The 57,132-nt window shown below is 73.5% G+C and carries 37 protein-coding genes and 42 pseudogenes (2 of these 79 cut by a window edge); 33 read left to right on the forward strand and 46 right to left on the reverse strand.

The window, feature by feature from the left end; genetic code table 11:
• The 6 pseudogenes from UK94_RS62430 to UK94_RS62455 all read left to right on the forward strand — a co-directional run.
• A pseudogene (locus UK94_RS62430) lies at positions 1 to 93 on the forward strand (DUF222 domain-containing protein) (its annotated part extends 785 nt beyond the left edge of the window); the annotation flags it as partial.
• A gap of 434 nt (positions 94 to 527) precedes the next feature.
• A pseudogene (locus tag UK94_RS62435) lies at positions 528 to 625 on the forward strand (VOC family protein); the annotation flags it as partial.
• Between the two features lies 1 nt (position 626).
• Positions 627 to 681, forward strand: a pseudogene (locus UK94_RS62440) (VOC family protein); the annotation flags it as partial.
• A gap of 1 nt (position 682) precedes the next feature.
• Positions 683 to 733 (forward strand): annotated as a pseudogene (locus UK94_RS62445) (hypothetical protein); the annotation flags it as partial.
• A 1-nt stretch (position 734) separates the two neighbouring features.
• A pseudogene (locus tag UK94_RS62450) lies at positions 735 to 789 on the forward strand (VOC family protein); the annotation flags it as partial.
• 1 nt (position 790) lies between these two features.
• Positions 791 to 923: pseudogene (locus UK94_RS62455) on the forward strand (VOC family protein); the annotation flags it as partial.
• Positions 924 to 1,023: 100 nt separating this feature from the next.
• On the opposite strand, the gene UK94_RS22675 reads toward UK94_RS62455, so the two are convergent.
• From UK94_RS22675 to UK94_RS22700, 8 genes and pseudogenes are all read right to left on the reverse strand, one after another.
• A partial coding sequence (locus tag UK94_RS22675; protein ID WP_313949573.1) for a PaaI family thioesterase occupies positions 1,024 to 1,659 on the reverse strand: 636 nt, incomplete at its 5' end.
• Position 1,660: 1 nt separating this feature from the next.
• Positions 1,661 to 3,099, reverse strand: a pseudogene (locus UK94_RS22680) (fatty acyl-AMP ligase); the annotation flags it as partial.
• Position 3,100: 1 nt separating this feature from the next.
• A pseudogene (locus UK94_RS62460) lies at positions 3,101 to 3,457 on the reverse strand (AMP-binding protein); the annotation flags it as partial.
• Positions 3,454 to 4,812: a cytochrome P450 gene (locus UK94_RS22685; protein WP_055751440.1), complete on the reverse strand. Its 1,359-nt coding sequence runs from the start codon at positions 4,810 to 4,812 to the stop codon at positions 3,454 to 3,456. The pseudogene UK94_RS62460 and the gene UK94_RS22685, both read right to left, overlap by 4 nt.
• Before the next feature lie 86 nt (positions 4,813 to 4,898).
• A complete protein-coding gene (locus UK94_RS22690; RefSeq protein WP_055751441.1) occupies positions 4,899 to 5,825 on the reverse strand; it encodes a cyclopropane-fatty-acyl-phospholipid synthase family protein in 927 nt (308 codons plus the stop codon).
• Positions 5,822 to 5,928: pseudogene (locus UK94_RS62465) on the reverse strand (acyl carrier protein); the annotation flags it as partial. The gene UK94_RS22690 and the pseudogene UK94_RS62465, both read right to left, overlap by 4 nt.
• A gap of 1 nt (position 5,929) precedes the next feature.
• Positions 5,930 to 6,106, reverse strand: a pseudogene (locus UK94_RS62470) (acyl carrier protein); the annotation flags it as partial.
• Between the two features lie 117 nt (positions 6,107 to 6,223).
• Positions 6,224 to 7,105: a fatty acid desaturase gene (locus UK94_RS22700; protein WP_235489349.1), complete on the reverse strand. Its 882-nt coding sequence runs from the start codon at positions 7,103 to 7,105 to the stop codon at positions 6,224 to 6,226.
• Between the two features lie 443 nt (positions 7,106 to 7,548).
• Here UK94_RS22700 and UK94_RS22705 point away from each other — a divergent pair, with 443 nt between their 5' ends.
• The gene (locus UK94_RS22705; protein ID WP_235489286.1) at positions 7,549 to 8,724 is read left to right on the forward strand and encodes a glycerophosphodiester phosphodiesterase; all 1,176 of its coding nucleotides are present in this window, start codon (positions 7,549 to 7,551) and stop codon (positions 8,722 to 8,724) included.
• Positions 8,725 to 8,862: 138 nt separating this feature from the next.
• Here the strand turns inward: UK94_RS22705 and UK94_RS62475 are convergent, their stop codons facing one another.
• The 4 genes and pseudogenes from UK94_RS62475 to UK94_RS62490 form a co-directional block, all read right to left on the reverse strand.
• Positions 8,863 to 9,702 carry a thioesterase domain-containing protein gene (locus UK94_RS62475; RefSeq protein WP_313949576.1) on the reverse strand — a complete coding sequence of 280 codons (840 nt, stop codon included), beginning with the start codon at positions 9,700 to 9,702 and terminating at the stop codon, positions 8,863 to 8,865.
• A gap of 27 nt (positions 9,703 to 9,729) precedes the next feature.
• Positions 9,730 to 13,969 (reverse strand): annotated as a pseudogene (locus UK94_RS62480) (type I polyketide synthase); the annotation flags it as partial.
• A 1-nt stretch (position 13,970) separates the two neighbouring features.
• Positions 13,971 to 14,501 (reverse strand): annotated as a pseudogene (locus tag UK94_RS62485) (polyketide synthase); the annotation flags it as partial.
• A 1-nt stretch (position 14,502) separates the two neighbouring features.
• Positions 14,503 to 15,408 (reverse strand): annotated as a pseudogene (locus UK94_RS62490) (type I polyketide synthase); the annotation flags it as partial.
• A gap of 702 nt (positions 15,409 to 16,110) precedes the next feature.
• On the opposite strand from UK94_RS62490, the gene UK94_RS22715 reads away from it, so the two are divergent.
• A complete protein-coding gene (locus tag UK94_RS22715; protein ID WP_011604589.1) occupies positions 16,111 to 16,497 on the forward strand; it encodes a RidA family protein in 387 nt (128 codons plus the stop codon).
• Positions 16,498 to 17,828: 1,331 nt separating this feature from the next.
• Entirely contained in the window at positions 17,829 to 18,548 is a 720-nt protein-coding gene (locus UK94_RS22725) for a TetR/AcrR family transcriptional regulator (protein WP_235489290.1), read from the forward strand.
• Positions 18,549 to 18,668: 120 nt separating this feature from the next.
• Here UK94_RS22725 and UK94_RS22730 read toward each other — a convergent pair whose 3' ends face one another.
• The gene (locus tag UK94_RS22730) at positions 18,669 to 19,667 is read right to left on the reverse strand and encodes an LLM class flavin-dependent oxidoreductase (protein WP_268761566.1); all 999 of its coding nucleotides are present in this window, start codon (positions 19,665 to 19,667) and stop codon (positions 18,669 to 18,671) included.
• Between the two features lie 439 nt (positions 19,668 to 20,106).
• Between UK94_RS22730 and UK94_RS62495 the strand changes: the two are divergent.
• The 6 genes and pseudogenes from UK94_RS62495 to UK94_RS22745 form a co-directional block, all read left to right on the forward strand.
• A pseudogene (locus tag UK94_RS62495) lies at positions 20,107 to 20,562 on the forward strand (chorismate-binding protein); the annotation flags it as partial.
• 1 nt (position 20,563) lies between these two features.
• Positions 20,564 to 21,788 (forward strand): annotated as a pseudogene (locus tag UK94_RS62500) (chorismate-binding protein); the annotation flags it as partial.
• Position 21,789: 1 nt separating this feature from the next.
• A pseudogene (locus tag UK94_RS62505) lies at positions 21,790 to 21,962 on the forward strand (hypothetical protein); the annotation flags it as partial.
• A 1-nt stretch (position 21,963) separates the two neighbouring features.
• Positions 21,964 to 22,332 (forward strand): annotated as a pseudogene (locus UK94_RS62510) (chorismate-binding protein); the annotation flags it as partial.
• A gap of 157 nt (positions 22,333 to 22,489) precedes the next feature.
• Positions 22,490 to 23,044, forward strand: a complete 555-nt coding sequence (locus tag UK94_RS22740; RefSeq protein WP_055751446.1) for a GNAT family N-acetyltransferase — start codon at positions 22,490 to 22,492, stop codon at positions 23,042 to 23,044.
• Between the two features lie 266 nt (positions 23,045 to 23,310).
• A complete protein-coding gene (locus UK94_RS22745; RefSeq protein ID WP_235489292.1) occupies positions 23,311 to 24,168 on the forward strand; it encodes an NAD(+)/NADH kinase in 858 nt (285 codons plus the stop codon).
• Positions 24,169 to 24,242: 74 nt separating this feature from the next.
• Here UK94_RS22745 and UK94_RS22750 read toward each other — a convergent pair whose 3' ends face one another.
• Entirely contained in the window at positions 24,243 to 24,491 is a 249-nt protein-coding gene (locus UK94_RS22750) for a hypothetical protein (protein WP_041939342.1), read from the reverse strand.
• 135 nt (positions 24,492 to 24,626) lie between these two features.
• Between UK94_RS22750 and UK94_RS22755 the strand changes: the two genes are divergently transcribed.
• Positions 24,627 to 25,580, forward strand: coding sequence for a nitronate monooxygenase (locus UK94_RS22755; protein ID WP_011604581.1), 954 nt, complete (start codon positions 24,627 to 24,629; stop codon positions 25,578 to 25,580).
• A gap of 105 nt (positions 25,581 to 25,685) precedes the next feature.
• On the opposite strand, the pseudogene UK94_RS22760 reads toward UK94_RS22755, so the two are convergent.
• The 3 genes and pseudogenes from UK94_RS22760 to UK94_RS62515 form a co-directional block, all read right to left on the reverse strand.
• Positions 25,686 to 26,518, reverse strand: a pseudogene (locus tag UK94_RS22760) (LLM class F420-dependent oxidoreductase); the annotation flags it as partial.
• Between the two features lie 183 nt (positions 26,519 to 26,701).
• The coding region (locus UK94_RS22765) for a zinc-binding dehydrogenase (protein ID WP_235489295.1) at positions 26,702 to 27,364 on the reverse strand (663 nt) is incomplete at its 5' end.
• 1 nt (position 27,365) lies between these two features.
• Positions 27,366 to 27,712, reverse strand: a pseudogene (locus tag UK94_RS62515) (alcohol dehydrogenase catalytic domain-containing protein); the annotation flags it as partial.
• Positions 27,713 to 28,248: 536 nt separating this feature from the next.
• Between UK94_RS62515 and UK94_RS74740 the strand changes: the two are divergent.
• The 3 genes and pseudogenes from UK94_RS74740 to UK94_RS62525 all read left to right on the forward strand — a co-directional run.
• A partial coding sequence (locus tag UK94_RS74740) for a hypothetical protein (RefSeq protein ID WP_268761567.1) occupies positions 28,249 to 28,304 on the forward strand: 56 nt, incomplete at its 3' end.
• Positions 28,305 to 28,324: 20 nt separating this feature from the next.
• Positions 28,325 to 28,567: pseudogene (locus tag UK94_RS74745) on the forward strand (TetR/AcrR family transcriptional regulator); the annotation flags it as partial.
• 95 nt (positions 28,568 to 28,662) lie between these two features.
• Positions 28,663 to 29,153, forward strand: a 491-nt coding sequence (locus UK94_RS62525) for a helix-turn-helix domain-containing protein (protein WP_235489354.1), incomplete at its 3' end; no start/stop codon positions are given.
• 452 nt (positions 29,154 to 29,605) lie between these two features.
• Here the strand turns inward: UK94_RS62525 and UK94_RS22775 are convergent.
• Positions 29,606 to 30,610 (reverse strand): CoA ester lyase, encoded by a 1,005-nt coding sequence (locus UK94_RS22775; protein ID WP_235489297.1) that lies wholly within the window; start codon positions 30,608 to 30,610, stop codon positions 29,606 to 29,608.
• A gap of 389 nt (positions 30,611 to 30,999) precedes the next feature.
• Here UK94_RS22775 and UK94_RS22780 point away from each other — a divergent pair, with 389 nt between their 5' ends.
• Entirely contained in the window at positions 31,000 to 31,587 is a 588-nt protein-coding gene (locus tag UK94_RS22780) for a flavin reductase family protein (RefSeq protein ID WP_011604575.1), read from the forward strand.
• 75 nt (positions 31,588 to 31,662) lie between these two features.
• On the forward strand, positions 31,663 to 32,046 hold the full coding sequence (locus UK94_RS22785) for a limonene-1,2-epoxide hydrolase family protein (protein WP_011604574.1): 384 nt from the start codon (positions 31,663 to 31,665) through the stop codon (positions 32,044 to 32,046).
• A gap of 283 nt (positions 32,047 to 32,329) precedes the next feature.
• On the opposite strand, the gene UK94_RS22790 is transcribed toward UK94_RS22785, so the two are convergent.
• The gene (locus tag UK94_RS22790) at positions 32,330 to 33,085 is read right to left on the reverse strand and encodes a TetR/AcrR family transcriptional regulator (protein WP_050997130.1); all 756 of its coding nucleotides are present in this window, start codon (positions 33,083 to 33,085) and stop codon (positions 32,330 to 32,332) included.
• Between the two features lie 228 nt (positions 33,086 to 33,313).
• Positions 33,314 to 34,231, reverse strand: coding sequence for an LLM class F420-dependent oxidoreductase (locus UK94_RS22795; RefSeq protein ID WP_011604572.1), 918 nt, complete (start codon positions 34,229 to 34,231; stop codon positions 33,314 to 33,316).
• Positions 34,232 to 34,835: 604 nt separating this feature from the next.
• Here UK94_RS22795 and UK94_RS22800 point away from each other — a divergent pair.
• The 6 genes and pseudogenes from UK94_RS22800 to UK94_RS62540 all read left to right on the forward strand — a co-directional run.
• Complete coding sequence (locus tag UK94_RS22800) at positions 34,836 to 35,609, forward strand: SDR family NAD(P)-dependent oxidoreductase (RefSeq protein ID WP_011604571.1); 774 nt, start codon at positions 34,836 to 34,838, stop codon at positions 35,607 to 35,609.
• A gap of 265 nt (positions 35,610 to 35,874) precedes the next feature.
• Positions 35,875 to 36,741, forward strand: an 867-nt coding sequence (locus tag UK94_RS22805; RefSeq protein ID WP_235489299.1) for an enoyl-CoA hydratase/isomerase family protein, incomplete at its 3' end; no start/stop codon positions are given.
• Position 36,742: 1 nt separating this feature from the next.
• Positions 36,743 to 36,858: pseudogene (locus UK94_RS62530) on the forward strand (enoyl-CoA hydratase); the annotation flags it as partial.
• A gap of 46 nt (positions 36,859 to 36,904) precedes the next feature.
• Positions 36,905 to 37,336, forward strand: coding sequence for a Zn-ribbon domain-containing OB-fold protein (locus tag UK94_RS22810; protein WP_055751448.1), 432 nt, complete (start codon positions 36,905 to 36,907; stop codon positions 37,334 to 37,336).
• An 88-nt stretch (positions 37,337 to 37,424) separates the two neighbouring features.
• On the forward strand, positions 37,425 to 37,926 hold a 502-nt coding region (locus UK94_RS62535; RefSeq protein WP_235489301.1), incomplete at its 3' end, for an SDR family NAD(P)-dependent oxidoreductase.
• A 1-nt stretch (position 37,927) separates the two neighbouring features.
• Positions 37,928 to 38,351, forward strand: a pseudogene (locus UK94_RS62540) (SDR family oxidoreductase); the annotation flags it as partial.
• A gap of 19 nt (positions 38,352 to 38,370) precedes the next feature.
• On the opposite strand, the gene UK94_RS22820 reads toward UK94_RS62540, so the two are convergent.
• From UK94_RS22820 to UK94_RS62585, 11 genes and pseudogenes are all read right to left on the reverse strand, one after another.
• A complete protein-coding gene (locus UK94_RS22820; protein WP_011604566.1) occupies positions 38,371 to 39,903 on the reverse strand; it encodes a class I adenylate-forming enzyme family protein in 1,533 nt (510 codons plus the stop codon).
• A 5-nt stretch (positions 39,904 to 39,908) separates the two neighbouring features.
• On the reverse strand, positions 39,909 to 40,953 hold a 1,045-nt coding region (locus UK94_RS22825; protein ID WP_235489305.1), incomplete at its 5' end, for an acetyl-CoA acetyltransferase.
• Positions 40,954 to 40,963: 10 nt separating this feature from the next.
• The coding region (locus UK94_RS62545) for a hypothetical protein (RefSeq protein ID WP_235489356.1) at positions 40,964 to 41,054 on the reverse strand (91 nt) is incomplete at its 3' end.
• Positions 41,055 to 41,163: 109 nt separating this feature from the next.
• A pseudogene (locus tag UK94_RS62550) lies at positions 41,164 to 41,486 on the reverse strand (acyl-CoA dehydrogenase family protein); the annotation flags it as partial.
• A gap of 1 nt (position 41,487) precedes the next feature.
• Positions 41,488 to 41,950: pseudogene (locus UK94_RS62555) on the reverse strand (acyl-CoA dehydrogenase); the annotation flags it as partial.
• A gap of 1 nt (position 41,951) precedes the next feature.
• Positions 41,952 to 42,162, reverse strand: a pseudogene (locus UK94_RS62560) (acyl-CoA dehydrogenase family protein); the annotation flags it as partial.
• 103 nt (positions 42,163 to 42,265) lie between these two features.
• A partial coding sequence (locus UK94_RS62565; RefSeq protein WP_268761561.1) for an acyl-CoA dehydrogenase family protein occupies positions 42,266 to 42,600 on the reverse strand: 335 nt, incomplete at its 5' end.
• 1 nt (position 42,601) lies between these two features.
• A pseudogene (locus tag UK94_RS62570) lies at positions 42,602 to 42,955 on the reverse strand (acyl-CoA dehydrogenase); the annotation flags it as partial.
• Between the two features lies 1 nt (position 42,956).
• A pseudogene (locus UK94_RS62575) lies at positions 42,957 to 43,026 on the reverse strand (hypothetical protein); the annotation flags it as partial.
• Between the two features lies 1 nt (position 43,027).
• A pseudogene (locus UK94_RS62580) lies at positions 43,028 to 43,308 on the reverse strand (acyl-CoA dehydrogenase family protein); the annotation flags it as partial.
• A 1-nt stretch (position 43,309) separates the two neighbouring features.
• Positions 43,310 to 43,438 (reverse strand): annotated as a pseudogene (locus tag UK94_RS62585) (acyl-CoA dehydrogenase); the annotation flags it as partial.
• A 146-nt stretch (positions 43,439 to 43,584) separates the two neighbouring features.
• On the opposite strand from UK94_RS62585, the gene UK94_RS22840 reads away from it, so the two are divergent.
• The gene (locus UK94_RS22840) at positions 43,585 to 44,223 is read left to right on the forward strand and encodes a MaoC family dehydratase (protein WP_011604563.1); all 639 of its coding nucleotides are present in this window, start codon (positions 43,585 to 43,587) and stop codon (positions 44,221 to 44,223) included.
• Between the two features lie 126 nt (positions 44,224 to 44,349).
• A pseudogene (locus UK94_RS22845) lies at positions 44,350 to 45,486 on the forward strand (acyl-CoA dehydrogenase family protein); the annotation flags it as partial.
• A 238-nt stretch (positions 45,487 to 45,724) separates the two neighbouring features.
• Here the strand turns inward: UK94_RS22845 and UK94_RS62590 are convergent.
• From UK94_RS62590 to UK94_RS74760, 15 genes and pseudogenes are all read right to left on the reverse strand, one after another.
• A pseudogene (locus UK94_RS62590) lies at positions 45,725 to 46,081 on the reverse strand (DUF222 domain-containing protein); the annotation flags it as partial.
• 1 nt (position 46,082) lies between these two features.
• Positions 46,083 to 46,931: pseudogene (locus UK94_RS62595) on the reverse strand (DUF222 domain-containing protein); the annotation flags it as partial.
• A gap of 1,158 nt (positions 46,932 to 48,089) precedes the next feature.
• A complete protein-coding gene (locus UK94_RS22855; RefSeq protein WP_200912887.1) occupies positions 48,090 to 49,361 on the reverse strand; it encodes a CaiB/BaiF CoA-transferase family protein in 1,272 nt (423 codons plus the stop codon).
• A gap of 12 nt (positions 49,362 to 49,373) precedes the next feature.
• On the reverse strand, positions 49,374 to 49,606 hold a 233-nt coding region (locus UK94_RS62605), incomplete at its 5' end, for an aldehyde dehydrogenase family protein (RefSeq protein ID WP_235489307.1).
• A gap of 1 nt (position 49,607) precedes the next feature.
• Positions 49,608 to 50,819, reverse strand: a pseudogene (locus UK94_RS22860) (aldehyde dehydrogenase family protein); the annotation flags it as partial.
• A gap of 14 nt (positions 50,820 to 50,833) precedes the next feature.
• Positions 50,834 to 51,682 (reverse strand): aldolase/citrate lyase family protein, encoded by an 849-nt coding sequence (locus UK94_RS22865; RefSeq protein WP_050997129.1) that lies wholly within the window; start codon positions 51,680 to 51,682, stop codon positions 50,834 to 50,836.
• Between the two features lie 45 nt (positions 51,683 to 51,727).
• Positions 51,728 to 52,445, reverse strand: a 718-nt coding sequence (gene hpaH, locus UK94_RS22870; protein WP_235489309.1) for a 2-oxo-hepta-3-ene-1,7-dioic acid hydratase, incomplete at its 5' end; no start/stop codon positions are given.
• A 1-nt stretch (position 52,446) separates the two neighbouring features.
• Positions 52,447 to 52,503, reverse strand: a pseudogene (locus UK94_RS74750) (hypothetical protein); the annotation flags it as partial.
• Between the two features lie 27 nt (positions 52,504 to 52,530).
• Positions 52,531 to 52,737 (reverse strand): alpha/beta hydrolase (locus tag UK94_RS62615; protein ID WP_235489311.1); only part of this gene is annotated, 207 nt, incomplete at its 5' end.
• Position 52,738: 1 nt separating this feature from the next.
• Positions 52,739 to 53,061, reverse strand: a pseudogene (locus UK94_RS62620) (alpha/beta hydrolase); the annotation flags it as partial.
• A 1-nt stretch (position 53,062) separates the two neighbouring features.
• Positions 53,063 to 53,215 (reverse strand): annotated as a pseudogene (locus UK94_RS62625) (alpha/beta fold hydrolase); the annotation flags it as partial.
• Between the two features lies 1 nt (position 53,216).
• A pseudogene (locus UK94_RS76375) lies at positions 53,217 to 53,544 on the reverse strand (hypothetical protein); the annotation flags it as partial.
• A 75-nt stretch (positions 53,545 to 53,619) separates the two neighbouring features.
• Positions 53,620 to 53,922, reverse strand: a pseudogene (locus UK94_RS74755) (ring-cleaving dioxygenase); the annotation flags it as partial.
• A 1-nt stretch (position 53,923) separates the two neighbouring features.
• Positions 53,924 to 54,024: pseudogene (locus UK94_RS62645) on the reverse strand (ring-cleaving dioxygenase); the annotation flags it as partial.
• Position 54,025: 1 nt separating this feature from the next.
• Positions 54,026 to 54,180: pseudogene (locus UK94_RS74760) on the reverse strand (VOC family protein); the annotation flags it as partial.
• Positions 54,181 to 54,749: 569 nt separating this feature from the next.
• Between UK94_RS74760 and UK94_RS22890 the strand changes: the two are divergent.
• The 4 genes and pseudogenes from UK94_RS22890 to UK94_RS22900 all read left to right on the forward strand — a co-directional run.
• Positions 54,750 to 55,868 carry a thiolase family protein gene (locus tag UK94_RS22890; protein ID WP_235489313.1) on the forward strand — a complete coding sequence of 373 codons (1,119 nt, stop codon included), beginning with the start codon at positions 54,750 to 54,752 and terminating at the stop codon, positions 55,866 to 55,868.
• On the forward strand, positions 55,865 to 56,476 hold the full coding sequence (locus UK94_RS22895; RefSeq protein WP_011604549.1) for an OB-fold domain-containing protein: 612 nt from the start codon (positions 55,865 to 55,867) through the stop codon (positions 56,474 to 56,476). The genes UK94_RS22890 and UK94_RS22895 overlap by 4 nt, the downstream gene beginning before the upstream one ends.
• A pseudogene (locus UK94_RS62655) lies at positions 56,473 to 56,667 on the forward strand (ring-hydroxylating oxygenase subunit alpha); the annotation flags it as partial. The gene UK94_RS22895 and the pseudogene UK94_RS62655, both read left to right, overlap by 4 nt.
• Position 56,668: 1 nt before the next feature.
• Positions 56,669 to 57,132, forward strand: a pseudogene (locus tag UK94_RS22900) (Rieske 2Fe-2S domain-containing protein) (its annotated part continues 420 nt past the right edge of the window); the annotation flags it as partial.

Here is a 57,132-nt window from a genome sequence, read left to right on the forward strand (position 1 = left end):
GATCGGCCACCGTCCTGGTGCGAAGCACACCACGCGATCCACTGGCGCGACGGCGGACCCACCGCTCTGCACAACCTGCTCCTGCTCTGCGCCNCCCACCACCGCCGGGTCCACCACGACGGCTGGGACATCATCTTCACCGACGACCACCGCCCCGCACTCATCCCACCCCACCGCATCGACCCACTACGCCGACCCCGCCGCAACCCCTACAGCCAACCCCCACCACACCTACGGAACACCGCCTGAGCGGCGCGAACCGGCCCGGCCCGACCGCCTGTCCGGCCCTCGTCACCCGACTCGGGAAGGCGCATGCGGACCGCAGGTTACCGCGCGGCCGTCCTCCTGGATCAGGTAAAGATGGCCGCCCGAGCTGCCCAGATGGACTCGTTGGCCAGCCGGAACGCTTCGGGATCGCGGCTACTTGGCCATTTTCGGTGCTCGCTGGTGCAAGGCCAGGTTGACCAGTCGAGTTACGAGTCAGGGCATTGCACGCAACGCTCGCCCCTACGGCCGATAGTGACACCATGACTTCGCTCATACGCAATATCGAGTTCGACTGCGCCGATGCCTACGCTCTCGGGTCCTTTTGGGCAGAGGTCCTGGGAGGGGTCCTGCACCAGGANGACCGGCCCGAGGTTCCGGAGGTACTCGTGAGCACCGGAGAGGGCAGCGGTCCAGNCCTTCTTTTCCTCCTCGTACCCGAGGGCAAGAAGGTCAAGAACCGGCTGCANCTGGATCTTCAGCCACAGGACCGATCTCGAGATGAAGAAGTCGAGCGGCTGTTGGNCCTGGGCGCGAAGGTTGTCGCGGACTTCCGCAAGCCGGACGGTACGGGCTGGGTCGTCATGATCGACATTGAAGGGAACGAATTCTGCGTGGAGCGCAGTCAGGCAGAGCGAATCGTGACCGGGGATATCTAGTGCCTCCGTCAGGCCGGGTTCGCCCGCTGGACGATCTGCCGCGGTTTCTGATCTTCGGTGTACTGGTTCCGCCAGGCGATCCTGCCCGCNCAAGGGCGTGTCAGCTGGGGCGGCGGCTCGGCGGACGGGGCGGATGGCGGCGGATGTTGCGGAAGGTGATCAGCGCGGTGGCGCACATCGTCTCTGCGGGTCGGCGGGGGCCGAGTGGATCGTCGGACCCGGATCGGCCCGTCCCTGAGTCGGCGTCGATGTCGAACCCTTCATCGCCCTCGGCACCGGAAAGGACGGTTGCGCCGTCAGTGGTCGGGACGCACCAGACGTCGGCGGCGGCGATGGTCGTCGTCAGGCCCGCGTGGACCACCCGGCCGTGGGCGAGGAAGGCCGCGCCGCTCGCCGGGGCGAGGATCTTCAGGGTGACGTCGACGGTCATGTTGACCCAGCCGGCCGGCAGCAGGGTTCCCGCGGCGCAACCGGCGGCGAGGTCCGCCAGCGAGGCGAGGACGCCAGCCTGCAGGTGGCCGTCATGCTGGGTGAGCTCATGGCGCCAGGGCTGGAGGAGTTCGACCTCGCCGGGTGTCACCCGCCCGACCCGGAAACCCAGCCGGGCTGCAGCGGGCATGCTGAGAACCGTCTCGGTCACGAACCGGACGTAGTCGGGGTTGGCCGGGCGCACCGCCACCGCGGGCGTCTCAGCCGGCCGGGGACGACGCCGGCGCGGCAGGGGGCGAAGCCGCCCNCGGTGCGAGGTCGCCAGCCAGGTAGCGGCGGCGGGCGGCGGCTCGCATGATCTTGCCGCTGCTGGTCTTGGGCAGTGTGCCCGGGCGGACGAGCACCAGGTCCGCCAGCGTGAGGTCGTGTTGGCGCACCACCGCGGCGCGGATCGACCCGGCGACGTCCGCGGGGTCGGCGTCCGTGCCGGGTTCGCCGCGCACCTCCTGGACGACGACGGGGCGTTCCCCGCCCGGGCCCGGGACCGCGAAGGCGGCGCACCCGCCGGGCCGCAGCGCGGGGTGCGCCGCCGCGGCGGTCTGTTCGAGGTCCTGCGGGTAGTGGTTGCGGCCGCGCAGGACCAGCATGTCCTTGTGCCGACCCACGACGTACAGCTCGCCGTCGACGATCAGGCCGAGGTCGCCGGTGCGCAGATAGGAGCGGCCGGGCGCGTCGGCGCAGCGGGCCTGAAAGGTGTCGGCGGTGGCCGCCGGGCGCTGCCAGTAGCCGGCCGCCACGTGGTCGCCGGCGACCCAGATCTCCCCGATCCGGTCGGGCGGAGCGCCGCGCCCGGTCTCCGGATCGACGATCCGCACCTCGGCTGCGACCCACGGCCCGAGCGCCATGGCGCCCTCGGCCTGCGCCGTGGCGCCCTCGAAGGCGGCGGGGGCAAGGCCGGAGCCGACGAGGGGCCGGCCGCGGCCGGGTGGGGTCGGGGTGTAACGGCCCGCGCCGAGCCCGTCGGCGTCCGCGTCGAGGGTGCGGGGGCCGCGGCCCTTGCGGCTGCCGGTGACCAGCAGCGTCGCCTCGGCCAGGCCGTAGCAGGGGTAGAGCGCGCGCGGGTCGAATCCGACCGGGGCGAAGGCGTCGGCGAAGCGGCGCAGCGTGTCGGCGCGGATCGGTTCGGCGCCGTTGAACGCGACCCGCCAGCAGCTCAGGTCCAGGTCGGGCACGCCGCCGCCGGCCGCCGCGGCCGCGCAGACGTCGAAGGCGAAGTTCGGACCGCCGCTGGTGTGGGCGCGGTAGCGGGAGATCGCCGCGAGCCACAGCAGTGGGCGGCGGATGAACGCCCCCGGGTCCAGCAGCACGCCGGTCGCGCCGAGGTACAGCGGTTGCAGCACGTTGCCGATGAGGCCCTGGTCGTGGAACAGCGGCGCCCAGCCGACGAACGTCGAGTGCCGGTCGTGGCCGAAGGCGAGCCGGATCATCTCCTGGTTCGCCGCCAGGTTGCGATGGGTGACCATCACGCCCTTCGGGTCGGCCGTGGACCCGGAGGTGTACTGAAGGAACGCGACCGTGTCCGGCTCGCCCGACCAGTCCGGCGCAGCGTCGGTCGGCTCCAGGGTCGGCTCGGGGGCGGTCTCGTCCACCGCGATCCACGCCAGCGGGCCGGTGACGGCCTCCAGCGGCACCCGGACCACGTCGATCATCGGGCCGGTGGACAGGACGGCGGTGGGCGCGCAGTCCCNCACGATCGCGCGGGTGGCGTCCTGGACCGCGCCGCGGCGCGGCGGGTTGACCGGCACGGCGATGACGCGGGCGTACAGGCAGCCGAAGTAGGCAACGATGAACTCCAGGCCCTGCGGGAAGACCAGCAGCGCCCGCTCCCCCGGCCCGCAGCGGCGGCCCAGCCGGTCGGCGATCGCCAGCGCCCGGGTGTACAGCTCCCGGTAGGTCAGCGCGGCCCGCTCGTCGCCGTGCTCGTCGAGCAGGATGAACGCCCGCCCGTCCGGGTCGCCGGCGGCGCGTCGGCGCAGCACGTCCGGCAGCAGGGCGCCCGCCACGTCGTGATCGGTTCGCGTCCCCGCCGCAGGCCCGCCCGTCACCAGGCCCCCGCCAGCGCGACGGGCAGGCTGGTCAGCCCGCGGACGATGAGGCTGTGCTCCTGGCGGGGAAGGTCCCGCCCGCCGGCGTCACCGTGCCGGTCGACCGCGGGCGCGAGGCGTTCGGCGCGGCCGGTGAGGCAGCCGAAGACGATCTCGGCCTGAGCCCTGGCGAGCATGCCGCCGAGGCAGCCGTGCATCCCGTGGCCGAAGGCGAGGTGGCCCCCCGCCGGGCGGGTGATGTCGAAGGTGTCCGGCCGGTCGAACACCGCCGGGTCCCGGTTGGCCGCGCCGAGGCAGAGCAGCACCTGCTCGCCGGCACGAATCCGGCTGCCGCCGAGCTCGACGTCGCGGGTGGCGAGGCGCTTGGTGAGCTGCAGGGGGCTGTCGTAGCGCAGCGCCTCCTCGACGGCGGCAGCGACCAGCTCCGGCCGCCGGTGCAGCAGCGCCGCGGTGTCGGGATGGTGCAGCAGCGCGAGCAGCCCGTTGCCGATGAGGGCCGTTGTCGTCTCGACGCCGGCAACGAAGCACATGATGCACAGGAAGCCGAGTTCGGTGTCGGTGAGCCGGTCCCCGCCGCCGGTGCGCGCGGCGAGCAGCCGGCTGACCAGGTCGTCGCCGGGCCGGGCGCGGCGGGCGGCGATGACGCCGGCCATGGCGTCGGCGAAGGTCGCGACGACCTCGCCGACGCGGTCGACCTCGCCGGGCGCCATCAGGCCGGGTTCGAGCAGGAACCGGACGTCGTGCGTCCACCGACCGACCTCGCCACGCACATCGTCCGGCAGCGCCATCCACTCGCTGAGGACGGCGATCGGCAGGGGCCCGGCGAGGTCGGTGACCGCGTCCAGACCGCCGCAGTCGGACAGCGCCCGGTCGAGCAGGCCGCGGGCGATCGCGGCGATCCGGGGCCGCAGCCGGGTGACCTCGGCGGTGGTGAACACCCGGTTGACCAGGGCGCGCAGCCGAGCGTGCTGCGGGTTGTCGGTGAAGACGAGCGAGGTGTGTGCCAGCTGGACCATCCGCTCGGCGTTGCCGGACCTGCCCGAGTTGCCGGCAGCGACGGAGCCGAGGGCGTCGCCGGCAGCGACGGAGCCGAGGGCGTCGCCGCCAGCGGCTCGGCTGACCAGCCGTGGGATCAGCCCGGCGCTGAAGGTGCGGTCGTGCAGCACGGCGCGGACGTCGGCGTGGCGGGTCAGCACCCACATGCCCATCGTCCGCAGGACCGGCGACGTCCGGCGCAGCTCCCGGTAGACCGGGTAGGGGTCGGCGCGGAACGCAGCGCTGAACGGGTTGAACCGCGCCGCGGCAGGTGCCGTAGGCGCCGCCGATGCCGTGGACGCGGTCGATGGCGTTGGCACGGTCGATGGCGTTCGCACGGCCGATGGCGTTGGCACGGCCNGTGCCGTGGACGCGGCCGGTGTCGTTGACGCGGCCGGGCGGTGCGTCATCGGGCCGGACCGCCGGGGCCGTCTACGTCGGTGCCGCGGTAGGGGACGAGCACCAGGCGCAGCAGGCAGATCCGGCGCATCCGGAAGCCGACCGCAGACAACCGCAGGTAACGCTCGTAGCGGGCGACGACCTCCGGCCCGACGAGCGCCACCGCCTCGTCGCGGCGGGCCCGCAGCCGGCGGGCCCATTCCTCGCAGGTGCGGGCGTAGTCGAACCGACCGTTGTGCAGCGCCCGGACCTCGAAGATCCCCTCGGCGGCGGCGGTGATCTCGGCGAGGGTGGGCAGGTCGGCGTCGGGGAAGATCTCCCGCTGGATGAACCCGTTGGCCTGCTCGCGGCGCATGCTCGCGTAGGCGATCGTCTGCAGGGACAGCACGCCGTCCGGCGTCAGCCAGCGGTGACAGCGGGTGAAGAACTCGCGGTAGATGCGGATCTTCTCGGCCGGCGGGTCCGCCGGCGTGGCGAAGTGCTCGAACGCGCCGATCGAGATGATGCCGTCGAAGCGGCCCTGCGGGGTGTAGTCCATCCAGTTCTCGAGGCGGACCTCGACGCCGGGAAGGGCCTGCGACCGGACATGGGCCGCCTGCCGCTCGCTGAGCGTGAGGCCGACCGACCGCGGCACCCCGTGCCGCACCGCCAGCCGGGCCAGCACCGACCCCCAGCCACAGCCGACGTCGAGGACCGCCCGGGCCCGGTCGGCCCCCACCGCGTCGAGGTGGAAGCGCAGCTTGCGTTCCTGGGCGACCGCCAGGGCGTCCCCGCCGCCGTCGAGGGTCTCCCCGCCGACCGGCTCCCACATCGCACAGGAGTAGGTCAGCGAGCTGTCCAGCCAAAGGCGGTAGAACTCGTCGCCGACGTCGTAATGATGGCGGACGGCCGCCGCCGCCCCCGCCGCCCGGTCAGCGTCGGCGGGCGCCGTCACCGCTGGGCCAGGTCCGGGCTGGCCACCGGCTCCCGGGCGCCCTGGTCGTACAGGTGGGCCGCGAGCGCGTTGAGCGTCGGGTTCTCGAACAGCGACTCGGGGGNTACGTCGACGCCGTAGTGGTCCTCGACCGCGATCAGCAGCGAGACCGCGACGGCCGAATCCACCCCGAGGCGGTCGAAGTCAGCGTCGAGGTCGATCTCGGACACCGGCTGCTCCAGGATGTCCGCGACATGATCCCGACACCACTGGGCGATGCCCTCCCGAGCGGCGGCGTCCACTGTCTCCTCCTCCGTACGTCAGGTCTGGCGTGTGTCAGATCCGGAGATCGGCGGTCAGCTCCGGGAATCCGCGGGCCAGGTCCGGGAATCCGCGGGCCAGGCCCCGGAGTCCGTAGGTCAGGTAGCGGGGTCGAGGCCGGCGGCCTCGCGGCGCCCCGTCCGCTGGGCCGCCCTGCGCTGCCCGGACGGCAACCGGATGTCCCGGGCGAGCCCGCCGGCCGCCAGGATCCGGATCAGCCAGTAGCCGGGGTCGAGCCGGTACCAGGTGAGCCCGAACGACGGCGAGTCGGGGAAGGCGTGATGGTTGTTGTGCCAGGATTCCCCGAAGGTCAGCAGGGCGAAGATCCCGCCGTTGCGGCTGTTCTCCCGGGACTCGTACGGCCGCGTACCGAACATGTGCAGGAACGAGTTGATCGCCCAGATCGTGTGTTCCAGCACGAACATGCGCACGAGGCCACCCCAGAGCAGGCCGCTGACGGCGCCTTCCCAGCTGCGGTGGGCCAGGCCGCCGACGAGGGCCGGCAGCAGCAGGCCCAGCACGACCCACAGGTGGTAGCGGCGGGCGACGCGCATCAGCGGCCGGTTGCGGATCAGGTCCGGGGCATAGTGCGCGACATTGGGATATTCGTGCCGGCGCATCCACAGGAAGTGCGAGTGCGCCAGTCCGCGCAGCCGCCCCCGTAGCCCGCCGCCGGCGAGGTTCGGCGAATGCGGATCGCCCTCGCGGTCGCTGCACTCGTGGTGCCGACGGTGCAGCGCGACCCAGGACACGACGCCACCCTGCCCGGCCATGGAGCCGCAGACCGCGAGAACCGCCGCCGCCGACGGCGCGGACTTGAAGGTGCGATGAGTGAACAACCGATGATATCCGACGCTGATGCCCAGTCCGGTCACCAGCCAGAAGGTGAACAGCAACGCGATTTCGGTGACGCCGAGCGGCTGCACCCACAGAAAGGCGACGGCGGCCGCGGTACCGGCGATCGGGAGCACGTCGAACATCAGGAAGTGACGGCGCTGGAGGCGGTGCAGAAAGGAATTGCTGACCGTCTTGCGGCGCGGCTCCGACGCCACGGCGCGGGCTCCGGCGGNGCGGGCTCCGGCGGCGCGGACAGCAGGATCGACACTCGCCATGCGCGGTCTCCCTCCTGGTCACGTCGCTGCTCGACGCATCCCGTCGGAGCATCGGGGCATTTGCTCCAGGACGGGCCCAACGCTAACCACGACGGCGCCGGATCCGCCGTGGCCATTGGAATATCGAATCGCCGGAGCCACTTTTCCCGTCGATGTTCCGTGGGGGTGTTCACCAACTCGACGGCTGGGCGACCCCGGCGGGCAAGGCCCGATCCTCCGCGCCGAAATCTGTGCTCGCTTCGCTGGGTGGGCGCCGCCAGGGGCGAGGGTCGCCATCCGGGCACGCTGGAGGATCCGTGGACCGCCGCCGGGTGCTTGCGGGAATCGTCGCCACACCTCTCGCCGCCGCTCCGCTCGTCGCCTCGGTGGCGGCGGCCGGGCCCGCGCTCGCCGCCGGTGCACCCCCCGCCGGTGCGCCCGCCGCCGGTGCCGAGCGCCGCCGTTCGACGCTGGTCATCGGGCACCGCGGCGCCTCCGGCTACCGCCCCGAGCACACGCTGGCCTCCTACGAGCTGGCCGCCCGCCTGGGCGCGGACTTCGTGGAGCCCGACCTGGTGCCCACGAAGGACGGCGTCCTCGTCTGCCGGCACGAACCGGAGATCGGCGGGACGACGAACGTCGCCGACCACCCCGAGTTCGCCGGCCGGAAGAAGACGGTGTCCCTCGACGGCGTCGCGACCACCGGCTGGTTCACCGAGGACTTCACCCTGGCCGAGCTCAAGACGCTGCGCGCCAAGGAGCGGCTGCCCGACGTGCGCCAGGAGAACACCCTCTACGACGGGCTGTTCGAGATCCCGACCTTCACCGAGGTCCTCGACCTGCGGGTCCGGCTGTCGAAGGAGCTCGGCCGGGAAATCGGCGTCTACCCGGAGACCAAGCACCCAACCTACTTCACCAAGGCCGGGCTGCCCCTGGAACAGCGCCTCGTCGACACGCTGAACCGCTACGGCCTGAACCGGCGGGATGCGGCGGTGTTCGTCCAGTCCTTCGAGACGGCGAACCTCGCCCAGCTGCGCACGCTGGGGCTGCGCACGCCGGTGGTGCAGCTGCTGTCGGCCGAGGGGGCGCCGTTCGACCTCGTCAACGCCGGGGACAAGCGGACCTACGCCGACCTCGTGACGCCGGCCGGCCTGCGGGGCATCGCCGCCTACGCCACCGGCATCGGCCCCGACAAGCTGCAGGTCATCCCCAAGGCCGCCGACGGAACGCTGGGGCGGCCGACCTCGCTGGTCGCCGACGCGCACGCCGCCGGGCTCGTCCTGCACCCGTACACGTTCCGGGCGGAGAACACGTTCCTGCCGGCGGACTACCGCCGCGGCACCTCGCCGAACGACTTCGGCCGGGCCATCGACGAGCAGGTCGCCTACCTCAGGGCCGGCGTCGACGGGCTGTTCACCGACCAGGCGGACATCGGCGTCCTCGCCCGGGCCGTCGCCGCCGGGCAGTCGATCGCCGCCGTCCAGCCGGCCCCGCACTCGGCGACCTGAGAGCTGCCGCGCCACGGCGCGGCGGCGGTGCGGTGCGGGGACAGGGCCGTCCCCGCACCGCACCGCACACCCGGTCAGTGGACCTGCCGACCCTGCTGACCTGCCGACCTGCCGACCTGCCGACCTGCGGGCGCGCGGCTACCTCGCCCCTTCCAGCCGCTCCAGCCAGCGGTGCAGGTCCCGGGCGGTCGACGCGGCGTGCTCGTTCATCATCGACTGGTGGTCGCCGGCCACGTCGAAGGAGTCGTGATCCATCGACCAGTCGGTCGTCCACGCCTGGCCGTGCCCGGTGATGTCCTCGGCGACGGTGCCCCGGGGCATCCGCTCGGCCGCGCGCAGGAGCATGACCGGGGCGGCGACGGCGCGCGGCCGCCAGTGCTCGAACAGGTCGAGGTAGGCACCCTGCGCGGTGATCTGCGCCTCGGTCATCAGGGCGAACGCCTGGTCGTTGACGGCGATGCCGCGCAGCTCCTCGTGGATGTCCTCCTCCGGGATGCGGTCGGTGGGCAGCCACGTGTCAAGCAGCGCCACCGCCGCGGGGTGCACCCCCCGGTCCTCCAGCGCGGAGGCGATGGCGTGCGCCAGCCAGCCGCCGGAGGAGTACCCGGCGAGGACGACGGGTGTGACGGGGAAGGCGCGCGCGACGGTGTCGGCGTGCATCTCGACGACGAGCTCCGCGTTCGCCGGCAGCAGCTCGCCGTCGCCGAATCCCGGGTGCGGCAGGGCGAAGACGTCGCGCAGACCGTGCAGGTGCAGGGCGATCCGGGCGAAGTTGTGGGGCCCGGACGGGGCCACCATCGACGGCAGGCACACCAGCGCGACGGGTGCCGGGCCGGTGGCCAGGCGCACCGGTCTGGCGGGCGGGCCGAACTCGGCGGCCGAGTCGAACACCGGGCGCAGCCGGGCGGCGGCGCGCAGCACGCCGACGCCGGCGGCGAACTTGCCCTGCGCGCAGGCCTGGCGGTACAGCCCACGCACCCCGACCTCGACCGCACCACCCGTCGNGCCCGTGCCCGCCGACGCGGCGACGCCGGAGGCGCCGGCCAGGCGCGCGGCGGCGGACATCGGACCAGCGGCGGACACCCGGGCGGCGGACACCCGGGCGGCGGACACCTGGGCGGCGGACACCTGGGCGGCGGACACCTGGGCGGCGGACACCTGGGCGGCGGACACCTGGGCGGCGGACACCTGGGCGGCGAGGGTGTCCAGGTGGGCGGCGAGTTCGGTGACCGTCGGATGCTCGAACACCACCTGGGTGGCGAGCGTCAGGCCGGTCGCCGTGGCCAGGCGGCGGCTGAGCTCGACGGAGGCGAGGGAGTCGAAGCCGAGTTCGAGGAAGCGGCGGGTCGGGTCGAGCTCGTCGGGGGTGTCGTGGCCGAGGATGGCCGCGGCCTCGGCATGGACCAGCTCCACCAGCACCTGGGCGCGCCGCGGCGGGCGCAGGTCGAGCACGGTCGGGGCGGCCTGCCCCGCCTGGGCCTGCCCCGCCTGGGCCGGTGTCGCCGACTGCCCGAGCCGTCCCGCGGGCAGCGCGGCGACGGGCAGCGCGGCGACGGGCAGGGCGGCGACGGGCAGGGCGGCGACGGGCAGCTCCTCGAAGAAGCGGCTGGGCCGGGCCGCGGTGATGGACGGCAGGAACGTCTCCCAGGCGACGTCGACGACGGTCAGCGCCGTTTCGCCCGCGGCGACGGCCTGGGTGAGCGCGGTGACGGCCGGTTCGGGGGCCAGCGGGCGCAGGCCGCGGCGGGTCAGGTAGTCGCGCAGCGCCGGCTCGGCGCCGAGACCGGCATCGGCCCAGGGGCCGAAGGCCACCGCGGTGGCCGGTCGGCCCTCGGCGCGACGGCGGGCGGCGAGGGCGTCGAGGTAGGCGTTGCCGGCACTGTAGGCGGCCTGGTTACCGCTGCCCCAGACCCCCGAGATCGACGAGAACAGCACGAACGCCGCCACCTTCGCCCCGTCCGGGCCGTCGAGCAGGCGGTCGAGCGTGCCGGCGCCGGCGACCTTGCCGGCGACCACGCCCGCGAACTCGGCCAGAGTGAGCTGGGCCAGCGGCGTGGTCGGGCCGGCGGTGCCCGCGGCGTGCACGACGGCGGTGACCGGTTCGCCGGCGTCGGCCAGCTCGCGCAGCAGCCCGGCGAGCCGGCCGGGGTCGGCCACGTCGCAGGCGTCGATCGTGGCGTGCGTGCCCAGCGCCGCCAGCTCGCCGAGCAGTTCCCGGGCGCCGGGGCTGTCGGGACCGCGCCGGCTGGCGAGGACGACACGGCGGGCCCCGTCGCGGGCCAGGCGGCGGGCGGTGTGCGCGCCGAGCGCGCCGGTGCCGCCGGTGATCAGTACGGTCCCGTCCGGCCGCCAGGTCGCCTCCCCCGGCGTCAGGGCCGCCGTCGAGGCGGGGTCCGATGCGGGGATGCGCAGCAGGCGGGGTACCCGCAGGCCCTGCGGGCGGGGGGCGAACTGGTCCTCGCCGCCGGGGGCGGTCAACGCGGTGCCGAACCACAGCAGGGTCTGGTCGTCGAGGCTGGTCGGCAGGTCGATGAGGCCGCCCCAGACCTGCGGCATCTCCAGCGCGAGGGTACGGCCCAGACCCCAGACCATCGCCTGCTCCGGCTGGGTGACGGGATCCTCGGCGCCCGTCGTGACCGCACCGCGGGTGACGGCCCACAGCGGCGCGCCGACCCCCAGGTCGCCCAGCGCCTGGACGCCGGTGACGGTGAGGGCGAGGCCGGTGGTGAGATGCGGGTGGTCCGGGTGGGGGGTGCCGTCGAGGGCGAGCAGGGACACGACGCCGCCGACTCGATCGATGCCGACTCGATCGATGCCGACTCGATCGATGCCGACTCGATCGATGCCGACACGGTCGACGCCGACACGGTCGGCCCTGGGCACGGCCCCTGCGGGCGCCGCCTCGCCGAATCCGGTGTCGCCGAACCCCGTGTCGCGGCGGATCGCCTCGGCCAGGCGCGCGGCAACCGCGGACCGGTCGGCCCGGGCGAGCGGGATCGGCAGCGGCGTGCCACCGAGACGCTCGATCATCCAGGTGACGCGGGCGAGCAGCGCGTCGTCCACCCCGTCCGGCGGGATGAGCACGGGCCACCGGCCGCTCAACGGTCCGGTGGTGGCGGCCTGCGCGGCGATGGCCGCGGTGAGGTCGGCGTCGGCCATCGGCTGCCAGACGGTGCGGTACCGCCAGGTGCCGGGATCACCGGCGGCCCCGGTTGCGGGCTGCGCCGGCTCGCCGAGTCCGGCGGCCCTGGGCCGGCCCGTCCACGCCAGGCGCAGCGTGTCGGCGGCCTGCGCGTCGGCGGCTTGCCGGGCGGCGGCGCCTTGCGGGGCAGCGGCGCCTTGCGGGGCGGGGGTCGGGGTGCCGTCGGCCTGACGGGGGGCGGGGATGGCGGCGCCGGTGCCCGCCAACCAGTAGCGCCGGCGTTGGAAGGGGTAGGTGGGCAGGTCGATCACGGTGCCGGCCCGGCCGATCACGGCCCGCCAGTCGACGTCGACGCCGTGCGTGTCAAGGCCGGCGAGGGCGGTGAGCAGCGTGTCGGCCTCCGGCCGCCCGGCGCGGGTCGTCGCGACCGCGATCGGCGCCGCGGCGTCCGCCGGCAGGCAGCCGGGCAGCAGCGCGGTGAGGACCGCGTCGGGGCCGAGCTCGACGAAGGCGCCGGCGCCCTCGGCGTGCAGGCGGCGGGCGGCGTCGAGGAAGCGCACCGCGCCACGCGCGTGACCGGCCCAGTAGTCGGGGGTGCACAGCTCGTCGCCGGCGGGCTCGCCGGTGCGGGTGGACACGATCGGAATCGCCGGTGCGTGGTGGGTGACCTGCCCGGCGATGACCCGGAACTCGTCGAGCATGCCCGCCATGTGCGGGGAGTGGAAGGCGTGGCTGACCGCGAGGCGCCTCGTCGCGTGGCCGCGGGCCGCCCAGGCCGCGGCGATCCGCTCGGCGGCGTCGGCGTCCCCGGCGATGACCGTCGCCTCGGGACCGTTGACGGCGGCGATCTCCACCCGCCCCTCCTGGCCGGCCAGCGACGCGGCGACCTCGCCGGCACCCGCCCGGATCGCGATCATCGCGCCGCCGGGACGGCAGGACTGCATGAGCCGGCCGCGGGCGGCGACCAGCGTCACCGCGTCGTCCAGGGACCACACGCCCGCGACGTGGGCGGCGGTCAGCTCGCCGATCGAGTGCCCGGCGAGCAGTGCCGGGGTCACCCCCCAGGAGGTGACCAGTCGGTACAGCGCCGTACCGAAGGCGAACAGCGCCGGCTGGGTGTACTCGGTGCGGTGGAGCAGGGCGGCGTCGGGCGTGCCGGGGGCGGCGAACATCACCTCCCGCAGCGGCCGGGCGAGGTGGTCGGCGAACCGGTCGCAGATCTCGTCGAGGTCGTCGGCGAACGCGGGGAAGGCGTCGTAGAGGTCGCGGCCCATGCCGTTGCGCTGGCTGCCCTGCCCGGTGAACAGCATGGCGGTGCGGCCCGGCGGGGTGGCGGGGCGCGTGCCGAGAACGAGCCCGGCCGCCGGTCGGCCCGCCGCGAGCGCGGACAGCGCACCGGCGAGACGTCGGCCGCCGTCGCCGCCTCGACGCGGGCCGGCCAGCGCCACCGCCCGGTGCTCGAAGCGGGACCGGCCGGCGAGGGTGTGGGCGACGTCGACGGGGTCGAGGCCCGGACGGCGGTCCAGGTACGCGGCAAGCCGCTCGGCCTGGGCGCGCAGCGCCGCCGGCGTCCGACCGGACAGCACGATCGGCACCGCCGCGCCGCTGACGGCGACCGGCGCCCCGGACGCCACCGGCACCGCGGCGGCGGGAGGGGTGGCGGTCGGAGTGGCAGGTGGAGTGGTGGGTTCGGTGGTGGGTGGGATGGCAGCGGCGGGCGGCGTGACGGGTGCGGGCGGGGTGGTGGGTGCGGGTGGGGTGGTGGTGCGGGGCCGGTCGGCGCAGCCGCTGCGCGGCGCGGGCGGGCGCGGCTCGGCCGGGGGCTCCTCGAGGATGACGTGGGCGTTGGTGCCGCTCACCCCGAACGCGGACACGCCGGCCCGGCGCGGGCGGCCCTCACGGCGCCGCCAGGCGACGTTCTCGGTGAGCAGCTCGACGTCGCCGGCCGACCAGTCGACGTGCGGCGAGGGCTCGCGGACGTGCAGGGTGCGCGGCAGCACCTCGTGCCGCAGCGCCTGGACCATCTTGATGATCCCGCAGACCCCGGCCGCGGCCTGGGCGTGGCCGATGTTGGACTTCAGCGAGCCCAGGTACAGCGGCCGGNCGGCCGGCCGGTCCTGACCGTAGGTCGCGAGGACGGCCTGGGCCTCGATCGGGTCGCCGAGCGTGGTGCCGGTGCCGTGCGCCTCCACCGCGTCGACGTCGGCGGTCCGCAGGCCGGCGTTGGCCAGCGCCTGGCGGATGAGCCGCTGCTGGGACAGGCCGTTGGGGGCGGTCAGCCCGTTGCTGGCGCCGTCCTGGTTGATCGCCGTGGCGCGCAGCACCGCGTGGACCCGGTGGCCGCGGCGGCGGGCGTCGGAGAGCCGTTCCAGCAGCAGCACGCCCGCGCCGTCGGCCCAGCCGGTGCCGTCGGCGTCGGCGGAGAACGCCTTGCACCGTCCGTCGGGCGCCAGCCCCCGCTTGCGGCTGAACTCCACCAGGATCCCCGGCGTCGACATGACGGTCACCCCGCCGACAAGCGCCAGGTCACACTCCCCCGCGCGCAGCGACTGGCTGGCGAGATGCGTCGCGACCAGCGAGGCGGAGCACTGGGTGTCCACGCTCAGCGCCGGTCCCTCCAGCCCGAAGGTGTAGGNGACCCGGCCGGCGATCACCCCGGAGGCGTTGCCGGTGAGCAACTGGCCCTGCGCGTCCTGCGGCGCGGTGTGCCAGGCCGGCCCGTAGTCCTGCAGCGAGACGCCGGTGAACACGCCGGTGCGGCTGCCGCGCAGGGACCGAGGGTCGATGCCGGCCCGCTCCACCGCCTCCCAGGAGACCTCCAGCATCAACCGCTGCTGCGGGTCGAGGGCGTTGGCCTCCCGCGGGCCGATGCCGAAGAACGCCGGATCGAACTGGTCGATGCCGGTGAGGAACCCACCGTGGCGGGTGTAGGCGGTGCCGGGATGGTCGGGGTTCGGGTCGTAGAGCCCGGCCAGGTCCCAGCCCCGGTCGTCGGGCAGTCCGGCGACCGCGTCTCGCCCGGCGTGCACCAGTTCCCACAGCGCCTCCGGCGAGTCGACGCCGCCGGCCAGCCGGCAACCCATGCCGACGATGACGATCGGGTCGTCCGCCGGCCGCTGCCCGTCGCCGGCCGCGGCCCCACCCGCCAGCGGTCCCGCCGCGGGGCCCGCCGCGGTCGGCCTCACGGCGGTGATCTCGTCACCGATCCCGAGCAGTTCGCGGCGCAGATGGTCCGCCAGGGCCCGCGGCGTCGGCCGGTCGAAGAACAGGGTGGCGGACAGGCGCAGACCCGTCTGCTCGGCCAGCGCCGCCCGCAGCCGCTCGGCGATGTGGCGGTAGATCCCCAGAGCGCGCCACGGCGCCTCCGCATCGACGATGCCGGCGCCCGGGCCGGCCACCGCGGCCACCTGGGCCGCGACCAGGTCGAGCAGCAGCTCATGCTGGGCGTCCGCCGACCGGCCGGCCAGCCGGGCCCGCCACGCCTCGGCCGACTCGCCCGCCGCGCGCGGGGATCGTCCGAGGGTCTGGCGCAAATCGCGCATGCGAACTCCCACCTTGCTCAGGAACAGGGCAACGCTCAGGAACAGGGCATCGATCTGTCGGCGACGGTTGCCTGCGCCCGCACGCGGCCAGCGGACGACCGGCGCGCGGGCGCGACGGGCACGGACGGGTCCGTGCCCGCGCTGAGGCGACGCGCCAGCCGCCGGTGTGCAGCACAGAGATGGAGACTGCGTCCCGGTGGACCGGGGCCAATCCGGTGCGTCCGCGTGGCCACGCGGACGCCGACGCGGGCGGCCGGCGGGCGGCCGGACCGGGCTGGGCGGCCGCAGGTGGAGTGCGACGGCTCGTTGTCCCGGTCGGACGACTCAGGTGCCGGCGCCCGAGAGTTGATCACCTTGGACGCATGGTGGAATCGTNCCCGACGCGGTCGAATTACGACAAATGACCCTGGCGCGATCGGGCCATGCCAGTCCGAGCCGGGCCACCATCCGCGCAGGTGACGGCCGCTGGCCGGGCACGGGGTGTCTGCATGCTCACGCCTGGTCGCCCCGGCGGTGGGGGCGCCCCCGCCGCCGGGCAGAACGGGTCCGGCCCGACGTCCGCGCAGCGTCCCCCGCCGGGACGGCGACAGTTGCGAGAACCACGCCCGAAGGAACCCTCGGCGAGGGCGCCGCCATCGGCCCGATCTGGCGCCCCCTCGGTCACCCTCGAGTCAGGACATCACCCAAGGAGGAACGAGACCGATGAGCACCGTCACCCATCTCAACCCGCCGGAGCTGCACTCCTCGCCCGCCTACTCGCAGGCGACGGTGGCCGAGGCCGGCCGGACCCTCTACATCGGCGGCCAGAACGGGACCGACCGCGACGGCGTCATCACCGGCGGGATCGCCGAGCAAACCGCTCAGGCGCTGCGCAACGTCCTCACGCTGCTCGCCGCCGCCGGCGCGGGGCCCGAGCACGTCGCCCGGTTGAACGTCTATCTAGCCGCGCACGTCGATCCCGCCGAGGCGTACGCGGCGACCGGCCCGGTGTGGGGACCCCATCCCACCGCCGTCACGGTCCTGCGGGTTGCCGGCCTCGGCCGCCCGGAGGCCCTCGTCGAGATCGAGGCCACCGCCGCCCTCGGCTGACCGCGCCGGCGACTCGACACCGCGCCTGTCGCGCCGGCCGTCCGGCCGGCGCGGAGCTGGGCGCAGCTCCCGCACGCGGGTGGGCGGGCGGTCCGGGCTCGGCGGGCGGTCCACCTCGGGGACAGGTGTGCCGGCGGGGACTCTCAGCCGGTGGTCGGGTTCCTGGACGAGCTGCGCGGCGCTGGCCGGGTCGATGGGGGCCGAGCTCATGGCGGACGCTTCCTTCTGATCGGTGTTCGCATCAGTGCCCGACGGTGATGACGATCTTGCCGATCTGGTTGTTGGTCTCCATGCGACGGTGTGCCGCGGCGACGTCGCTGAGGTCGAACGTCCGGTCGATCNCCGGTGCCAGGACTCCGCGGCGCACGCCGTTGCCGATGAACGCCTCGGCGCGCCGGAGGCGCCCCGGGTCGGCGAACAGGTGGAAGACGGCGTAGCCGTACACGTTGACCGGCCACCACATCGGGAGGGGAGCAGGCCGCGGGTCGAGGGAGCCGTAGACGATCAGCATGCCGTCGGCGGCCACGGCTCGCGCGAGCGTGGGTAGGTCGGGGCCGGCGACGCTGTCGAAGACGAGGCGAGCACCGTGGCCGCCGGTGAGCGCGTNCACCTGCTCGACCACCGCGCCGTCGTCGCTGGCGATGACGTGCGCGGCGCCGATCTCCCNCAGCCGCTCGGCTTTGGCGCCNGTCCTGGTGACGGCGACGGGCGTGGCCCCGAGACAGTTCGCGAGCTGGATCGCGGCCAGCCCGACCGCGCTGGACGCGGCCGTGATCACCACCGTGTCGCCGGGCTGCATCCGTCCGACCTCGACCAGCGCACCGTAGGCCGTGAAGGCGGCCACCCACACGGCGGCGCCGGTCACGGCATCCATGTGGTCGGGGCGTCGGATGAGCCGTGCCGCCGGCACGTTGACCCGGTCGGCGTAGACGCCGTCGGTCGACATGCCGCCGTCGGTCGGCCTGGCCACCAGGCTGACCGCGTCACCGACGGCGAAGCCGTCCACTCCGGCGCCGACCGCCTCGACCACACCCGCCGCCTCGGTGCCGAGCCGTGAGCGCGGCAGGACCGCGTCGTAGTAGTACCCGCCGGCGCGCAGGAGCACATCGCCCCGGTTGACGCCGATGGCCTCGACGCGGACCCGCACCTCGGCCGGTCCGGGCTCGGGCAGCTCGACGTCGTCGAGGTAGAGCACGTCGGGAGCGCCCAGCGTGTCGAACAGGACTGCCCTGGCGCTCGACGGACCGGTCGAGACCACCGAAAGCGAGGGCCGTTCGATTTCCGTGCGGTGCTCGGTTTTCATGAGCCGCACTTTATTCGCGCGCTGTACGATGTCAAGGGTGGGTGAGCAGACGTTGGGTCGACGCGCGCGGCTGCGTGCGCAGACGACCGCGGAGATCCAGGCGGTGGCGCTGGCGCACATGGCCGAGGGCGGACCCGACGCCATCTCGCTGCGCGCCATCGCGCGCGCGATGGGCATGAGCGGCAGTGCCATCTATGGCTACTTCGCCACCCGCGACGCGCTCATCACCACGCTGATCGCCGACACGTACGTCTCGGTCATCGACGAGCTGGAGGCGGCCCGCGACGCCGTCCCGCCCGACGATCTCGGCGGCCGGATCGTGGCCTGGGGCGAGGCGTTCCGTCGATGGTCGCTGGCCAACCAGCAGGGCTTCCGGCTGATCTACGGCGACGCCGTGCCCGGCTACCAGGCGCCGGCGGACGGGCCCGTCCCCGCGGCCGCCAAGCGCGCCTGCCTGGGCATCACGGGCCTCGTCGCCGCTGCCTGGCCGCGCATCCGAACCGACCAGCTCGGCAGTGGCTACCAGTGGTCCGACTTCGCGCCGGCGATGGTGTCCGCCGTGCGCGACGCCTACCCCGACCTACCGCCGGCCGGGCTCGCCCTCACCGCCCGGGTCTGGGGCCGGATGCACGGCCCCGTCGCCCTCGAGATCTACGGCCACCTCCGCTCGGTGACCGGCGACCCCACGACGCTGTACCGCGACGAGCTGGTCGGCCTCGTGCGATCGCTGAACCTCGAGATCGCCTGACGGCCCTGTCGACGTCTGTCGGCAGCCGCCTGCCCGGCCAAGAGCCTGCTCGTCCGGCGACGACTACCCCCGGCGCGCCGCAGGAGGGTGCGCCCCAGTCGCCGGGGCCGGGCCAGCCACCTACCCAGAAAGGGCGTCAGCCGCGGCCGGGGTGGCGGTGGGGTCGGTCGTCGGCTCGGACTCCCACAGGGTGTCGGGGTAGGTGCGGCGCAGCTCGGGGGCGATGTCGGCGGCAAACCATTCGAGCTGCTCACGCTGCCAGGCGACCGGCAGGGAGTCGACGCCGATGCCGGTGAGCTGCTGGCCGTAGAGCTCGGTGAACCGGTGGATCTTGTCGAGGACCTGCTGCGGGCTGCCGACGAGGGCGGAGCCCTGCTCGATGAACTCCTCCAGCTCCCAGAACGGCGAGTTGTTGTGCTTGGCGGCGGGGGTGGCGCGCTGGGCGTTCCAGAACGGCCGGTACGCCTCCAGGGCCTCCTGCGAGGTCTTACGGATCAGCAGGGCCGGGAAACCGCTGCCGACCAGGGGCTCGCCCGGATGGCCGTGCTCGGCCCAGCGCTGGCGGTAGTGGTCGATGAGGTCCTGGTACTGGGCCACCCTGAAGAACCCGTTGGCCGAGTACAGCGGGTCGCCGTGCTTCGCGGCCAGCTCCGTCGTCTGCCGGCTTGTCGCGCTGCCGTGCCAGACCCGGATCGTCGACTGGTAGGGGCGCGGCTGCGTCGTCAGGTCGACCAGGGGCTCCCGGTAACGCCCGGACCAGGTCACGCTCTCCTGCGACCACAGCAGGCGCAGCAGCTCGTACTTCTCGGCGAGCACGTCCCACTGCTCGGCCGGGTCGAGCCCGAAGGTCGCGTAGTGCGGCGCGTGGTTGCCCTTCGCGATGACGAGGTCGAGCCGGCCGCCGCTGATGTGGTTGAGCAGCGCGTACTCCTCGGCCACCTTCACGGGGTCGTGGATGCTCAGCACGGTGACCCCGGTGAGCAGGCGGACCCGGCGGGTGCGGGCGGCGACCGCGGTCAGCAGCACCGCCGGCGACGAGCACAGGAACGGGGCGCCGTGCCGCTCGCCGATCTGGTAGGCGTCGTAGCCGAGCTGCTCGACCAGCGCCGCCTGGTCCAGGACGCTGGCGAGCTAGTCGTGCTGGCTCATCGTCACGCCCGTGTGCGGGTCCGGAGCATTGACGATCAGCGAAAGCACGACGAACTTCACGGTCGTCAGCATACCGATCGGTCAGGTGGGTTTCCGCCCGAACACCACATCCACCCAGCCAGGACCGCCGCCGGGGACAGGACCCGCCACCAGGACCAGACGCGGCCGGTGGGCCCACGGGGCAACCGGGGACCACAGGACGCACGCATGGACCGCGGCCGACGGCACGCTAGAGTAACCGCATGCCCGCGCGCCGGAGTCTCTGGTGGGCCGCCACATCGGCGGTCCGCACCCAGCGCGCGTAGTCCACGCACGCGGCCGCCCACCCCGGCGGCCGCCATCGTCACCTCGACACGGCGAGGGACGGCCGTCGCCCACGGCGCCCGCCCGACCCCACGAGGCCATGATCATGGATCTGCTCCGTTCCCTGCTCGCCACCGCCGGCGCCGGCGGCGAACCTGGTCCGTTCGCGCTGCTGCGCCGCGAGGGCGCCGACCATCTCGACGTACTGCGCGGCGAACTCGACGTCGTCGACCGGCTCGCCGACCTCCCCCTGCCCGCCGCCGGTCCCGCCGGGCCGCGCACGCTCGCCCTCGTGCCCCACCGCCAGCTCACCGAACGCGGCCTGACCTGCGTCGACGACGCGATGCCGCTGGAGTGCCTGCGCGTCGACGAACACGTTCGGATCCCGCTCGCGACGGCCCTCGCCGCGCTGCCCGACCGTGCGATCACCGCCACCGGCGGGCACTTCGACCTCAGCGACGAGCAGTACGCCGAGACGGTCTCCACGGTGCTGCGGGAGGAGATCGGCCGCGGCGAGGGCGCGAACTTCGTCATCCACCGCGTCTACTCCGCCGACCTCGACNCCCCGCCGCTGGCCGCCGGGCTCGCCGCGCTGCGCCGCCTGCTACTCGGTGAGCGCGGCGCCTACTGGACGTTCCTCGTCCACACCGGGACCCGGACGCTGGTGGGGGCCACGCCGGAGCGGCACGTCAGCGTCGAGGCCGGGCTCGTGATGATGAACCCGATCAGCGGCACCCACCGGCTGCCCGCCACCGGCCCGGACCCCGCGGCGCTGCTGCGGTTTCTCGCCGATCCCAAGGAGATCGACGAGCTGTACATGGTGCTCGACGAGGAGCTGAAGATGATGGCCCGGGTCGCCGAGCGCGGCGGCGAGGTCATCGGTCCGCAGCTCAAGCAGATGGCCCACCTCGTGCACACCGAGTACCTGCTCGCCGGCCGCGGTGACGCCGATGTGCGCGACGTGCTGCGCGAGACGATGTTCGCCCCGACCGTCACCGGCAGCCCGCTGGACAACGCCCTGCGGGTCATCGCCCGCCACGAACGCCGGGGACGGCGCTACTACGGCGGGGTGTGCGCCCTGCTCGGCCGCGACGAGGCCGGCCGCCAGACGCTCGACGCCCCGATCCTCATCCGCACGGCGGAGATCACCCCCGACGGGCGGCTGCGGGTGCCCGTCGGGGCGACGCTGGTCCGCCATTCCACCGCCGCGGGCGAGGTCGCCGAGACCTACACCAAGGCCGCCGGCATCCTCGCCGCCCTCGGCCTGCGCCCACCCGCCGGCCCCCTCCCCACCAGCCCCACCAGCCTCCTCCCCACCAGCCTCCCACCCACCGTCCGCGACGCCACCGACTCGCGGCGGGACCTCGGCCAGCCCTCGCCGGACGGTCCGCGCGTGCCGCTTGCGGCGGATCCACGCATAGCGGGGGCGCTCGCCGCCCGCAACACCCACCTCGCCCCCTTCTGGCTGCGGCGGGGCGAGCCGGGGACGGCCGCGGTGCCCGCGCTGACCGGCCGCAGCGCCCTCATCGTCGACGCCGAGGACAGCTTCGCCGGCATGCTCGCCCACCTGCTGCGGGAGCTCGGCCTCGCGGTCACCCTCCGGCCGTGGGACCAGGCGGCCGGACAGCCTGTCCAGGGCACGGACGGTGGCGGCCGGGGACCGGATGGCGGCGGCCCTGGGGCGCAGGCGGTCGGCCCTGGTGCGGCTGGCGGCGATCCCGGAGCGGATGGCGGCGATCTCGGAGCGGATGGCGGCGATCCCGGTGCGGCTGACGGCGACCATGGTGGNGCGGGGTTCGACCTGGTGGTGGCCGGGCCCGGGCCCGGCGACCCCGACGACGTCTCCGACGTGAAGATGGCGACCATGCGCCGGGTGATCGCGGATCGGCTGGCGGCGCGGCGGCCGCTGCTCGGCGTCTGCCTCGGCCACCAGCTGCTCGCCGGGCTGCTGGGGCTGCGGCTNCACCGTCGCGACGCCCCCTACCAGGGGCTCGCGCGCACCATCGACCTGTTCGGCCGGCCCTGTCGCGTCGGGTTCTACTCCACCTTCACCGCGATGGCCGACAGCGACGAGCTCGCCACCGCGTACGGTCCGGTCCGGTTGGCACTCGACCGCACCGACGGGTCGGTGCACGCACTGCGCGGGGCGGCGTTCACCGGGGTGCAGTTCCATCCCGAGTCGGTGCTCAGCGAGGACGGCCTGCCGGTCCTGCGTGACCTGCTGGCCGAGCTGCTGACATCCTCGGGCACGCCGGCTCCCCGGGCCGCCGCGGCGAGCCCCGGCACGCCATCGGCCCTCGGCCGCGGAACCGGGACGGGCCTCGAGAAGTAGTACGGAGTAGTCCGGATCGGCCCGGCGGGCGGGTAGGCCTGCGGTGCGGGGGCGCTGCGGAGCGGGGGCGCTGCGGAGCGCGGTTCCGTTACGACCCCCGTGACCGTCACCGGTGCGGTCCGCACCGGGGGGCCGGGGCGAGGGAGGATCCGGGGGCATGGTCACCATCAGGGCAGCGCACCCGTCCGACGCGGCGGGCATCCGGGCGGTCTACGCGCCCTACGTCGCCGGATCGCCGTCGACCTTCGAGGAGGAGCTCCCGACGCCGGCGGACTTCCAGGCGCGCATGCTCGCCTCGCCCCGCCGGCCGTGGCTGGTCGCCGAGGCCGGCGGGGAGATCGTCGGCTACGCCTACGCCAGCGCGCACCGTACGCGGGCGTCCTACCGCTGGTCGGTGGACACGTCGGTCTACCTGGCGGCCGGGCACCACCGGCGCGGGCTCGGCCGCCGCCTCTACGACGAGCTGATCGCGCAGGTCCGGACGCTGGGCTACCTCAACCTGTACGCGTGCATCACCCTGCCGAACGCGGCGAGCGTCGCGCTGCACACCTCGGTAGGTTTCCGGCCGATCGGGGTGTTCACCGACGTGGGGTACAAGCTCGGCGCCTGGCACGACGTCGGCTGGTTCGGGCTGACCCTGGTCGACGAGCACCCCGCCGAACCCGCCGAGCCGCGCCCCTGGCTGCCCGAGGGCATGCCCGCCGCCCCGTGACGGCAGAGCCGGCGCAACACCTGTGGGTGGGCAGAGCGGGGTTGGGCACGATCGGTGGGGCACGGGTCGGCGGGTCTGCCGGTCGGCCGGGCTGGCCGGCGGGTTGGGCGGATCGGCGGGTTGGGCGGATCGGCGGGTTGGGCGGACCGGCGGGTTGGGCGGATCGGCGGGTTGGTGGGTCGGCCGGGTCGGCGTAGCGGCAGGGCGCAGGGTCGGACGGTGCGAGTGGCGCGGAGGGCGGGAGGGTCGTGCGGGCGGTGGGAATAGTGCTGCATCCGCGGCGGGACTCGGCCGAGGCCGTCGGGGCGGTCCTGGACTGGGCCGCCGAGCGGGACGTGGCCGTGCTCGGCATCGGCGACGAGATCGAGCGGCTTCGGTGCGCCGCGGTGGCGGTGCCCGCCGAGGAGCTGGCGGAGCGCAGCGACCTGCTGGTCAGCCTCGGCGGGGACGGGACGATGCTGCGCGCGATGCGGCTGGCCGACAGGCGCACGGCCCCCGTGCTCGGGGTGAACCTCGGCCGGCTCGGCTTCCTCACGGAGGTCGACGTGCCGGACCTGGCGGCGGCGCTGACGGCGATCGACCGTGACGAGTACGCGGTGGAGCCGCGCCTCGCCGTCGACGCGCGGATCGGCGCGACGACCGTGAGCGCCTTCAACGACGTCGCCGTCGTCCGGGTACCGGGGCACGGCGGCAGCGCGGCGGTGGCGCTGCGGGTCGACGGCCGGCCCTTCGTCCGCTACGCCGCCGACGCCGTCGTCGTCTCCACCCCGGCGGGCTCGACGGCGTACAGCTTCTCGGCCGGCGGGCCGATCGTCAGCCCGTCCGTGGAGGCGCTGCTGGTCACCCCGGCCGCGCCGCACTCGGCGTTCAACCGGGGGGTGGTGCTGTCCGTGCGCGACGCCCTCGCCCTCGACGTGCTGCCCGGCAGTGCGCGCCTCGCCGTCGAGGTCGACGGCCGGGTGCACGACTATCTGGAGGCCGGCGCGACGGTCGAGCTGCACCCTCGGCCCGGCGCGGCGGGGGTCGTCCGCCTCGGCCGGACGACCTTCTACGAGCGGGCCGCCCGCAAGCTGCGCCTCGCCGGCTCCGCCGAGGTCGACGGCCCCCGGCCCGACCCGACCTGAGCCGCCGGCCCCGTCGGGTCCGGTCAGCGAGCGGATCGGGTCAGCGAGCGGATCGGGTCAGCGAGCGGATCGGGTCAGCGGCCGGCGGTCCAGCGGCGGTCGGACTCGTCCCAGGCCTCGTTGCGGTCGTCCAACCGCTCCCGCCAGTGCGCCGCCTGCTCGGCGCTGTCGTAGGGACCGAGGCGGCGGTGTCCCGGCGAGTCCGGCGGGTTCTCCGCCCGCCCGTGATCGAGGCACCACCACCAGCCGGTCGGATTCCACGCCGAGCTGTCCGCCGCCCGGCCACGGCCCCGCCCGGACACCCGCTGCAACCACCTGAACATGTCTCGATCAGTACCCCGGATCGCCCGCCTCCACCCGAAGGCAACCGGTCGAGCGTGGGAACCCGCAGGCCTACGATTCGACCTGTTTATGGTCTGGCCCTTGTCGGCAGCCCTGCGCGCCCCGGGAGTCGCCTCATGCCCGTCGATGGAGTACCAACCGCCCCGATCCGCTCCCCCGCGGGGCTCGCCGCGCTGCTCGGCGTGCGGATCCCGATCGTCCAGGCGCCGATGACCTACATCGCCGGGGCTCAGCTCGCCGCGGCCGTGTCGAACGCCGGCGCGCTCGGCGTCATCGAGACGACCTCGCCGCAGGGCCGCGAGGACCTCAAGCGGGTCCGCGACCTCACCGACGCGCCGGTCGCGGCGAACATCGCGCTGGCCGCGCGCAACGAACCCGCCACCGTCGACGTGCTCGCCGACGCCGGCATCCGCACCGTGATCACCTCCGCCGGCGACCCCAGGGTGATGACCGGGCGGCTCCAGGACGCCGGGATGACCGTGTTCCACGTCGTCGGCAGCCTGCGCAACGCGCTCAAAGCCGCCGACGCGGGCGTCGACGGGGTGATCGTCGAGGGCGTCGAGGGCGGCGGGTTCAAGAACCCGCAGGCCGCGTCGACCCTCGTCCTGCTGCCCCTGGTCGCCTCCCGCCTGGACCTGCCGATCATCGCCGCCGGGGGGATCTGCGACGGGCCGTCGATGGCCGCGGCGCTCGTCCTGGGAGCCCAGGGCGTGCAGATGGGCACGCGGATGCTGACGTCCGCGGAGTCGCCGATCCACGACAACCTCAAGAACGCTGTCGTCGGCGCGGACGAGACCGCCACCGTGATGCTGTCGGTGCGGGGACTGCCGACCATGCGGGTCCTACGCACCCCCACCGCCGAGCGGGCCCTGGCCGCCGGCCGCGCCGACGTGGGCCTCGACGGCATCCCGACGCTGTACTTCGCCGGCGACCTGGCGGCCAGCATGGCGAACACGGGCCAGGTGGCCGGCCGGATCGGACGGGTCGAGGCGGTCGCCGACATCATCGGCCAGACGTGGGCGGGCGCCCGCGCCGCGCTCGACGACGCCCGCGCCCGCCTAGACGTCTGAACTTCTGCGCCCCTGAACTTCTGTGCCCCTGAACTCCTGCGCCCCTGAGCTCCGAACCTCTGGGCTCAGAGTTCGGCGGCCGCCGGGATGAGGCGCTCGCCGAGNAGCTCCAGCGGACGCAGCGTGTCCACGCCCGGCACCGACCCGTGGTAGTGGGTGACGCCGAGCCCGGCCAGCCGCTGGATCTCGGCGAGCAGGGCGTCGATCTTCTCGCCGCCGGGCCCGGGGTCGAGCGGGCCGATCACCGTCTTCTCGATCTCGTCGTAGTCCCGCCCGACGTCCTGGCAGTGCGCGCGCAGCACGTCGAGCTTGTGCTCGACGTCGGGACCGGCGAACAGGTTGCAGGCCTGCGCGTAGCGCGCGACCAGGCGCAGGGTCTTCTTCTCGCCGCTGCCGCCGATGAGGATCGGCGGGTGCGGCCGGCGCAGCGGCGCCGGCACGTTGAGGGTGCGCTCGAGCTGGTAGTGCCGACCGCTGTAGGGCGCGTCCCTGCCGCTCCACATCTGCAGAATGATCTCCAGCGCCTCCTCGAGGCGCTCGAAGCGTTCGGCGGTCGGCGGGAACGGCAGGCCGAGACCGCGCGCCTCCGGCTCGTTCCAGGCGGCGCCGATGCCGAGCCACGCCCGGCCCTCGGACAGCACGTCCAACGTGGTCACGAGCTTCGCGAGCAGTCCGGGCTCCCGGTAGACGACCGCGGTCACCCAGGCGAGCAGCTCGATGCGGGTCGTGCGCGCGGCCAGGTAGCCGAGCGTCGTGTAGGCCTCGAGCATGTCGTGCTCGGGCGGGCCGATCATGCCGATCTGCCAGACGTGGTCCATGACGCTGAGCTTCGAGAAGCCCGCGTCCTCGGCCGCGACCGCCACGCGCGTGAGGTCCTGCGCGAGGGTCTGTGGCCCGCCGGACCAGGTGAAGTCGGAGACGTGCAGCCCGATTTCCATGGCCGTCCTTCCCGTCGGATGGGGACCGATCCCGGCGCACGTGGCGCGCCGGTGAGCGCCGAGGTGCCGGTGGATCCAGCGGAACCAGATGTACCGGAGGATCCTCCGTTTGCGACCCTACCGCCGCCCGCGTCGCAGCCTCGTCCCGGGCGGTCCGCGCCGCCACCGGCACGCCCGACGCGCTCAGTCGAGGACGACGACGAACTTCCCGCGCACGTGGCCCGCCTCGCTGAGCCGGTGCGCCTCGCCGAGCTCGGCGAGCGGCAGGGCCCGGGCGACCGGCATGGTGAGCCGGCCCGCCGCCGCGAGCGTCGCCGCCTCCCGCAGCGAGTAGAAGGCCCGCCCCTCCGCCCCGGTGGTGAACCGGACGCCGTGGTCCGCCGCGGTGGCGTCGCCGATGGACACCACCCGGTCCGGGCTGCCGGTCAGCGTGATCAGATCCGGCAGCGCCCCCTCGCCCGACACCGCGAGGGCGGCGTCGACCCCGTCGGAGGCCAGCGCCCGGACCCGGTCGACCAGGCCCGGACCGTAGTCCGTCGCCGCCACGCCGAGCGAGCGCAGGTACTCCTGGTTGTCCCGGCTGGCGGTGCCGATCACCCGCGCCCCGCGCGCCTGCGCGAGCTGCACGGCGGCCAGCCCGACGCCGCCGGCCGCGCCGTTGACCAGGAGCGTCGTCCCGGCCGACGCCGACCCGCCCTGCTCCGACCCGGCCGCCGCCTCCAGACCGGCCCCCAGCTCCTGACCGGTCCCCGACCCCTGGTCGGCGGTGATGCCGAGCAGGTCGAGGCCGCGTGCGGCGGTCTCGACGGCCATCGCCAGGCCCGCGGCCTGCGCCCAGGTCAGCTCNGGCGGCTTCGGCGCCCACTCGTCGAGCACGGCGTACTCGGCCGAGGCGTTCTGCGCCGCGCCGAACACCTCGTCACCGACCGACACACCCTCGACGCCGGCGCCGACCTCGTCGACCACGCCCGCTGCCTCCAGGCCCGGGATGTGCGGCAGCGGCACGGGGATGGTGCGCAGCGTCGAGCCGTTGCGGATCTTCCAGTCGACCGGGTTCACGCCGGCCGCGCGCACCGCGATCCGGATCTGCCCCGGCCCCGCGTGCGGCTGCGGCACGTCGACCAGGTGGAGGACCTCAGGGCCGCCGGTCTCCTCGAAACTCATCGCCTTCATGCGAGCATCCTCGTTGTCCATGCCTGCATTCTGGTCCCGCTCCCCTCCGCGCCGGTCGGTGCCGGTCCGCGCCGGGCCGCGTCCGCGGGACCGAGGGGAACCGTTCGCGTCCTCGTCCCCCGCGTCCCCGCGCCCGGTCCTCGACCGCCCGTATCCTCGCCGGTCCCGGGCCGGGACGGCGGGAGGGGGCCCGGCCGGCGCGCGTCGACCCCGTGCCNCAGCCGGCCGAGCCTCGGCGGCCAGGGAGGGTCCGTCCTCGTTGGTCCGTCCTATTTCGAATTTCTGACACGATGTATTCCTGTAACACAACAGACTTGGCTATCTAGATGATCGGCCTGGCTGGACGCAAGNCCCCCGCCAACCCTCGATACCCGGCATTCCGGCGGCCCGCCGTCGTCGCGAGCCCGACTCGCCCAGCCGGGTAGGTGCCACTACCACGCCGGAGGGGATCGCATACTCTGNCATAGATGTCCGAGAACGAGATCCTCCGACGGGCCAGCTACGGTCCGACCAGTCCCGTGGTCGGCGCGCGCGNCACCCGCACTCGTGCGCGCATCGTGACGGCGGCGCTGGACCTGTTCGAGTCGCAGGGCTTCCACGGGACGTCGGTCGANGAGATCGCCACCGCGGCCNGTGTCTCGCGCGCCACCCTCTACCAGTACTTCGAGAGCAAGGAGACGATATTCGTCGAGCTGCTCAACGAGTGCGGCGGCGCCCTCATGCGGGTCGTGCGCCGGATCGGTCCGCTCGGGCCCACCGCTCTCGGCTTCGACAATCTGCACTGGTGGCTCGGCGAGTGGGCCTGGGTCTACGACAAGTACGCCACGATGTTCGTGCAGTGGGCGAACGTCGACTCGCCGCGCACGTCGCTCCGGCNGATGATCAGCGGCTTTCTGGAGTCGTACTACGACCGGATCGCCGAGCGCCTGGTCTCCTCACAGGTCGAGGGCATCGACCCCGTCGACGCCGCGATGACGCTCACCACCCTGGTGAACCGGTTCAACTACTTCCGGCACAGCGGTTTCGGGGACGGGCTGCCGGTCGAGAAGCTCGTCGACAACCTCGCCGTCGTGCTCCAGCTCATCCTGTTCCCGCACACCCCGGCCAGCGCCTTCGCGCAGCTCGGGGCCGAGGGTGTCGGGTCGGCGCGCGCCCCCCGCCCGGTGCGTCGCCCACCGCTGGCCGCGGTCCCGTCCCCGCCGGTGCCCGAGGTGACCGAGCGGTTCGCCTCCCTGAGCCCACGGGCGTCGGCGACCGTCCGCCAGATCCTCGACGCCGGCATCCAGTGCTTCGCCGAGCGCGGCTACCACCTCTCGTTCGTCGACGACATCGTCGCGACGGCCGGCCTGGCCCGCGGCACCTTCTACAAGTACTTCGACGAGAAGCTGGACCTGCTGCTGGCGCTGAGCGCCGAGGCGTCGGCGGTCAGCACCCGCCTGGGCGTCGAGATCCGCGGCATCACNCTCGGCCCGGAGGGTCTCGGCCGGCTGCGCGGCTGGCTCTCCGACTTCGTCGCGTTCCACCTGCGCTACGTCGGGGTCACCCGGACCTGGATCGAGGCGGCGCCGCAGGACCCCCGCCTGGACGTGGTGCGCCGCCAGGTGGGGCACGAGATGTGGGCCGACTACGCGGCCCTGCTCGAACAGGTGGAGCGGACCTATCCCCTCGACCTCGACGTCGCCGGCCTGGTGTTCTTCTGCCTGCTCGAACGGTTGCCGGACACCGCGGTCAACATGGCCCCGCCGAAGACCCCCGACGAGGCCGCCGCGCTGCTGGGCACCGTCATCGAGCGGGGCCTGCTCAACGGCCGACCGATCGGCCACGCCGCCGCCTGACCCAGCCCGGCCCCGTGACCCAGCCCGGCCCCGTGACCGAGGCCGCCGCCTGAGCCCGGGAGGCCCCAGGGCAGGCGAGCTACTGCGCGCGGGCGAGGGTTCGGCGGGCGGCGACGGCCAGCGCCTCGTCGATCATCTCGCCGTCGAGACCGACCGCGCCGGCGCCGCGGCGGTGCGCGTCCTCGAGCGCCGCGAGCACCGCCCGGGCGCGGGCGACCTCCTCGGGCCCGGCGGTGAACGTCTCCCGCACGGTGGCGATCTGCGCCGGGTGGATGACCCACTTGCCGTCGTAGCCCAGCTCCCGGGCGTGCTCGGCGGCCGCGCGCAGCCCGGCGTCGTCGGCGGTGCCGAGATAGGGCCCGTCGATGGCCCGCAGACCGTGGGCGCGCGCGGCGGTGAGCACCTGGTCCTGGACGTACAGCCAGCGCTGTGGCGGTGTGCTCGGCGCCCGGCCCAGCGAGGCGCCGAGGTCGGCGTACCCGAGGATCAGCCCCTCCAGCCGGCCGCCGTGCGCGGCGATCTCCGCCACCCGGGACAGGCCCTCGGCGTTCTCGATCAGCGCCTGCACCCGCACGGGTGCCGTGCGCCCCGTGGCCGCGACGATCCCGTCGAGCAGCCGCTCGACGAAGGCGAGATCGCCCGCGTCCGACACCTTGGGGACGACGAGGGACAGCGGCCCGTCACCGGCCCCCACGCAGGCCGCGATGTCGAGATGGCACCACGGCGACCGGATCGCGTTCACCCGCACGGACACCCCGACCCCGCCTGCCCGGGGCCCCGCGAGAACCTCGGCGAGCACCCCGGCCAGCAGGGCGCGGGCGTCGTCCTTGCGCTGCGGCGCCACCGCGTCCTCGAGATCGAAGACGAGCTCGTCGGCGCCCCGGTCGAAGGCGCGCAGGATCCGCTTCTCCTCCGTTGCCGGCACCGACAGGATCGCCCGGCAGCGACCCGCGCCCCCGCCCGATCCGCCGTCACCCGCGCTCGCGGGGCCCCCCGGCCCGCCGTCCCCCGGACCCACGGAGCCGCCGTCGGCGCCGCCCGTGTTCCGACCCTCGTCGTGCTGCCCCGCCGGGTGTCCCGACACCTCACCACTCCCTCGGACCTGGCGCGCCAGCCGCCACAGCCGTGACGTGTTCGTCAGACGCACGATACATTTCCGCCCGGTTCGCCGGCTGCCCGACCCGTCGGCGCCCACCGATGGACGCCAGCGCCGACCGGTCTCACGCGACGTCGAACTCGCGCTCGAGATCCGTGTACGAGCTGTCAGAGACGGCCGCCGGACTCTTGCAGAACATGCCGCAGGTGGCATAACGTGCCACGTGTGGCAGGTCACGCCGTTCCCGTTGCCGGACGGTGCGGCGGGGCCGCCGTTCACGACGTTCCGCCCGGGGCGGCCGGCGGGCAACCGGATGACGGTCCCCGCGGCGGCCCCGCCCGCCCGGCCCCCGTGCCGGCTTCACGCGAGGAGTCCCGATGACGTTGGACCTGAAGGCAGCCGCCACGACGCTGAACGGGCTGCGGCCGTTCCCCGTGGCGGTCACCACCATCCTGAACGGCCGGGCGAACGGCCTGATGTCGCTGTCGGCCGGAGCCGCGAGCATCGTGCCCGAGGCGCCACGCGTGACGATCAGCCTCACGAAGTACAACCTGACCCACGACCTGGTCCTCGAGTCCGGCGTCTTCGCCATGCACCTGCTGGCGGCGACCCCGGAGGAGCAGTTCGCGATCTCCCTCGACATCCTCATGGGCCTGGGCGGGAGCTCCGGCCGTGACGGCGACAAGATCAGCCAGTTCCGGACGAAGCCGGGTGTCACCGGTACCCCGATCCTGCTCGACGCGCTCAGCTACGTCGAGGGCCGGGTGGTCCACTCCCTCGACATCGACGAGAGCACACTGTTCGTCGCCGACGTCGTCGCCGCGGAGCAGCTCCACGACGGCGAGCGGCTGCGCGTCGGCCCGGCGTGGGGCGCCCTGCCCAAGGAGTGGATCGAGCAGTACGACCGCAACCACCACCCCCAGCTCGAGAGCGCGCGCAGGTACCGCGAGCAGGCGAAGTCCTGAGCCCCGGGCCCGGTGGCCCGGCCTCACCGCCGGGCCACCGGGCCGCCACCCCCATCGACCCATCACGGAGTGTGAGTGAGCGACAAGCACGAGCTTCTGGTCAGCCAGTTCCTCGACCGGCTGGTCGAACGGGACTATGACGCGGCGGCCTCCTACGTCGCCGCGGACGCCCGTTACCACGTCAGCGCGTGGCAGCCGGCGGTGGTCGGACGTCCGGCCATCCGCGCGGAGTTCGACCGTCAGGCCGCCCTGTACTCGGCGTTCCAGTACGAGCTGGTCACGGTGGCCTCGACCGACACCGTGGTCTTCACCGAACGGCTCGACAGCCTCACCATGGGCGGGCGGTCCGTCGTCCTGCACTGGTGCGGCGTGTTCACCTTCGACGCCGACGGCCTGATCTCCGTCATCCGCGACTACTACGACATCAAGGAGCTCGAGCAGGCCCTGGCGCCAGCCTGACGCGGCTCCCGGGTACCAGCGCCCGGCCCCCCGCGCCCCGGCGCGGGCCCCCCCGCGCCCCGGCGCGGACATGCGACGATCCCCGCGCACGGCCGTCGAGGCCGCCGGTGCGCGGGGATTCGCCGTCACCAGGCAAAACACCGTGTGCAACCGTTCGGGCACAGAATCATGCCGAGGGCTGGGTACGGTTCTGGGGCGAAAAACCGTGCCCAAACCTCGGCACGATCTGGCCGCTTTCTGGCAGCAAAGGGGCACCAGGTCGGCAGCCGGGGCGCGCTGCGCGCTAGCCGCGACCGGGCGTCGCGGCGACGTCCGGGGCCGGTCCGGAGCCCAGGCCGCGGCCGAGCAGGTCGAGCGCGTCGAGCAGGTGCGCCCGCAGGCTTCCCCGCCGCGCCGCCCAGCGGCGGGAGCCGACGACGAGTGCGGTGGCGGCGCTGATCCCGGCCAGCTCGGGCCACAGATCGTCCGCGGGGAGCCCCGCGCGCCCGGCCAGGGCCTCGGTGAGCATCGGACTGGTGACGGTGACGACGAGCTGCTGGACCCGCTCGTTGCCGTAGCTGTGGGCCATGGCGCGCTGCCAACGGCGCAGGTAGTCGTTGGTCTCCTCGGTCAGCGTGTCCACGGCGTTGCGCAGCGCGGCGAACGGCGCCTCCGTCGGCGGGCGGCGGGCGGTCTCCTCCGCGATCGCCGTCGCGAGCCGGACCGGCAGCGCGGTGAGGATCATCTCCTTGCCCGGGTAGTACCGGTAGAAGCTGCGCACCGACACCCCGGCGGCGGCGGCGATCTGCTCGACGGTGACCTCGTCCATCGGCCGGACCGTGAACAGCTCCAGCGCGGCCTGCTCGATGAGGTCCGCCGCCATCGCTCGGCGGCGCATCGCCAGGGTCGCGGACAACCGCCCGTTCCCCACCGTCTCGTCCACCGGGCGGACCCGGCCGATCCCGGCCGCCTCGTCCACCGGGCGGACCCGGCTGTTGCCGGCCGCCTCGTCCACCGGGCGGATCCGGCTGTTGCCGCCCGCGTCCACCGGAGGTGTCACGCCGCCGCCCCGGGGCCGGACTCCGCCCGCACCGGCACGCGGACCTCCACCGTCTCGCATCCCCTTCGTCGGACCCCCGTCAGCCACCCACCGGCGCCGCCACCACGGTCGCCGTCGCGCCCGCTCGTCACCATGGCCAGGCCTCCATCGTACGGACGGCGATCCCCCCGTCCCACGGGCCGGACCCGCCCTCGGCGACCACCCGTCCCGTGGCGGGCTGGTGGCGGGCTAGCGGACCAGGGCGGCGAGGGCGGTGCCGATCCGCTCGATGTCCTCCCGGAAGGCGGCCAGGCTACGGCTGGTCGGCTCGATGGTGATCCACGTGACGCCGGCATCCTCGTAGGCCCGGTAGGACGCCGCGACGGCGCGGGCGAAGGCGTCGACGTCCGGCAGCAGCTCGGCCTCGTAGGGCACGAAGGACACGTCCAGCGGCGCCGCCCCGGCCTCGGCGCGCCGGTCCTGCACCCCGCGCACGGCCTCGGCCAGGGCCGCCACGTCCGCCATCGGCGGCGTCTTGGTGATCTTGGCGACCTCGACGGACTGCCCCATCGGCATCCAGCCGTCGGCCAGGGTGACCGCGCGCCGCCGCGCCGCGTTGCTGTTGCCGCCGATCCAGATCGGCGGGCCTCCCGCCTGCGCCGGGGTGGGCAGCGAGGTGTGCCCGTGCAGCGGGAACGTCGGGTCGTCCCGGTCGACGCTGCGGCCCGTCCACACGGCCCGCATCGCCGGGATGGCGGCGTCCAGCAGGCGTCCCCGCTGGGTGAAGTCGGCGCCGAGCGCGGCGAACTCCGTCTTGAGGTAGCCCGCGGCGACACCCAGGGTGAGCCGCCCGCCACTGAGCCGGTCCAGGCTCGCCGCGGACTTCGCCAGCAGGTAGGGGCTGCGGTAGCCGGCGACCGCGACGTAGGTCATCACCCGCAGCCGGGTCGTCGCCGCGGCCAGGAAGCTCAACGAGACGAACGGGTCGAACGCGTGGTGCCCGCCGTTGCCGAGCCAGGCGTCGTCGGGGATCGGATGCTCGCTCATCGAGACCGCGTCGAAGCCGGCCTCCTCCACCAGCCGGCCGACCTCGGCCAGGTCGCCGTCGGCGATCCAGCGGTCGTAGTGCTTCACGGCGCGCATCGGGAACATCAGGTTCAGGCGCATGGACACCTTCCGTCGTTGCCTGCCGGGGACCGGGCGGTCCCACGGGCTCCTTCGTCGTCCACCACCGCCGGCCGCGGACCGGGCAGCCCCACGGGTCCTCGAGCATCGGGAACCGGTCGGCGCCGCAGCTCGTCGTACACCGGGANCCGGCCGGTCCCACGGGTCGGCGTCCGTCGGGTTCTGGCGCTGTCCGGTTCCTGCGTCGCCCCGGTTCCTGCGTCGCCGTCCGGGAGCCGGGCGCGGCGCCCGCGGACACGGCTGTTCTGACACCGGCCGCCCGACCCGGGCCGGCGGATGCGAGCCGCCACGGCTCGGATGCGCGTCACCTCCGGCCCGGCTTCGGGCCGCCCGCGCGGCCCAGGCGCGCCAGCCTCCGTCCGGCGCGGGCGCTTCCGGAGGCGGATGGGCAGCCATACCCACTATGCTGTTCTGACAGCCACGTCACAAGTGTCGGCGCCGCGGGCCGCTGCCGAGACACCCGCCCGACGGCGGGGAGCGCGGCCCGCCGCCCGGGCCGCCCGATCTCGTCCGTTCCCGCGGCCCGCCGCCGGACCCCTCGGCTGCGGGGAGCCCGACGGCGAGGTCAGGGAAGGAAGCCACAACGATGGGTACCCGCCTCGCGGGCAAGACCGTGCTCATATCCGGATCGACCCGCGGTATCGGCCGCTCCATGGCGGAGCTGTTCGCCGCCGAGGGGGCACGGGTGGCCGTGACCGGCCGCACCGTCGCCAAGGGTGAGAAGGTCGTCGCGCGCATCCGCGACGCCGGCGGCGAGGCGGAGTTCTTCCCCCTCGACGTCACCGACGAGACCAGCGTGCACGCCACGGTCGACGCGGTGGCCACGCGCTTCGGCGGCCTGAGCACGCTGGTGAACAACGCCGCCCCGACCGACGCCGTCGCCTCGACGATCAAGAAGATCGCCGACTACACGACCGAGGAGTGGAACCACATCCTGCTGGGCACGCTGACGGGCAACGTGTTCTGGGCGTCGAAGTACGCCTGGCCGTACCTGCGCGAGGCCGACGGGGCCGCGATCGTCAACGTCTCCTCGGGCCAGTCCATCGCCGGGTTCACCGGGTTCGGCGCCTACGCCGCGGCCAAGGGCGGCGTCAACTCCCTGAGCCGCACGCTGGCCGTCGAGGGCGCCGCCGACGGCATCCGCGCCAACACCATCGTCGTCGGGCGGGTCGTGAGCTCGGCAGGCGACTCCGGGGCACTCACCGGCGGCGGACGGCTCACCCGCATCGGCAACCCGATGGACATCGCGTACACGGCCGCGTGGCTCGCCTCCGACGAGGCCGCCTTCGTCACCGGTGCGACGGTGACGGCCGACGGCGGCTTCAGCGCCAACGGCGACGCCGCCGCCGGCGAGGGCTGAGCGTGNCGGTCGCCACCCACCGGGGCACTCACCGGCGGGATACACACCGGCGGGACACACTCCGCCGGAGAGCACGCCACGGCAGGACAGTGGACATCACTGTCAGATCAAGGGTCACCCAAGCCGGGACCGCTCGATCAGGGAGTGCCGAACCCGTCGCCGACGGGTCCGCAAGCGGGCACGGCGGGGTCGGATCCCCGCCGAGCACCGACGAACAGGAGCCATCCATGCCCTCAGCACCCGCCGCGCCGCGGCGGCAGGTCCGATGAGCGCGCCGGCGCCCGGCAGCGCCGCCACCGTCCCCGCGGCCTCGGACGCCTCGGCGTCCCCCGGGGCGCCCGGGGCCGCGGCCACGCCCACCCCGGGCGCGTCCACTCCGGCCGCAGCCGTCCAGGCCGGGTCCGGCCAGGCCGGGGCTGTCCAGGCCGGGTCCGCGCCGGCCGGCCCGCTCGGGACCACCGTGCTGCACTCGGTCGAGGGGGGGATCGCGACGATCACCCTGAACCGGCCGGACGCCGCGAACGCGATCCAGCCGGCGATGCGCGACGTCATCATCGAGCTGCTCGCCCAGGCCGACGCCGACCCGGAGGTCCGGGTGGTGGTGCTCGCCTCGAACGGGCGGCACTTCTGCTCCGGCGCCGACGTCACCGGGATCGCGGCGAGCCGCGCGCAGGGCGCCGAGAAGCGGGTCACCGACGCCATGCGGCGCATCATGACCGGTGCGCAGCGGCTGGTGTCCTCGGTCCTCGACTGCGGCAAGCCGGTCATCGCCGTCGTCCAGGGACCGGCGGCCGGCCTCGGCGCGCACCTGGCGTATGCCAGCGACCTCGTCGTGGCGGCGGAGGGCGCGGTCTTCGTCGAGTCGTTCGTGCTGCGCGGCCTGGTCGTCGACGCCGGCGGCGCCTACCTGCTGCCCCGGCGCATCGGCATGCAGAAGGCCAAGGAGCTGGCGTTCTTCGGCGAGAAGCTGCCCGCGAGCGAGGCGCTCGCCCTCGGCCTGGTCAACCGGGTCGTGCCCGCCGAGGAGCTCGCCGCCACCGCCGCGGGGTTCGCCGAGCGCCTCGCCGGCGCCGCGACGAGCGCCATCGCGCTGACCAAGCGGCTGTTCAACGAGTCCCCGGACGTCGACCGGNCCGCCGCCTTCCTGGCCGAGGGCATGGCCCAGGAGCTGCAGTCGCACGCCCACGACTCGACCGAAGGCGTGACCGCGTTCGTCCAGCGCCGCTCCCCCGAGTACCGCGGCTACTGATCCGAGGCCCCGCGGACCGCGGCCACTGATCCTGAGGAGGACACCCATGGCGACCGGCGCACCCCGGGTCGACCTGCCGACCATCGAGGACGAGAACCGGCCCTTCTGGGACGCCGCCCGCCAGGGCCGCTTCCTGATCGCCCGCTGCGCGTCCTGCGGGCGGGCGCACCACTACCCCCGCCCGTTCTGCCCGTTCTGCTGGAGCGAGGAGGTGTCCTGGGAGGACGCCAGCGGGCAGGCGACCCTCTACACCTACTCGACGGTGTTCGTGAACGACCTGCACCCGTTCGCCGACCGGATCCCCTACGTGGCGGCCCTGGTCGACCTGGCGGAGGGGCCGCGGGTGATGACGAACATCATCGACGTGGACCCGGCGGACCTGCGCATCGGCATGCCGCTGACGGTCGCCTACCGCGAGCTGACCGACGAGATCACCGCGCCGGTCTTCCGCCCGGCGAGCGCTGCCGCCGGCTCCTAGTACCGCGACGGCGCAGCCCCGCGCCGTTCCGGCGACGCGCACCCGTTCCCGCGACGCACACGTTCCAGCTACCACCCAGGGAGTTCGTATGGCAGGCCTGCTCGACGGCAAGATCGCACTGGTGACCGGCGCCGGCCACGGCATCGGCCGTGGCCACGCGCTCGAACTCGCCAAGCACGGCGCGACCGTCATCGTCAACGATCTCGGCAGCACGGTCAGCGGCGAGGGCCGCGGCCGGGACGCCGAGGAGGTCGTGAAGATCATCGAGAAGCGCGGCGGCACCGCCGTGGCGGACTTCGGTGACGTCGGCGACGAGGAGCAGGTCGAGGCCTCCGTCGCCCGGGCCTTCGACGAGTTCGGCCGCCTCGACATCGTCGTCAACAACGCCGGCATCGTGCGCGACAAGGCCGTGTGGAACATGAGCACGGCCGACTTCGACCTGGTCCTGCGCGTGCACCTGCGCGGCACCTGGCTGGTCAGCCGGGCCGTCGCGAAGCGCTGGCGGGCCGCGGCGAAGGCCGCCGACAGCGGCAAGGTCTACGGCCGGATCATCAACACGACCTCCGGCGCGGGCCTGTCCGGCCACTTCGNCCAGACGAACTACAGCGCGGCGAAGGCCGGCATCGTCGGGCTGACCCTGACGCTGTCGCTGGAGCTGGCGAGCATCGGCGTGACGGTGAACGCGATCGGCCCCGGCGGCCTGACCCGTCTGTCGGGCACCATGCCCGGTCAGGCCAAGCCGCTGGAGCCCGACGAGCGGCCCGAGGACGAGTTCGACCCCAAGGACCCGTCGCTGTGCAGCCCGGTCGTCGCCTGGCTCGCCAGCGACGAGGCCGGCCACGTCAGCGGCCAGGTCATCAAGGCCATCGGCGAGCGCATCCAGCTCATGGGCGGCTGGCACGAGCAGGCCGTGGTGAACAACGGCGGCAAGCGCTGGGACGCCACCAAGCTCGGCCCCCTGTTCGCCACGGACATCTTCCGGACCCGCGCCCCCGGCCTGCGCCTCGGCGGCTGAGCGCGTTGCGGCTCGGAGCTCAGCCCGCGGCCAGCGTGCGCAGGGCGGCGGTGTCCACCTTGAGCATGCTGGTCAGCGGCAGCGCCTCGACGACCTCGAGGCGGTCCGGCGCCTTGTAGTCGGCCAGCCGTCCCCGCACCCAGGCCCGCAGCTCGGCGAGGTCCGGCGGGCTCGCGGGGTCGGCCGGCTCGACGAAGGCGACCCCGATCTCGCCGATCACCGGGGCCGGCGTGCCGACGACCGCCGCGCGCCGCACCCGGGGATGCTCCGCCAGCACGTTCTCCACCTCCAGCGGGTACACGTTGTACCCGCCGCGGATGTAGAGATCGCTGGCCCGCCCGCGCAGCCGCAGGTTGCCCTCGGCGTCGAGCGCCCCGAAGTCGCCGCTGACGAGCCAGCCGTCGCCGCGCAGCACCGCCGCGGTCTGCTCGGCGTCGTTCCAGTAGCCGCGCATCACCGTGTCGCCGCGGACCCAGACCCGGCCGATCTCGCCGGTCGCGACGTCACGCCCGGCGTCGTCGCGCAGTGCGATCTCGATGCCGGTCTGGGGCCGGCCGACCGTGCGGAACTGCACCTCCGGCGGATCGTCCGGCTCGGTGCCGCAGATGCTCGGCGACTCGGTCATCGCGTAGCGGACGACGAGCGGCACCCCCAGCAGGGTGACGACCCGCTCCACCAGCTCGGGCGCGGCGGGCGCGGTCGCGGCGAGCCCCAGGCGCAGCGTCGCGACCGCGCGCACGGTCCGCTCGGCGTCGGGCAGCTCCAGCAGCTTGGCCCACTGGGTGGGCACGGCGCCGGCGACGGTGATCCGCTCGTCGCGCAGGATGTCCGCCATCCCCGCCGCCGACCAGGGCACCGGGCTGATCACCATGGTGGTGCCCCAGGCGAGCTGGTCGACGATCTTGGCCATGTACCCGGCGTGCGCGAAGGGCGTCGCGACGAGCCGGCGGTCGAACGGCCGGCTCATCACCCCCGCGGAGGCGACGGCGGCGGCGAGGTTGCGGTGGTCGAACCAGGCCCCCTTGGGCAGCCCGGTCGTCCCGGACGTCCAGATGATGACCACCGGGTCCGCCGGCGCCACGACCGGGCGGTCGCGCCCGAGCCCCGGGTGGTGCCGCAGCGCCGCGAGCTCGGACCGCGCCAGCACCGCCAGCCCCGCCGGCACCGCCGGCAGGCCCGCGTCCAGGTCGACGATCACCAGCGCGGGCCGGCACCGCTCGAGGATCCCCGTCACCTCCCGGGAACCCAGGCGGGTGTTCAGCCCGGTGGTGACCGCTCCCAGCCGGGCCGCCGCCGCGTAGCAGATCGCGTAGTCGATCGACGAGGGCAGCATCAGCGCAACGACGTCCCCCGACCCGATCCCCCGCGCGGCGAGCGCCCCGGCCAGTGCGTCGGACGCCGCCGCCCACGTGGCGAAGCTGATCCGTCCGTCGGGCCCGACGTAGGCCTCCCGCTCGCCGAACCGCTCGGCGGCGGCGTCCAGCGCCGCCCCGACCGTCGCGTACGCCTCGGGCTCGCCCAACGGCGGGTCCGGCGGCGGGGGGCCGCCCACGCCGGCTAGTCCCGCCCGAGGATGACGGTGCCCGACGAGCAGAACCAGCCACCCGTGCCGCTGACGCAGGCCAGCTTGGCGTCCGGCACCTGCCGGCCCTCGGCCTCGCCACGCAGCTGGCGCACCGCCTCGACGATGAGGAACAGGCCACGCTGCCCGGGATGGCACGCCGACAGGCCGCCGCCGTCGGTGTTGGTCGGCAGCGCTCCGCCGAGGCGTAGCCGCCCGTCGGCGACGAACGGGCCGCCCTCGCCCTTCTTGCAGAAGCCGAGATCCTCCAGGGTGACCATCAGCATGTACGTGAAGGCGTCGTAGAGCTCGGCGACGTCGATGTCCTCCGGGCTCACCCCGGCCCGGGAGAACGCCAGCGGCCCGGAGACGGCCGCGGGCCCGGTGGTCACGTCCTCCCACTGGCTGGTCGACACGTGCGTCACGCACTCGCCCGTGCCGAGCACCCACACCGGCGGGCGCGGCAGGTCGGCGATGCGGTCCTCGGCGACGAGCACCGCCGCGGCGCCGCCGTCCGAGCGGATGCAGCAGTGCAGCTTGGTGAACGGGTCAGCGATCATCGACCCGGACAGCACGTCGTCGATCGTGATCGGGTCGCGGTAGTACGCCTCGGGGTTGGGGCCGGCGTTGAACCGGGCGGAGACGGCGATCTCGGCAAGCTGCTCGATCGTCGTGCCGAACTCGTGCATGTGCCGGCGGGCGGCCATGGCGTACTTGGAGATCAGGGTGTGGCCGTAGGGGGCCTCCCACGACTGCGGGCCGCGGCTGCCCCAGTTCAGGCTCGCCGTGCGCAACCGCTTGCGCAGGTCGGAGCGGGCGGTCGAGCCGTAGGTGAGCAGCACCACGTCCGCATGCCCGGCGGAGATCGCGTCGGCGGCGTGGGCGGCCATGACCTCCCACGACGCCCCGCCGACGGTGGTCGAGTCGATCCAGCGGGGGCGCAGGCCCAGGTACTCGGCGACGTCGATCGGCGCCAGCGTGCCGAGCGAGGTCGACGCGAGCCCGTCGACGTCCCCCGGCCCGAGCCCGGCGTCCGCGAGCNCACGGCGGNTGGCCTGGGCGATCAGCGCGTACGGGGTGGAGCCGTCGGTGCGGCCTACATCCGACAGCGCGACCCCGGCGATGGCGACCCGGCGGCTCATCGCCCGGCCCCCGCGAGCAGACAGGGGCGCAGGAGGGTCGGGCGGGACGGCGGTCGAGACATGTGTCCTCCGATCGGGTGCCGGCAACGGCCGGCTACTGCGCCGCCGNCTGGGCGACCAGGCGCGCGAGATGGTCGGCGGGCTCGCCGAGCAGGTGGTCCAGGACGTGCGCCCGCTTCAGGAACAGGTGCGAGTCGTGCTCGAAGGTGTAGCCCATACCGCCGTGCACCTGGATGGTGGCGGCGGCATTTTCGACGGCGTACCGGCTGGCGATGCTCTTGGCGGCCAGCGCCTGGAACTCGGCGTCGGCCCGCCCGTCCTGGACGCAGATCGCCGCGAACAGCACCTGCGACAGCGCGGCCTCGGCCCGCACCGCCATGTCCGCGCAGGCATGCTTGATCGCCTGGTTGACCCCGATGGGCCGGCCGAACTNCACCCGCACCTTCGCATGCTCGGTGGACATGTCCCGCGTCGCCTCGGCGATCCCCACGCTGATCGCCGCCGACAGCACGAGCGCGCGCAGGCGGATCGGCTCTTCCTGCGTGCCCACCCAGGCGAGGATCGGCACGGCGTCCGCGCGCGCCTCGGCCAGCCGGATGCCCGGGTCGATCGCCGGTTCGGAGCGCACGTCGGTCAGGGCGGCGGTCTCCACCAGCGCGGCGCCCGCGGGGTCGATCAGCAGGACGTAGCGGGAGTCGGCCGCGTCCAGCAGTTGGAACTGCCCGTCCAGGGTCGAGGGGGTGGTGGCGGCGTCGAACCCGTCCGGGCCGCGGCGCAGGGCCAGGCCCACTGTGGCCTTGCCGGACAGGATCGCCGACGCCGTCTCGTGCTGGCCGGCGAGCGCCGCGACCCGGGCGCCCAGCACGGTCGGCAGGAACGGCCCCGGCACCACGCGGNGGCCCAACTCCCGGAACAGCAGCGTCTCCTCGGCCAGCTCGCACCCGGCGCCACCGAGTTCCTCGGCGAGGCCCAGGCCGAACAGGCCCAGCTCCGCGCTCTCCGACCAGATCCGCCGGTCCACGACGACGGGTGCGTCGCGTCGCTCCCGGATGACCGAGATCGGCAGCTCGTTGCCGAAGAAGTCGGCGGCGAGGGAGGCGATCTCCATCTGGGCCGGCGTGGGTAGCAGGTCCACGGTGCGCTCCTCAGGATGTTTCGATGGCTGCTGGGGATTCGGTGTGCTCGGCAGGCACCGCCCGCGCGAGGCGGGTTCAGCGCGGCAGGCCGAGCACCCGATCACCGATGATGTTGCGCTGGACCTCGGACGTCCCCCCGCCGATGGACACCGAGTACGAGTACAGGTAGTTGCCGGACCAGCCGCCCGGCTCCCAGCGCGAGACGAACCGCAGGGCGTCCGCGCCGAGCAGGTCGAACGCCAGCCGGTACACCTTCTTGGCGATGTCGGAGTAGAACAGCTTGACCATCGACCCCTCGGGGCCGGGCTGGTCGCGGTGCATGTTGCGGGAGATGCCGGCGTAGGTCATGGCGCGCAGCGACGCAACCTCGGCGCGCGCGGTCGCAAGCCGGCGCGCGATCTCGTCGTCGGNGATCGCCGGGCGCCGCCCGTCGGGGCCGGTGCGCTCCTTCGCCAGGTCGATGAGCTTCTCCACGGTGCTGGCGAGGCGGACCTGGTTGGCGGTGAAGGCGGTGCCGCGCTCGAACGACAGGGTGGACATCGCCACACTCCAGCCGTTGTTCAGCCCACCCACGACGTTCTCCAGCGGGATGCGGACGTCGTCGTAGAAGACCTCGCAGAACTCGGCGCCGCCCTCGATCGTCTCGATCCCGCGCACCTCGATGCCGGGGGTGTGCATGTCACAGATCACCCAGGAGATGCCGTGGTGACGGGACCCCTCGGGGTCGGTGCGGACCAGCAGCTCCTGCCAGTCGGCGAGGGTGGCNAAGCTGGTCCAGATCTTCTGCCCGGACACGACGAGCTCGTCGCCCTCGATGCGGGCCCGGGTGCGCAGTGNGGCGAGGTCGGAACCGGCGTCCGGCTCGGAGAACCCCTGGCACCAGATCACCTCTCCGCGCAGGATGCGGGGCAGGTGATAGGCTTTCTGCTCTTCGCTCGCGCGAGTCATCAGAGTCGGCCCCGCGTGGCTGAGGCCGACGAAGCAGGCGTCGATGCCCGGCAACCCGGCGCGCCCGTACTCCTCGAACCAGATCAGCTGCTGCAGCAGGGAAAGCCCACGGCCGCCGTACTCCTGCGGCCAGGAGATACCCGCCCAGCCGCCCTCCCACTGGGTGCGCTNCCAGGCGAGATCATACTCACGCATCGCCGGGCCCATCTCGGGGCGGATCTCCCGGGGGGCGTTCTCCTCGAGCCAGGTTCGCACCTGCTCACGGAACTCGACCTGCTCCTTCGAGAAGTCAAGGTCCATTCGTCGGCCTCCGTCCCACCGCCTGGCATCTCGTGACGCCCTTGTCAGATACTAGCTTTACCAGGAGGCCCGGGCGCCCGCTCGCGAACAGGGCTCGACACGGGGCGCGGGCGCCNCCCCCGAGCCGGAGGATCGATGATCGACCNATGACCACACCGACCAATCCGTCGACGAACGCCCCCGCCGCCGGCGGGGACGCCACCCGCGCAGAATCCGGCAGTCCCGCGCCTTCCCCCAACGGCGCGACGGGTGCGGCGACGCCCCCGCTCGTTGCACGGCGCGGCTGGGAGGGGCGCTACTTCGAGGACTTCGCCGTCGGCGACGTCTACGACCATCCACTCGGCCGGACGATCACCGCCACCGACAACACCTGGTTCACGCTGCTCACCCAGAACACGGCGCGCCTGCACTTCGACCAGCACTACGCCGCGCAGACGGGGTTCGGCCGCACGCTGGTGAACTCGACCCTCACCCTCGCCCTCGTCACCGGCCAGAGCGTCACAGATGTCTCGCAGAACGTGATGGCCAACCTGGGCTGGGACGAGGTGCGCCTCCCCCATCCGGTCTTCGAGGGCGACACGGTCTACTCCCGCTCGATCGTGCTCGGGCTGCGGCCGAGCAAGTCCCGACCGGACGTCGGGGTGGTGGAGGTCCGCACCCACGGTTACAACCAGGACGGCGACGAGGTGATCAGTTTTCGCCGCACGCTGCTGGCCTATCGACGCGGCCACGGCCCGCAGCCGCCGGCCCTGCCGCCGCTGCCCGACTCTTCCACCGCGCGCTGACCCGCTGTTCGGCCCCATCCCNCCCCGACCACCCCGTGAGACCATCCAGGCCCGNCCGGCGCGCCGCGGCCCGCGGATGGCGAGGAGACCTCCGTGTCGAGTGTGACCACCCGTCTGAGCCCTGANGAAGAGCAGATCGTCCGCCTGGTCGCGACCTTCGTCGACGAGAAGGTCCGACCGGTCGCGCAGGAGCTCGACCACACCAACACCTACCCCGAGGACCTCATCGAGCAGATGAAGGAGATGGGGGTCTACGGTCTCGGGATCCCGGAGCCCTACGGCGACTTCGGCGTGTCGACGTCCTGCTACGCACGAGTGACCGAGGAGCTGTCGCGCGGCTGGATGAGCCTCGCCGGCGCGTTCGGCGGCCATTCCGTCGTCTCCAAGCTGATCCTGCGCTTCGGCACCCAGGAGCAGCGCGAGAAGTACCTGCCCCGGATGGCCACCGGCGAGCTGCGCGCCACCATGGCGCTCACCGAGCCCGGTGGCGGCTCGGACCTGCAGGCCCTGCGCACCGTCGCCCGGCCCGACGGCGACGGTTGGGTGGTCGACGGCGCCAAGACCTGGATCAGCAACGCCCGGCGGTCGGGCCTGATCGCCCTGCTGTGCAAGACCGACCCCGCGGCGAAGCCGGCGCATCGCGGCATCAGCATCCTGCTCGTCGAGCACGGCCCGGGCTTCACCGTCTCCCGGGACCTGCCCAAGCTCGGCTACAAGGGCATCGAGAGCTGCGAGCTGCACTTCGACGGGTACCGGGCGCCCGGCGACTCGGTCCTCGGCGGCGTGACCGGCAAGGGCTTCAACCAGATGATGGCCGGACTCGAGGTGGGCCGGATCCAGGTCGCCTCGCGCGCCCTCGGGGTCGCTCGCGCGGCCTTCGACGACGCGCTTCGCTACGCCCAGGAGCGCGAGACCTTCGGCAAGCCGATCTGGGAACACCAGTCGATCGGCAACTACCTGGCGGACATGGGAACGAAGATCCTCGCCGCCCGCCAGCTCATCCTGCACGCGGCCGAGGTGTTCGACTCCGGCGCCCGCGCCGACATGGAGGCCGGAATGGCGAAGCTGTTCGCCTCCGAGATGGCGGCGACGGTGACGCTCGACGCGATCCGCATCCACGGCGGCTACGGCTATTCGACCGAGTTCGACGTCGAGCGGTACTTCCGTGACGCCCCGCTGATGATCGTCGGCGAGGGAACCAACGAGATCCAGCGCAACGTCATCGCCCGTCAGCTCGTCCAGCGCCCCAACCCGCTGCGCTGACGGCAGAAACGCAGCGGAGGGCTCGCACCGTCGGCGAGCGTGCGGGGTCGCTCGGCACCACGATCCCGCACGCTCGCGACGGCCGGCAGTGCCCCGGCTGCCGCCGAGCTCCTGGGAACTGAGTGGACTGCGCGTGTCGATCGTCATCCGGCGGCGATGCCGTAGATCAGGTCGTGCGGATGACGTGAGTAGGGGTTTCGGCGAGGGGTGCGGCTGGCGTCGATCCAGGCCGGAGGCNGGAATTCGGGGCGTCGGTCGGGCCCGAGCCGAACGGTCCAACCCTGGTGGTGGATGACCCGGTGGTGATGGCCACAGAGGAGCACGCAGTTGTCCAGCGAGGTGTGGCCCCCGACGATCCAGTGTCGAATGTGATGCGCCTCGGTCCAGCTCGCCGGACGATCGCACGTCGGAAAGGCGCAGCCGTTGTCGCGGGCGACCAGCGCGCGGCGGATGTCCGCGGTGACGGTGCGCTGGGTTCGACCAACATCGAGGGGGACACCGGCGGGGTCGAGGATGATGCGGCTGACCGATGCGTCACAGGCCAGGCGACGTAGGACCTCGCGGGGCAGGGGCTGCCCCCAGCCAGTCGTCGCCGNCACGCCGGATCGACCGACCATTGTCGACCAGGGGATCGTCACGGTCAGATGCGGGCGAACACCGCCACCCACAGGCAGCATGGCGGCGTCGAGTGTGCGGGTGACCAGGTCGACGAGGGCATCGGCGCGCCGGCGGGCGGGGCTACGCGGGTCGAGCGCACCGTCGACGGCCGGGCGCGGCGCCGCGAGGGGGTCCAGCGCGATGCGGAGCAGGGCTGCCGCTTCAGGGTCGAGCTCGCCGCTGATTCGAGTCATGCCGCCCGGCAACTCGGAGATCGACAATCTTCGCCGCCCCGCTGGGTCCTCCCCTCCCGCAGCGGCAGCATCGTCGGGGCCACTGGACTGACCATCGCCCCCGCCGTCACTGCCACCCTCGCCGTCGCCGGGCTCGCCGCGAGCAGAGTCGTCATCCTCGCTGCCACCGGCCGGAGCCGGGTCGAGAGTATCGTCGCCGGAGTGGGCGTCAGCCCAGGCCAGGGTCTCGCGGAGGTGGCGGGCCAGGCGAGCCAGGGCGGTCGGGTCGAACTCGTCCGCCTGACGCAGGAGAAACGCTTCAGCCCGTCGCCGCACGTCCACGGTGACCGTGGTCGGTAGCGAGCGCATGCCCGCCACAATCACCTGCGCCTGCTCGACGCTGATCTCCCCCGCTCCCAGCCGCTTACCCGTCGCCGCCAAGGGACCGTCTACGGCCACCGCAACATCGACCAGACGGCTGGCATCCGCCGCGCGGACCCGCAGACGTTCGCGCAGCAAGGCGACGGTGTCGCAGGCGCCAGCACGCCGCGCCAACCCACGGCCGTGCACCTCGGCGACAATCTGAAGACGAAAGGCCGCCAGCCGCGTCAAAGCNACTGAACAAGCCAGCAGCAATTCCAGCAGACCCGCGTCGGACAGCGACCACACCGGACCGTCGACCATTGCATCTATCCGCGCGGACATCGCCGTCGATTCATCGGCCAGCGCATGAAGCCGGCTCGGAGACTCCGGATTCGAGACCATGCGAGAAGCCTAGACGAGCACCAGCCGGATGTCGAACACATGTTCGGATGCGTAATCATCTTGAGGAATGTTCGCGCCGAGGACCGGCGTGGTGACACAACCTAGACGGACACCTAGACGGGCTCGTGTAGCCTGCCTGCCGGACCGGCGTGCGGCTCCTCCGGCCCGGCGGGATCCCCGGCAACCGGCCTGGACCCGACCGGCTCGGGAGAGGGGGAACCCCATGCACTGAGCCGTGATCGCGGAGGGCTGCGAGCTGGCGCGACCCGCCGAATGGTGCGATCCTCAACGACGGTGCGGACCCGTCATCGTGGTCACGGCGCNTGGGTATGGACGTCCTGGCGGCCACGCAGACCGCATGCCGGCCGGAGCAGGAGTGTCGCTCGTCGTCGCCACCGCTTGATTTTCAAGGTAATTCTGCTAAGGGCGACAGAGTCGATGCCGTCGGACTTGACGAAGCGGGCGTGAGCGTGCTGCGATATCCCAGGGACGCCGCCCGAAAGCGCACTCGCAGTGAACAACTCCCCGCGACAGGAACGTCTCCAATTCCCAGTGATGCGGGGAGGCCCCGTCGACGAAAAGAGCACCTCCACCCACGGAAGGAAAGGGCTACGCCACCCCGGGAGATCGTGAGGCGGAATTAGCCATGGACCAGACGACCACAACGGCAAGTATCCGTACCAAGGCCGAGTTCGACGCAGGCGGCCCTGCTCATACCCAGGCACCACTACGATGCCGCCTGCGCGGGGCCTCCCTACGGGCTGCAGGAGACGCCAGCGACGCATCTCGCCGGTGGTACCAGCGCTGTCGGGTCACGGACGGCGCCGAAGGGCCACCGAGTCCGTCTCGGACTACATCAGCGGGCAGCGTGACGAGTCAGACCGCGCTGACTCAGCCGTGGACTGCGTCATGACGGCGTTGATGGGTCCCTGCCCGGCGCATGCGTTCACAGGTGCGGCTCGCCGAGCGACTCACGACGGCACCGGCGGGTCAGACGGCGAGGGCGGGTCAGACGGCACCGGCGGCGCGCAGACGAGCCGTGTCGGCAGGGTCGTAACCGAGCTCGGCGAGCAGGGCGTCGGTGTGCTCGCCGACGGCGGGCACGGGGCCCATCACCGGGTCCACCCCGCTGATGCGGACGGGCGGGCGTACCGCGCGCAACGGGCCGACCGGCGAGTCCACCTCCCGCCAGCGGTCGCCCACGTCGAGCTGGGGGTGGGCGAGCAGGTCGCCGATGGTGTTGATCCGGCCGTTGGCGATGCCCGCCTCGTTCAGCCGGGCGAGGGTCTGCTCGGTGCTGACCTCGGCCAGGGCCGCCTCGACGTCGGCGGTCAGCGCATCGCGGTGGCGGACGCGGCCCGCGTTCGTCGTGTAGCGGGGGTCGGCCAGCAGCTCGGGCCGGCGGAGCACCTCCTCGCAGAACCGCCGCCACTCCCGCTCGTTCTGCACGCCGAGCTGCACGCTGCCGCCGTCGCCGGTCCGGAAGCCGCCGTAGGGGGCGATGGAGGCGTGGCTGGTGCCGGTGCGGGCCGGGGGGACACCGGTGTACATGGCGTAGTACATCGGCTGAGCCATCCACTCGGTGAGCGAGTCGAACAGCGACACCTCGAGCGCGGCGCCCTCTCCTGTGCGCTCCCGCATGAACAACGCGGTGAGGACGGCGGTGTAGGCGTACATGCCGGCGGAGATGTCGGCCACGGAGATACCGACCTTGGCCGGTGCGTCGGGCGCACCGGTGACCGACAACAGTCCGGTCTCGCACTGGATCAGCAGGTCGTAGGCCTTCTTGTCGCGCAGCGGGCCTGCCGAGCCGTAGCCGGAGACGTCACAGACGATCATCCGCGGATCGCGGGCCCGCAGTGTCGCCGCGTCCAGGCCGAGGCGGGCCGCGGCGCCGGGGGCGAGGTTCTGCACGAAGACGTCGGCGCCGGCCAGCAGGCTGGCCAGCACCTCACGGGCCTCGGGGTGCTTGAGGTCGAGGGTCAGCGACTCCTTCGCCCGATTCAACCAGACGAAGTAGCTGGCCAGACCCTTGACGGTCTCGTCATAGCCGCGCGCGAAGTCCCCCGCGCCCGGCCGTTCGATCTTGATCACCCGTGCCCCGAGATCGGCGAGCTGGCGAGTCGCGAACGGGGCCGCCACGGCCTGCTCGATGGAGACGACGGTGATTCCCGCCAGGGGCTTGCCGGCCGCCAGGCCACCCGCCGGCGACGCGGCCCGCCTCGGTGCCGGAACGGCCGCTGCATCGGGCAGCGCGGTGGGGTCGGGGGTCTCGGTCACTGCGAACGCCTCTCAGCCGAGGACGAACGGGTCGCGGGTGGCACCCGTCGTCTCGATCCAGACGGCCTTCTCCTGCAGGTACTCGTGCAGTCCCTCGGTGCCGTTCTCGCGGCCGAACCCGCTGCTCTTGATACCCCCGAAGGGCATCGCGTAGTTCAGCGTCCGGTAGGCGTTGACCCACACGGTGCCGACCCGCAGCGCCTTGGTCATCCGGAAGGCGCGGCGGATGTCGGCGGTCCAGATGCNGGCGGCGAGGCCGTAGCGCGAGTCGTTGGCGATCGCGATCGCCTCTTCCTCCGAGGAGAAGCGCAGCACGCTCAGCACCGGGCCGAAGATCTCCTCCTGGCAGACCATGGCGTCGTTGGTGACGTTCGCGACGATGGTCGGCTCGAAGAACAGCCCGCCGAGTCCGCCGTCCCCGCCACCTCCGACGATGTCGGCGCCCTGCTCCTTGGCCTGTGCCACGAACCGGCGGATCTTCTCGTGCTGGCCGGGGAAGCAGATCGGGCCCATCTCGGTCTCGGGGTCCTTCGGGTCCCCGAGACGGATCCGGGCGGCCCGCTCGGCCACCCGGGCGACGACCTCCTCGTAGACGTCGGCGTGCACGAGCGCCCGCGAACCCGCGATGCAGGTCTGACCGGCGGCGGCGAAGATGCCGGCGATCAGCCCGTTGGACGCGGCGGCCAGGTCCGCGTCGGGGAAGACGATGTTCGCCGACTTGCCGCCGAGCTCGAGGGTGACCGGGGCCAGGTGCTTCGCCGCCGCGGCGGCCACCGCCGCCCCGGTGATCTCCGAGCCGGTGAACGACACCCGGTCGACGCCCGGATGGCCGACAAGCCACTCCCCCACCTCGCGGGAGGCGCCGCTGACGGTGTTGAACACGCCCGGCGGGAACCCGGCCTCCTCGAACAGGTCTGCGAACTTCAGGATCGACACCGGGGCCTGCTCGGACGGCTTCGCGACGATCGTGCAGCCCGCCGCCAACGCAGGAGCGATCTTGAAGGTGAGCAGCAGCAGCGGGGAGTTCCACGGCAGGACCGCGCCGACGACACCGATCGGCTCGCGGGTGACGAAGCCGAAGTAGTCCGGGCGGCCGGTGTCGACCACCCGGCCGTCGATCTTGTCGGCCAGGCCCGCGTAGTACTCGTACCAGGCGGAAAGGCTGCGGACCTGCCCGCCCATCTCCCGCAGCAGCTTGCCGTTGTCGCGGGTCTCGGCGAGGCCGAGCTCGTCGGCGTGCTCCTCGATGACGGCCGCGAGGCGGCGCATCAGGCGGCCCCGTTCCCGGCCCGACAGCTTGCTCCACTCCCCGCCGTCGAAAGCGGCCCGCGCGGCGGCGACCGCGTCGTCGACGTCGGCGCGACTCGCCTCCGCGACCGTCGCCCACGCTTCGCCGGTGTAGGGGTCGATCGAGTCGAAGGTCGTCGTGCCCGCGCGCCGCTCGGCGCCGATGCGCATCGTTACCGTGGTGGTCACAGCGTCGCGCTCCCTGAGATCGGGGGTGGGGTGGAGTGGCTCTTCTCCGCGACGTCGCGGTAGCGCGCGGCGAGCTCCTCGCTGCCGCGCGCCAGCAGGGTCACGTCCGCCCCCACCAGGATGAACCGGACGCCGAGGGAGAGATAGCGCCGCGCCAGCGGCTCGGCGAACGCGTTCACCCCGGCTGCCTTGCCCGCCGCGTTGACCACCGCGACCGCCGACGTGATCGCCTCGACGACGTCGGGATGGTCGGGACGGCCCAGATGCCCGAGGGAGGCGGCGAGGTCCGCGGGGCCGAAGAAGACCCCGTCGACGCCGTCGACGGCCGCGATCGCCGCGCACTCGGCGAGCCCGGCGGCGGATTCGATCTGGACCATCACGCAGATCTCGTCGTCGGCGCGGTGCAGGTAGCCCTCGACCCGGGTCCACCGGGACACCCGGGCGAACGCGCTACCGACACCGCGGATGCCGGCGGGTGGGTAGCGGGTGGCCGCGACGATCGCCGCGGCCTGCTCGGCGGACTCCACCATCGGCAGCAGCAGGTTCTCGGCGCCGATGTCGAGGAGCTGCTTGATGATCACGGGGTCGTCGGTCGGGGGGCGCACGACCGGGGCGACCGGGTACGGCGCGACCGCCTGCAGCTGGGCGAGGAAGCTGCGCACGTCGTTCGGGGCGTGCTCACCGTCGATGAGCAGCCAGTCCAGGCCGCCCCCGGCGCAGATCTCGGCGTTGTAGGGGTTGCCGGTGGCCACCCACATGCCGATCGCCGGCCGAGGGTCGCGCAGCCGGCGCCGGAAGGCGCCGCCGGTCACGCCCGCGGTCCCCGCCGCGCTGGCCGCCGTCATCGCAGTGCTCCACACATCAGCAGAACCTCTCCTCGCCCCGCCCNCTCAGGCGAAGCGGCAGGTGATCGCGCCCAGCGGGCCGTAGTCGGCGTGGAAGGTGTCGCCCGAGCGGGCGAACACCGGCCGGGTGAACGAGCCTGCCAGAATCACCTGGCCCGGGTCGAGACCCACCTTGTACGGGGCGAGCTTGTTGGCCAGCCACGCGACGCCGTTCGCCGGATGGTTCAGCACCGCCGCGGCGACCCCGGACTCCTCGATCGTCTCGTTGCGGTACAGCAGCGCCGACACCCAGCGCAGGTCCACCTCGTCGGGACGCACGGCACGCCCACCGAGCACCAGCCCCGCGTCGGCGGCGTTGTCGGAGATGGTGTCGACGATGGTGCGCAGGTGCCCGGTCGCCGGGTCGCTCATCTGCACCCGGGCGTCGAGGATCTCCAGCGCCGGAGTCACGTAGCGGGTGGCGTCGAGCACGTCGTAGATCGTGACCCCCGGACCGGACAGTGGCTCGGCGAGCACGAAGGCGAGCTCGACCTCGACCCGCGGGCGGATGAACCGCCCCGCGGGCACGACCCCGGAGTCGTCGAAGAACATGTCGTCGTAGATCGCGCCGTAGTCCGGCTCGGTGATCGAGACGGCCTGCTGCATCGCCCGCGACGTCAGGCCGATCTTGCGCCCGCGCAGCTCGCGGCCGGCGGCCAGCTTGCGTTCGGTCCAGGCGCGCTGGACGGCGTAGGCGTCCTCGATCGTCATGTCCGGGTACTGCNGGGACAGCTGCGGGATCGGGGTCAGCGTGCGCTCGGCCTCGTCGAGGCGCGCGGCGGNGTCCTCGACGAGTTCGGGATCGAGCGTCATGCGTTCTCGGACTCCTTCTGCCCGCCCAGCAGGAACGCCAGCGCCGCCGGGTTGAACAGCTCCGGGTCCTCGAAGTGCGGCCAGTGCTTGACCTCGGGCATCTCCAGGACCCGCGAGTCCGGGATCAGCCGGGCGACCTGGCGGGCGGTGTTCTGGTACTCGCCGAAGTCCTTGCCGGAGGCGACGACGAGCGTCGGGGCGGCNATGCGCGACCACTGGTCCGGCGGGATGAGGTTGCGCTCGCGGGCGTCGGGGTCCTGCAGGATCAGCACATGATCGATGACCTTGCGCGTCTCCGGCAGCCGGTAGATCGCCTGGCGCAGGGCGATGACGTCGGGCAGCCGGTTGGCCTCGTCGGCGATCAGGTGGTTGAACATCGCCTTGGTGGACTCCCAGGTGGGGTTGTCCACGGCGGCGGTGCGCTCGGCCCGGATGCGGGCCATGTTCGACGCGGTCGCGATGAGGCCCGCGGGCGACATCAGGATCAGCTTGCGGACCCGGTCCGGCTCGTCGATGGCGAGCCGGGCNGCGACCCATGCGCCCAGCGACATGCCGATGATGTAGGTGGTCTGCACGCCGAGCGCGTCGAGAAGGCCCAGCAGGTGGCGCTCGTAGACGGCGATCTCGTAGTCGTAGTCCGGCTTGCTGGAGAAGCCGTTGCCGACCATGTCCACCGCGATGNAGCGGAAATGCTTGCTCAGCGGGCCGATGGTCGGCGCGAAGGTCTCCCAGTGCCCCCCGGTGCCGTGCAGCATGAGCACGGCCGGGGCGTCGGGGGAACCGGCCTCGACGTAGCGGGTGGACACCCCGTCGATGTCGATCCAGTCCTGGCGGAACGGCACGTCCCGCAGGTACGTCCAGATGCTGCGGTACGGGACCTCGTCGGTCATGCGCTGCTCACGATCCTCGTTGGTCGGGTCGGGATGACTCGTCGGGCGCGGACGCCCCCTGGCGTGCGGGCGCGGCCAGAGCGGGCCGGCCGGTCGGCGGCGGGACGACCCCGCCGCCATGGGCCGGGCCGGTGGCGGGGTCGCGCGCGGCCTCGGCGTGGGCGGCCCTGGTGCGGGCGGCCCTGGTGCGGGCGGTCAGTCGTTCTCGGCGGCGCGCAGACGCTCCGCCACCGACGCGTTCCACGTCTCCACGGGCGACCAGGTCGCCGTCTCCTCGATGAGGGCCTGGGTCTTCTCCCGGATCACCTCGTCGGTGTCGGCCAGGTCCAGCGCCACCCGCCAGGGCTGGCTGACATACCACGGCGTCGGGGTGTAGAGCTCCAACCGGTTCCCTTCCGGGTCCAGGAAGTAGATGCTCCAACTGTTGCCGTGGTTACGACCCTCCATGCCGGTCGCGCCGAGTTCCAGGGCCTTGTCGTGGAACCAGCGCAGCGAGGTNAGGTCGTCGTCGGTGAGGCGGAAGGAGACCTGGCTGAGCAGCGCGATCTCACCCTCGGGGACCTTGCGGCCGGAGACGAGCACGAGCTGGTGGTGCTCGCCNACGCGGCGGCTGAGGAAGGTCAGCCGGCGGCCCAGAAAGTCGCCCTGGTCGATGACGAGCAGGCCGAGCAGCTCCGAGTAGAAGTTGACCATGCGGTCGACGTCGTTGACGTACAGACCGACGTGGGTGAGCTGGGCGGGCGGGGGAGCAGCCATGATCCATCCCTCGGGGTCGACGGGAACGCTTGTCCTCGGCGGGCAGGCAGGNTCCCGCAGCGGGGCCACGACCCGGTCCGGCGGACACCCAGGCCGAGGGCGGCGGGATCGAGCGTGAGTCCAGCACCGTTTCTGACAGTGAGTATNCCCTAGGGCCATGAACCGTCCCGCCTCCACCAGATCCCCCGGAGCGCGTCCGTCCGGCGCCGCCGTCACCGGCGGGCGGCCGGCCCGAGAGGGGCACCGGTGAGCCGGCCGCGCCGCGACGGCCTGGAGTCCGCCGAGCTGGCCAACGAGTTCGCCGCCGTGCGGGTTTCGGTGGACCGCCGCGGAAACTCGCCCCGTCTGCTGGTCGAGGACATCGAGACCGGCGAGTCGATCCTGCTGTCCCCGATCGAGCTGGCGAGCCTGTGCCTGGCCGCGCCCGAGGATCGCCTGGACTGGTTGCGGGTCGGCGCCTACCGGGACGAGCGCANCCCCGTGCGGCGCTCCGCGCTCGCGGGCCCGGGAGCCCAGAGCTGATGGCCCCGCCCCTGGAACCCGCGGTTGTCGGCCTCGGTCTGACAGCCATGTCGCTTTCTCCTGGCGGTGTGCCCGTCGATCTCGCCATCGAGGCCGTCGCGGGTGCGCTCGCCGACGCCGGGCTCACCGCCCGTGACGTCGACGGCCTGCTCGTCAACTCCAGCCAGGGGGTCCGCCCCGACCGGCTGGGCGTGGCGCTGGCCCGCCAGGGCGGCCTCGGCGACCTGCGCCTGCTCGAGCACGTGGAGATCAAGGGCGCCACCGCGGTCGCGATGATCCAGCGGGCGGTGCTCGCCATCCGGGCGGGCCTGGCCAGCACCGTGGTCTGCGTCTTCGCCGACGCGCCGCTGCGCGCGGGCGGCACGTCCGGGTCGACCTACGCCCACAGCGGCGGCAGCGACGGGGCGCGCGGGCTGGAGCGGGCCAGCGGCGTGCTCGGCTCGGTTCCCACCTACGCTCTGCTCGCCTCGCGCTACTTCGCGGTGTCCGGCGGCGACCCCGAGGACCTGTGCGCCGTGGCCGTGTCGACCCGTGCGTGGGCGCTGGGCAACCCCGACGCGGTGGTGCGCAAGCCGCTGGACGCCGAGGGCTACTTCGCCAGCCGCATGATCTCCACCCCGTTGCGCGTGCTCGACTGCGCCCGGCCGGTCAACGGCGCGGTCGCCCTCGTCGTCAGCGGCGAGGCCACGCCCGGCCCGGCCCCGCGCATCCACGTGCGCGGGATGGGCCAGGCCCACCCGATGCGCCGGCGGCGCGCCCCGGGCGAGTCCTGGTTCGGCGGCGGTCGGGCCGCCGTCGACGGCGCACTGGCCATGGCCGGGCTCACCCGCGCCGACCTCGACGTCGTCGAGCTCTACGACCCGTTCAGCGTGGTGACCCTGCTGCTGCTGGAGGAGTACGGCCTGGTCGAGCCCGGGCAGGCGGGCAAGGTGGTCCGCTCCGGCGCGACCGCCCCCGGCGGCGACCTGCCGGTCAACACCGGCGGCGGCCAGCTCTCCGGGTTCTACCTGCAGGGGATGACGCCGCTGGCCGAGGCCGTGGTGCAGCTGCGCGGCACCGGCGGGGCACGCCAGGTGCCCGGGGCGAGCACGGCCCTCGTCGGCGGCATCGGCGGCCGGGTCGACCACCACGCCTGCCTGATCCTCGACCTGGAGCCGTCCCGATGAGCCCGAACACCGACGCCGCCATCCCCGCCGCGCTCGCCGCGCCGGATGCGCCGGACGCGCCGGACGCCGAGGACTGGCTGGTCGACGCGGCGCTGGCGCCGCTGGCCGACGGGTCGCTCGCGCCGCTCTACGCCGGCGCCGCCGCGGGCGAACTGACGCTGCCGTTCTGCGCGGACTGCGGGCTGGCCCTCGAGCTGGAGCAGCGGGCCTGCGACGGCTGTGGTGCCACCGACATCCGCTGGCGCCCGGTCGAGCGCGCCGGCACCGTGCATGCGGTGACCCTCGTGCACCGGCGCGAGCCGGGCCTGGTCCGGGTCACCGAGCCCTACCCCGTCGTGGATGTCGAGCTCACCAGCGGGCATCGACTGATCATGACCACGCTCACCGCCACCGGGTCCGCGCCCGCGATCGGCCGGCCCGTCACCGTCGGCTTTCGGGTCGTCGGCGGGGTGGCGGTACCCGCCGCAGCCCTCAGTACCACCGCAGCCCTCAGTACCACCGAACCCTCCGCACCCACCGCACCCACCGACGCCGCCACCCCCGACTCGCCCAGGGCAACCGGCACCGCCCCCGCACCAGTTCCATCAGAGACGGAGGTCTCACAATGACCGAGTTGGACACGTCGGCGCAGGTCGGCAAGGTGGACGTCGCCGCGCTCGTCGAACCTGACCGCGTCCACGGTTCCGTCTACACCTCCCAGGAGGTGTACGACCAGGAGATGGACCGGATCTTCCGCAACGGCTGGGTGTTCGTCGCCCACGACAGCGAGGTCCCCGAGCCCGGCGACTACGTCACCCGCNGCATCGCCGGCGAGCCGTGGATCGTCGTGCGGGGCAAGGACGGCGAGGTCCGGGTCCTGGCCAACCGCTGCACGCACCGCGGTAATCGGCTGTGCAACGCCGACGCCGGCAACAGCTCGTCGTTCCGCTGCCCCTACCACGGCTGGACGTTCAGCAACGACGGCCACCTCACCGGCGTGCCGATGCGCGACGGCTACGGCTCGAGCTTCCACGCGGTGCGCGACGCGATGGGGCTCGCGCCGGCCTCGGCCGTCGACAGCTACGGCGGCTTCGTCTTCGCCTCACTGAACCCGCCGGCGATCACCCTGCGCGAGCACCTCGGCAACTCCACGGTCGCCCTCGACCGGCTGCTGGCGCTGTCCCCCACCGGCGAGCTGAACCTGCGCGCCGGCTGGATGAAGCACGACATGCGCTGCAACTGGAAGATGGTCATGGAGAACAACGTGGACGGCTACCACGCGCTG

Source organism: Frankia sp. AvcI1 (assembly GCF_001420875.1).
GTDB lineage: Bacteria > Actinomycetota > Actinomycetes > Frankiales > Frankiaceae > Frankia > Frankia alni.

Excerpts from the sequence above, each read along its gene's own strand:
- UK94_RS22890 (WP_235489313.1), top strand. The coding sequence starts at position 54,750 with ATGTCGCTTTCTCCTGGCGGTGTGCCCGTCGATCTCGCCATCGAGGCC.
- UK94_RS22755 (WP_011604581.1), top strand. The coding sequence starts at position 24,627 with ATGCCCGTCGATGGAGTACCAACCGCCCCGATCCGCTCCCCCGCGGGG.
- UK94_RS22800 (WP_011604571.1), top strand. The coding sequence starts at position 34,836 with ATGGGTACCCGCCTCGCGGGCAAGACCGTGCTCATATCCGGATCGACC.
- UK94_RS22725 (WP_235489290.1), top strand. The coding sequence starts at position 17,829 with ATGTCAAGGGTGGGTGAGCAGACGTTGGGTCGACGCGCGCGGCTGCGT.
- UK94_RS22750 (WP_041939342.1), bottom strand. The coding sequence starts at position 24,491 with ATGTTCAGGTGGTTGCAGCGGGTGTCCGGGCGGGGCCGTGGCCGGGCG.
- UK94_RS22715 (WP_011604589.1), top strand. The coding sequence starts at position 16,111 with ATGAGCACCGTCACCCATCTCAACCCGCCGGAGCTGCACTCCTCGCCC.
- UK94_RS22895 (WP_011604549.1), top strand. The coding sequence starts at position 55,865 with ATGAGCCCGAACACCGACGCCGCCATCCCCGCCGCGCTCGCCGCGCCG.
- UK94_RS22865 (WP_050997129.1), bottom strand. The coding sequence starts at position 51,682 with ATGACGGCGGCCAGCGCGGCGGGGACCGCGGGCGTGACCGGCGGCGCC.
- UK94_RS22740 (WP_055751446.1), top strand. The coding sequence starts at position 22,490 with ATGGTCACCATCAGGGCAGCGCACCCGTCCGACGCGGCGGGCATCCGG.
- UK94_RS22700 (WP_235489349.1), bottom strand. The coding sequence starts at position 7,105 with ATGTTCGACGTGCTCCCGATCGCCGGTACCGCGGCCGCCGTCGCCTTT.
- UK94_RS22810 (WP_055751448.1), top strand. The coding sequence starts at position 36,905 with ATGGCGACCGGCGCACCCCGGGTCGACCTGCCGACCATCGAGGACGAG.
- UK94_RS22780 (WP_011604575.1), top strand. The coding sequence starts at position 31,000 with ATGACGTTGGACCTGAAGGCAGCCGCCACGACGCTGAACGGGCTGCGG.
- UK94_RS22795 (WP_011604572.1), bottom strand. The coding sequence starts at position 34,231 with ATGCGCCTGAACCTGATGTTCCCGATGCGCGCCGTGAAGCACTACGAC.
- UK94_RS22840 (WP_011604563.1), top strand. The coding sequence starts at position 43,585 with ATGACCACACCGACCAATCCGTCGACGAACGCCCCCGCCGCCGGCGGG.